Source organism: Arthrobacter sp. 9AX (assembly GCF_902506095.1).
Lineage (GTDB): Bacteria > Actinomycetota > Actinomycetes > Actinomycetales > Micrococcaceae > Arthrobacter.
In genome coordinates this window covers 4,278,027-4,334,289 of the sequence record NZ_LR733293.1, presented here as the reverse complement: position 1 = coordinate 4,334,289, position 56,263 = coordinate 4,278,027, and the positions used below count along the sequence as shown (strand labels likewise).

51 protein-coding genes (2 of these 51 only partly in view) are annotated in these 56,263 nt (G+C 66.2%); 27 read left to right on the top strand and 24 right to left on the bottom strand.

Going from position 1 to position 56,263, the window contains the following annotated elements; genetic code table 11:
* On the top strand, nucleotides 1-105 hold the 3' end of the coding sequence (locus tag BACI348_RS20110; RefSeq protein ID WP_159829520.1) for a TetR/AcrR family transcriptional regulator C-terminal domain-containing protein. Its footprint begins 606 nt before the window's first position; only the last 105 of its 711 coding nucleotides appear in the window; its start codon lies off the left edge, out of view; it ends in the stop codon at nucleotides 103-105.
* 174 nt (nucleotides 106-279) lie between these two features.
* Here the strand turns inward: BACI348_RS20110 and BACI348_RS20105 are convergent, their stop codons facing one another.
* Nucleotides 280-1,209 (bottom strand): aminodeoxychorismate lyase, encoded by a 930-nt coding sequence (locus BACI348_RS20105; RefSeq protein WP_159829518.1) that lies wholly within the window; start codon nucleotides 1,207-1,209, stop codon nucleotides 280-282.
* 131 nt (nucleotides 1,210-1,340) lie between these two features.
* Here BACI348_RS20105 and cls point away from each other — a divergent pair, with 131 nt between their 5' ends.
* Nucleotides 1,341-2,780 carry a cardiolipin synthase gene (cls, locus tag BACI348_RS20100; RefSeq protein WP_159830373.1) on the top strand — a complete coding sequence of 480 codons (1,440 nt, stop codon included), beginning with the start codon at nucleotides 1,341-1,343 and terminating at the stop codon, nucleotides 2,778-2,780.
* A 72-nt stretch (nucleotides 2,781-2,852) separates the two neighbouring features.
* Here the strand turns inward: cls and pabB are convergent, their stop codons facing one another.
* From pabB to BACI348_RS20070, 6 genes are all read right to left on the bottom strand, one after another.
* Complete coding sequence (gene pabB / locus BACI348_RS20095) at nucleotides 2,853-4,940, bottom strand: aminodeoxychorismate synthase component I (protein WP_159829517.1); 2,088 nt, start codon at nucleotides 4,938-4,940, stop codon at nucleotides 2,853-2,855.
* A 16-nt stretch (nucleotides 4,941-4,956) separates the two neighbouring features.
* Complete coding sequence (gene ykgO / locus BACI348_RS20090) at nucleotides 4,957-5,079, bottom strand: type B 50S ribosomal protein L36 (protein ID WP_050053273.1); 123 nt, start codon at nucleotides 5,077-5,079, stop codon at nucleotides 4,957-4,959.
* A 297-nt stretch (nucleotides 5,080-5,376) separates the two neighbouring features.
* Entirely contained in the window at nucleotides 5,377-5,928 is a 552-nt protein-coding gene (locus BACI348_RS20085) for a low molecular weight protein-tyrosine-phosphatase (protein ID WP_159829516.1), read from the bottom strand.
* Between the two features lie 129 nt (nucleotides 5,929-6,057).
* A complete protein-coding gene (locus tag BACI348_RS20080) occupies nucleotides 6,058-6,681 on the bottom strand; it encodes a LysE family transporter (protein WP_159829514.1) in 624 nt (207 codons plus the stop codon).
* A 229-nt stretch (nucleotides 6,682-6,910) separates the two neighbouring features.
* Nucleotides 6,911-7,729 (bottom strand): methyltransferase domain-containing protein, encoded by an 819-nt coding sequence (locus BACI348_RS20075; protein ID WP_159829512.1) that lies wholly within the window; start codon nucleotides 7,727-7,729, stop codon nucleotides 6,911-6,913.
* Nucleotides 7,730-7,800: 71 nt separating this feature from the next.
* Nucleotides 7,801-8,337, bottom strand: coding sequence for a MarR family winged helix-turn-helix transcriptional regulator (locus BACI348_RS20070; RefSeq protein ID WP_159829510.1), 537 nt, complete (start codon nucleotides 8,335-8,337; stop codon nucleotides 7,801-7,803).
* Between the two features lie 201 nt (nucleotides 8,338-8,538).
* On the opposite strand from BACI348_RS20070, the gene BACI348_RS20065 reads away from it, so the two are divergent.
* Nucleotides 8,539-10,737 carry an MMPL family transporter gene (locus BACI348_RS20065; protein ID WP_159829508.1) on the top strand — a complete coding sequence of 733 codons (2,199 nt, stop codon included), beginning with the start codon at nucleotides 8,539-8,541 and terminating at the stop codon, nucleotides 10,735-10,737.
* 3 nt (nucleotides 10,738-10,740) lie between these two features.
* On the opposite strand, the gene BACI348_RS20060 is transcribed toward BACI348_RS20065, so the two are convergent.
* Complete coding sequence (locus BACI348_RS20060; RefSeq protein ID WP_159829506.1) at nucleotides 10,741-11,670, bottom strand: NAD-dependent epimerase/dehydratase family protein; 930 nt, start codon at nucleotides 11,668-11,670, stop codon at nucleotides 10,741-10,743.
* 287 nt (nucleotides 11,671-11,957) lie between these two features.
* Here BACI348_RS20060 and BACI348_RS20055 point away from each other — a divergent pair, with 287 nt between their 5' ends.
* From BACI348_RS20055 to BACI348_RS20005, 11 genes are all read left to right on the top strand, one after another.
* Nucleotides 11,958-12,254, top strand: coding sequence for a hypothetical protein (locus BACI348_RS20055; protein ID WP_159829504.1), 297 nt, complete (start codon nucleotides 11,958-11,960; stop codon nucleotides 12,252-12,254).
* A 250-nt stretch (nucleotides 12,255-12,504) separates the two neighbouring features.
* The gene (dnaK, locus tag BACI348_RS20050) at nucleotides 12,505-14,373 is read left to right on the top strand and encodes a molecular chaperone DnaK (protein WP_159829502.1); all 1,869 of its coding nucleotides are present in this window, start codon (nucleotides 12,505-12,507) and stop codon (nucleotides 14,371-14,373) included.
* Between the two features lie 3 nt (nucleotides 14,374-14,376).
* The gene (locus BACI348_RS20045) at nucleotides 14,377-15,060 is read left to right on the top strand and encodes a nucleotide exchange factor GrpE (RefSeq protein ID WP_159829501.1); all 684 of its coding nucleotides are present in this window, start codon (nucleotides 14,377-14,379) and stop codon (nucleotides 15,058-15,060) included.
* Nucleotides 15,061-15,250: 190 nt separating this feature from the next.
* Nucleotides 15,251-16,222: a DnaJ C-terminal domain-containing protein gene (locus BACI348_RS20040; protein ID WP_201298466.1), complete on the top strand. Its 972-nt coding sequence runs from the start codon at nucleotides 15,251-15,253 to the stop codon at nucleotides 16,220-16,222.
* A 28-nt stretch (nucleotides 16,223-16,250) separates the two neighbouring features.
* Complete coding sequence (locus BACI348_RS20035; RefSeq protein WP_159830369.1) at nucleotides 16,251-16,676, top strand: heat shock protein transcriptional repressor HspR; 426 nt, start codon at nucleotides 16,251-16,253, stop codon at nucleotides 16,674-16,676.
* A gap of 315 nt (nucleotides 16,677-16,991) precedes the next feature.
* Nucleotides 16,992-18,257, top strand: coding sequence for an urea ABC transporter substrate-binding protein (urtA, locus tag BACI348_RS20030; protein ID WP_159829500.1), 1,266 nt, complete (start codon nucleotides 16,992-16,994; stop codon nucleotides 18,255-18,257).
* Between the two features lie 36 nt (nucleotides 18,258-18,293).
* Nucleotides 18,294-19,178, top strand: coding sequence for an urea ABC transporter permease subunit UrtB (urtB, locus tag BACI348_RS20025; protein WP_159829499.1), 885 nt, complete (start codon nucleotides 18,294-18,296; stop codon nucleotides 19,176-19,178).
* The gene (gene urtC, locus BACI348_RS20020) at nucleotides 19,175-20,329 is read left to right on the top strand and encodes an urea ABC transporter permease subunit UrtC (protein WP_159829498.1); all 1,155 of its coding nucleotides are present in this window, start codon (nucleotides 19,175-19,177) and stop codon (nucleotides 20,327-20,329) included. Before urtB ends, urtC begins: the two co-directional genes overlap by 4 nt.
* A complete protein-coding gene (urtD, locus tag BACI348_RS20015) occupies nucleotides 20,326-21,135 on the top strand; it encodes an urea ABC transporter ATP-binding protein UrtD (protein WP_159829497.1) in 810 nt (269 codons plus the stop codon). The genes urtC and urtD overlap by 4 nt, the downstream gene beginning before the upstream one ends.
* Nucleotides 21,125-21,820 carry an urea ABC transporter ATP-binding subunit UrtE gene (urtE, locus tag BACI348_RS20010; protein WP_236557657.1) on the top strand — a complete coding sequence of 232 codons (696 nt, stop codon included), beginning with the start codon at nucleotides 21,125-21,127 and terminating at the stop codon, nucleotides 21,818-21,820. Before urtD ends, urtE begins: the two co-directional genes overlap by 11 nt.
* A 192-nt stretch (nucleotides 21,821-22,012) precedes the next feature.
* A complete protein-coding gene (locus BACI348_RS20005) occupies nucleotides 22,013-22,399 on the top strand; it encodes a hypothetical protein (protein ID WP_159830365.1) in 387 nt (128 codons plus the stop codon).
* Between the two features lie 64 nt (nucleotides 22,400-22,463).
* On the opposite strand, the gene BACI348_RS20000 is transcribed toward BACI348_RS20005, so the two are convergent.
* The 7 genes from BACI348_RS20000 to BACI348_RS19970 all read right to left on the bottom strand — a co-directional run bounded on the left by BACI348_RS20000 (nucleotide 22,464) and on the right by BACI348_RS19970 (nucleotide 30,478).
* On the bottom strand, nucleotides 22,464-23,873 hold the full coding sequence (locus BACI348_RS20000) for an aldehyde dehydrogenase family protein (RefSeq protein WP_159829496.1): 1,410 nt from the start codon (nucleotides 23,871-23,873) through the stop codon (nucleotides 22,464-22,466).
* A gap of 152 nt (nucleotides 23,874-24,025) precedes the next feature.
* A complete protein-coding gene (locus BACI348_RS19995) occupies nucleotides 24,026-24,841 on the bottom strand; it encodes an HpcH/HpaI aldolase family protein (protein ID WP_201298465.1) in 816 nt (271 codons plus the stop codon).
* A complete protein-coding gene (gene hpaH / locus BACI348_RS19990; RefSeq protein ID WP_159829495.1) occupies nucleotides 24,826-25,611 on the bottom strand; it encodes a 2-oxo-hept-4-ene-1,7-dioate hydratase in 786 nt (261 codons plus the stop codon). The genes BACI348_RS19995 and hpaH overlap by 16 nt, the downstream gene beginning before the upstream one ends.
* A 2-nt stretch (nucleotides 25,612-25,613) precedes the next feature.
* Nucleotides 25,614-26,708, bottom strand: coding sequence for a 3,4-dihydroxyphenylacetate 2,3-dioxygenase (gene hpaD, locus BACI348_RS19985; protein ID WP_159829494.1), 1,095 nt, complete (start codon nucleotides 26,706-26,708; stop codon nucleotides 25,614-25,616).
* A 69-nt stretch (nucleotides 26,709-26,777) separates the two neighbouring features.
* On the bottom strand, nucleotides 26,778-28,292 hold the full coding sequence (hpaE, locus tag BACI348_RS19980) for a 5-carboxymethyl-2-hydroxymuconate semialdehyde dehydrogenase (protein ID WP_159829493.1): 1,515 nt from the start codon (nucleotides 28,290-28,292) through the stop codon (nucleotides 26,778-26,780).
* A gap of 43 nt (nucleotides 28,293-28,335) precedes the next feature.
* A complete protein-coding gene (locus BACI348_RS19975) occupies nucleotides 28,336-29,016 on the bottom strand; it encodes a GntR family transcriptional regulator (RefSeq protein WP_159829491.1) in 681 nt (226 codons plus the stop codon).
* Nucleotides 29,009-30,478, bottom strand: coding sequence for a fumarylacetoacetate hydrolase family protein (locus tag BACI348_RS19970; protein ID WP_159829489.1), 1,470 nt, complete (start codon nucleotides 30,476-30,478; stop codon nucleotides 29,009-29,011). The genes BACI348_RS19975 and BACI348_RS19970 overlap by 8 nt, the downstream gene beginning before the upstream one ends.
* A gap of 223 nt (nucleotides 30,479-30,701) precedes the next feature.
* On the opposite strand from BACI348_RS19970, the gene BACI348_RS19965 reads away from it, so the two are divergent.
* A complete protein-coding gene (locus BACI348_RS19965; RefSeq protein ID WP_159829487.1) occupies nucleotides 30,702-32,627 on the top strand; it encodes an FAD-binding monooxygenase in 1,926 nt (641 codons plus the stop codon).
* Here BACI348_RS19965 and BACI348_RS19960 read toward each other — a convergent pair.
* On the bottom strand, nucleotides 32,609-33,466 hold the full coding sequence (locus BACI348_RS19960; protein ID WP_159829485.1) for a prephenate dehydratase: 858 nt from the start codon (nucleotides 33,464-33,466) through the stop codon (nucleotides 32,609-32,611). The genes BACI348_RS19965 and BACI348_RS19960 overlap by 19 nt on opposite strands.
* A 100-nt stretch (nucleotides 33,467-33,566) precedes the next feature.
* Complete coding sequence (locus BACI348_RS19955) at nucleotides 33,567-35,471, bottom strand: amylosucrase (RefSeq protein ID WP_159829483.1); 1,905 nt, start codon at nucleotides 35,469-35,471, stop codon at nucleotides 33,567-33,569.
* Nucleotides 35,472-35,571: 100 nt separating this feature from the next.
* Here BACI348_RS19955 and BACI348_RS19950 point away from each other — a divergent pair, with 100 nt between their 5' ends.
* Nucleotides 35,572-35,949 (top strand): VOC family protein, encoded by a 378-nt coding sequence (locus tag BACI348_RS19950; protein WP_159829481.1) that lies wholly within the window; start codon nucleotides 35,572-35,574, stop codon nucleotides 35,947-35,949.
* 268 nt (nucleotides 35,950-36,217) lie between these two features.
* A complete protein-coding gene (locus BACI348_RS19945) occupies nucleotides 36,218-37,693 on the top strand; it encodes an APC family permease (protein WP_159829479.1) in 1,476 nt (491 codons plus the stop codon).
* On the opposite strand, the gene BACI348_RS19940 is transcribed toward BACI348_RS19945, so the two are convergent.
* Nucleotides 37,690-38,412: an AmiS/UreI family transporter gene (locus tag BACI348_RS19940; protein WP_159829477.1), complete on the bottom strand. Its 723-nt coding sequence runs from the start codon at nucleotides 38,410-38,412 to the stop codon at nucleotides 37,690-37,692. The genes BACI348_RS19945 and BACI348_RS19940 overlap by 4 nt on opposite strands.
* 201 nt (nucleotides 38,413-38,613) lie before the next feature.
* Here BACI348_RS19940 and gdhA point away from each other — a divergent pair, with 201 nt between their 5' ends.
* Nucleotides 38,614-39,951, top strand: a complete 1,338-nt coding sequence (gdhA, locus tag BACI348_RS19935) for an NADP-specific glutamate dehydrogenase (protein WP_159829475.1) — start codon at nucleotides 38,614-38,616, stop codon at nucleotides 39,949-39,951.
* 25 nt (nucleotides 39,952-39,976) lie between these two features.
* Here the strand turns inward: gdhA and BACI348_RS19930 are convergent, their stop codons facing one another.
* The 3 genes from BACI348_RS19930 to BACI348_RS19920 all read right to left on the bottom strand — a co-directional run bounded on the left by BACI348_RS19930 (nucleotide 39,977) and on the right by BACI348_RS19920 (nucleotide 42,776).
* On the bottom strand, nucleotides 39,977-40,942 hold the full coding sequence (locus BACI348_RS19930) for an AraC-like ligand-binding domain-containing protein (protein ID WP_159829473.1): 966 nt from the start codon (nucleotides 40,940-40,942) through the stop codon (nucleotides 39,977-39,979).
* A gap of 122 nt (nucleotides 40,943-41,064) precedes the next feature.
* On the bottom strand, nucleotides 41,065-42,177 hold the full coding sequence (locus BACI348_RS19925; RefSeq protein WP_159829471.1) for a D-TA family PLP-dependent enzyme: 1,113 nt from the start codon (nucleotides 42,175-42,177) through the stop codon (nucleotides 41,065-41,067).
* Entirely contained in the window at nucleotides 42,174-42,776 is a 603-nt protein-coding gene (locus BACI348_RS19920) for a TetR/AcrR family transcriptional regulator (RefSeq protein ID WP_159829469.1), read from the bottom strand. Before BACI348_RS19920 ends, BACI348_RS19925 begins: the two co-directional genes overlap by 4 nt.
* 123 nt (nucleotides 42,777-42,899) lie before the next feature.
* On the opposite strand from BACI348_RS19920, the gene BACI348_RS19915 reads away from it, so the two are divergent.
* Both BACI348_RS19915 and BACI348_RS19910 read left to right on the top strand, forming a co-directional pair.
* Nucleotides 42,900-44,861, top strand: coding sequence for a primary-amine oxidase (locus BACI348_RS19915; RefSeq protein WP_159829467.1), 1,962 nt, complete (start codon nucleotides 42,900-42,902; stop codon nucleotides 44,859-44,861).
* The gene (locus BACI348_RS19910; protein WP_236557656.1) at nucleotides 44,845-45,339 is read left to right on the top strand and encodes a hypothetical protein; all 495 of its coding nucleotides are present in this window, start codon (nucleotides 44,845-44,847) and stop codon (nucleotides 45,337-45,339) included. Before BACI348_RS19915 ends, BACI348_RS19910 begins: the two co-directional genes overlap by 17 nt.
* A 50-nt stretch (nucleotides 45,340-45,389) precedes the next feature.
* On the opposite strand, the gene BACI348_RS19905 is transcribed toward BACI348_RS19910, so the two are convergent.
* The 3 genes from BACI348_RS19905 to BACI348_RS19895 form a co-directional block, all read right to left on the bottom strand.
* On the bottom strand, nucleotides 45,390-46,139 hold the full coding sequence (locus tag BACI348_RS19905; protein WP_159829465.1) for a ThuA domain-containing protein: 750 nt from the start codon (nucleotides 46,137-46,139) through the stop codon (nucleotides 45,390-45,392).
* Nucleotides 46,139-47,275: a Gfo/Idh/MocA family protein gene (locus BACI348_RS19900; protein WP_159829463.1), complete on the bottom strand. Its 1,137-nt coding sequence runs from the start codon at nucleotides 47,273-47,275 to the stop codon at nucleotides 46,139-46,141. Before BACI348_RS19900 ends, BACI348_RS19905 begins: the two co-directional genes overlap by 1 nt.
* A gap of 146 nt (nucleotides 47,276-47,421) precedes the next feature.
* Nucleotides 47,422-48,420: a LacI family DNA-binding transcriptional regulator gene (locus tag BACI348_RS19895; protein WP_159829461.1), complete on the bottom strand. Its 999-nt coding sequence runs from the start codon at nucleotides 48,418-48,420 to the stop codon at nucleotides 47,422-47,424.
* A 190-nt stretch (nucleotides 48,421-48,610) separates the two neighbouring features.
* Between BACI348_RS19895 and BACI348_RS19890 the strand changes: the two genes are divergently transcribed.
* The 7 genes from BACI348_RS19890 to BACI348_RS19860 form a co-directional block, all read left to right on the top strand.
* Nucleotides 48,611-49,198, top strand: a complete 588-nt coding sequence (locus tag BACI348_RS19890) for a helix-turn-helix domain-containing protein (protein WP_236557655.1) — start codon at nucleotides 48,611-48,613, stop codon at nucleotides 49,196-49,198.
* A gap of 244 nt (nucleotides 49,199-49,442) precedes the next feature.
* A complete protein-coding gene (glnT, locus tag BACI348_RS19885) occupies nucleotides 49,443-50,783 on the top strand; it encodes a type III glutamate--ammonia ligase (protein WP_236557654.1) in 1,341 nt (446 codons plus the stop codon).
* Between the two features lie 29 nt (nucleotides 50,784-50,812).
* Complete coding sequence (locus BACI348_RS19880; protein ID WP_159829455.1) at nucleotides 50,813-51,721, top strand: class II glutamine amidotransferase domain-containing protein; 909 nt, start codon at nucleotides 50,813-50,815, stop codon at nucleotides 51,719-51,721.
* Nucleotides 51,709-52,431: a GltB/FmdC/FwdC-like GXGXG domain-containing protein gene (locus BACI348_RS19875; protein ID WP_159829453.1), complete on the top strand. Its 723-nt coding sequence runs from the start codon at nucleotides 51,709-51,711 to the stop codon at nucleotides 52,429-52,431. The genes BACI348_RS19880 and BACI348_RS19875 overlap by 13 nt, the downstream gene beginning before the upstream one ends.
* Before the next feature lie 8 nt (nucleotides 52,432-52,439).
* Complete coding sequence (locus BACI348_RS19870; protein WP_159829451.1) at nucleotides 52,440-53,834, top strand: FMN-binding glutamate synthase family protein; 1,395 nt, start codon at nucleotides 52,440-52,442, stop codon at nucleotides 53,832-53,834.
* Nucleotides 53,834-55,006: an FAD-dependent oxidoreductase gene (locus tag BACI348_RS19865; protein WP_159829449.1), complete on the top strand. Its 1,173-nt coding sequence runs from the start codon at nucleotides 53,834-53,836 to the stop codon at nucleotides 55,004-55,006. Before BACI348_RS19870 ends, BACI348_RS19865 begins: the two co-directional genes overlap by 1 nt.
* Before the next feature lie 10 nt (nucleotides 55,007-55,016).
* A protein-coding gene (locus BACI348_RS19860; RefSeq protein WP_159829447.1) for an allantoate amidohydrolase crosses the window boundary here: on the top strand, nucleotides 55,017-56,263 show its 5' portion. Its footprint extends 40 nt past the window's final position; the window shows 1,247 of its 1,287 coding nt (coding positions 1-1,247); its start codon is at nucleotides 55,017-55,019; its stop codon lies beyond the right edge, outside the window.

The following is a 56,263-nucleotide window of genomic DNA, read 5'->3' as shown; positions in this document are numbered from 1 at the left end:
CTTGCCGAATACGACGGCTGGGCCGAACTCGACCAGGGGTTGACCATCCTGCTCTCAGGCCTCGAGGCGCAGCTTTCCGGCCAGCAGGCCACACCGTCCGCCTAGCTCGAAGTCACGCGATTGGACAGCAGACGGCTTGCTCGAACGAGGCGCCGCCGGTCCGTGGTCCTGCTGTTCCAGCCTCACCGTGCTTCCAGCCCATGAAACGAGGCCTGCCACCCGTTTTGGGCTAGTGCCGGCTGCGGCTGTCCGGGTCTGTCCCTGCTGTTGCAAGCGCGATTACTGAATGCCCGCGAACAGCTCGTTCAGTTCCGCGGTCAGCTCCTTCTGCACAGACGGTGTGCCGATTTCCTTGCCGTCGATCCGGTTCACCGGAGCCAGCATCCGCACGCTCGAAATCAGCCAGACAGCGTCGGCGTCCAGCAGGTCCTGCGGTTCCAACGGGCCGTAGCCCAGCTCCCAGCCGGCCGCCTTGGCGGCCGCGAACAGGGCACCCTGTGAGGTGCCCGGGAGGATGCCGCTGTCCAGCTGCGGTGTGATGAGGCGCTTAACTGTAGTGCCGTCGTCGGACGTTCCCACGTGTGCCATCAGCACGGTTGAGGTGGGGCCTTCAAGGACCCGGCCGTCGGTGGACGTGAAGATGACGTCGTCGGCGCCCTGCTTGTGGGCATAGCGGAGGGCGGCCATGTTGACGGCGTAGGAGAGGGTCTTCGCGCCGAGCAGCAACCAGGGGGCGCGCTCGGCGGCGTCGCTGTCGTAGCCGCGGTCCAGGAGGATGACGTCGATGCCGGTCTCGCGCTGGCGGCGTCCGGCAGCACCGACGGGGGACACCTGGACCCAGGACGTCGGGGCGGAGGCACCCTCCGGGCCGCGGGTCACCACCAGCTTGACCACCAGTTCGTCCTCGGCAGCAGACGCGGCCGGGTGCCCGGCACGGTGTGCGGACACGGCCGTGGTGACGGCGCGCCGCCACTCCGCCTCGCTGGGGATGGCCAGGTCCAGGGCCACTGCGGACCCGGCCAGCCGGTCCAGGTGCGCCTGGATCTTCCGGACGGTTCCCCCTGCGGCGAGCATGGTCTCGAAGATCCCATCGCCCCGGGTGGCGCCCTGGTCCGTCACCAGCAGCTGGGGCCGGGACGCATCGGCAAGCCGGCCGTCGGGGAAGGCGGGATCAAGGAAGACGAGAACCACGTTGGCTGGAGAGGTCATGGGTCCAGCTTAGTGCGGCGCCCCACGGATAAGCTGGGCGGAGTGCCCTGGCCGGAATCCGTCCGCCGGGAGCCCGTCTTCGGGGGTTTATTCACGTGTTGTGGCCATTTTCGCTTGCCGGCACCGCGCCAATGTGGGTGGTGGTGCTGCTCGGCGTCGCCGACCTGGTGATCAGGGTGCTTGCCCTGGGCATCATCCCCGGCAACCGCCGCCCCACTACGGCGATGGCATGGCTGCTGGGTATTTTCTTTGTCCCGTTCGTGGGCATCGCCCTGTTCCTGCTGTTCGGCAACTTCAAGCTCTCCAGCCGGCGCCGGGAGCAGCAGCAGCTGGTCAACGAGAGGGTGCGCGCCGGGATCACCTCACTGGCCGACGTCGAAAGTGACTACCCGGGCCCCGAATGGGTGCGGTCCGCGGCGGAGCTCAACCGCCGGCTCGGGTCGCTGCCCATGGTGGACGGCAACTCCGTGGACCTCATCCCCGGGTATCCGGACTCGATCCTTGAAATGACCAAGGCCGTGCGGAACGCGAAAAAGTTCGTTAATGCCGAGTTCTACATCATGAGCACGGACCACATCACCGATGACCTGATGACCGCGCTGGAGGAAGCCGCCGAGCGGGGCGTGGAAGTGCGTGTCCTCTTCGACCACATCGGCACCCTCCGCGTGAAGGGCTACCGGAACCTGCTCAAGCGGCTGCGGGCCGGCAAGATCCAGTGGAAGCGTATGCTGCCGCTCCTGCCCATTCACGGGCAGTGGCGCCGGCCGGACCTGCGAAACCACCGCAAGATCATGGTGATCGACGGCGAAATCGCCTTCACCGGCTCGCAGAACCTGATCGAGCCTTCCTACAACAACCCCCGCCACCGCAAGGCCGGCCGCGAATGGGTGGAGCTGATGGCCTGCCTGCGCGGGCCCATCGTCACCACCCTGAACGTTGTTTTCGCCACCGACTGGCTCAGCGAAACCGACGAGTCCCTGGACCACCAACTGGTCCTGCCCTCCAATCCGCACCCCGGTAACGTCACGGCGCAGGTGGTGCCCAGCGGGCCGGGATTCATCACCGAGAACAACCTGCGGCTCTTCAACACCCTGATCTACTCGGCGCAGCACCGGATTTCCATCTGCAGCCCGTACTTCGTGCCGGATGATTCCCTCCTCTACGCCATCACCACGGCCGCGCAGCGGGGCGTGGACGTGGAACTGTTCGTCTCGGAGAAGGGCGACCAGTTCCTGGTCCATCACGCGCAAAGCTCCTACTACGAGGCGTTGCTGGAGGCCGGCGTCCGGATCTACCTCTACAAGGCCCCCTTTGTGCTGCACGCGAAGCACTTCACCATCGACGACGAAGTGGCGGTCCTGGGCTCCAGCAACATGGACATGCGCTCGTTCTCGCTCAACCTGGAGGTATCCGTGATGCTGCTGGGCGCGGACATCGTCACCAAGATGCGGGCCGTGGAGGACACCTACCGGGACATCTCGCATGAGCTCAAGCTGGCCGACTGGCTCAAGCGGCCCCTCGCCACCCGGTACGTGGACAACGTGGCGCGGCTGACGGCGACCGTCCAGTAAGGAGTTTTTGTCCACATGTGCCGACTTCGGAGGCCTCCAAGCCTGCATATCTGGACGAAAACTCTAAGGGTTTCAGGCGTCGGGGAAGTGGGCGCCCAATGTTGAGAGGACGCCGAAGGCCTTGGTGCGGATCTCTTCGTATTCCTCGTCCTGGACTGAATCGGCCGTGATCGCACCGCCGACGCCGAGGGTCAGTTCCGCTGTTCCGTCCCCGCCGGCGTTGATCACCAGGGTGCGGATGGCCACGGCGAGGTCCGTGGCGCCGTTCAGCGAGAAATAGCCGATGGCTCCGGAGTACAGCCCCCGAGCGTCGCCTTCCAGCCGGTCCAGGATGGCCATTGTGCTGATCTTTGGCGCGCCCGTCATGGAGCCGGCCGGGAAACAGGCCGCCACGGCCTCGGCCCGCGACGAGCCGCGCTGCAGTTGGGCGTCGATGGTGCTGACCATCTGGTGGACGGTGGCGTAGCTTTCGACGGCGCAGAGCCTGCTCACCGTCACGGAGCCGGGAATGGCGAAGTGGCTGAGGTCGTTCCGCAGCAGGTCCACGATCATGATGTTCTCGGCGCGGTCCTTCAGCGACGTTGCCAGGTCCTCGCGCAGTGCGGCGTCTTCTGCAGGATCGGAGGCACGGCGGCGTGTTCCCTTGATGGGCTCGGCGCGCATGCCGCCGTCGGAAGCGATCTTCAGGAAACGCTCGGGCGAGGTGCTGGCCACGGCAAGGCCGTCGAACCGGAGATAGCTGGCAAAGGGTGCCGGATTTTTGCGGCGCAGGGCAAGGTACGTCCGCCAGGGATCGAGTGCGGCTGCCGGAATCCGGGCTGAGAGTGTGGTGGTCAGGCAGACCTCGTAGGTGTTCCCCTCGGCGATTTCGTGCTGCGAGGCAGCGATTTTCTCCCGGTACGCCGCACTGGTATCGCGGCTTCGGAACGATGGGGCTTCCGGAAGTACGACGCCGTTGCTGCCGCCGGCTTGGGTTGCCTGGCCCTCTCCGGCGGCAGGTTCGAAGGCTGCTTCGACGGCGGTGCGGGCCTGGTTCAGCCAGTTCCCGGCGTCGGGGGCGTCCAGTGCCAGGAGCCACACTGTGCCTTCGGCATGGTCCAGGACCACGGCCCTGGCGGCGAAGATCAGGGCGGCATCAGGGGTGGGGGCGGATTGGTCGGTTCCGCCTGTTTCCCGCTTGAGTTCGTAGCCGAGGCATCCCAGCCAACCCAGCGCGAATTCGCCCGGATAGCCGTCCGGGGTATCCACCGCCGCGTCGCCCCAGACTGTGTCCAGCCAGCGGAAGAACGAGCCATCCACGGTGGCTGTTGCGGAGCGCGCCCGGATCCTGCTGTGGCCGGAACGGTGCGTCACGGATTGGCCCAGCAGCCCGCCGTCGTCGGCCATGATGCTGAAGCGGCTGCGTTCCGCGGCCACTGCCCCGGCCTGGTCCGCGGCGCTTTGTCCTGCGGAACCTGCGTTGGATGAGTCGAGCCAGACGGCGTTGGGTGAGGCACCGTAGAGGGATTGGAAGAGCGCAGGCGCGTCGGGGCGGAGGTCAAGGCGCTCGGTCCGGAGGCTCAGGCCGCGGCGGGCCGTGAGTTTGGGGGACAGCGTTGTTGCCAGCGCGGGAAGGTGCGGCAGGAGTTGCAGCACGTCAGCAGGGGCTGACCCGTCTGCGCGGTTGAGCACGCGCAGGTCGGCGTGCCGCGGGACGTCGTCGGCGTTCAGCCAGTCGTCTTCCTGCGCCGCCCACTGGTCCCAGTAGGGTTCGTAGGTTCCGCCGTCGCGGTCCAGCGCGCGGGTGCGGCGGATGTCATCGGGGGAGTCCGCCCAGACCACGGCACTCAGCAGGGGCCTGGCCGCGGCGGCAGCGGCCCCCACACCCTCCACGATCACAATGTCGGCGGGCAGCGTGACTCGGGAGCCGCCATCGTAATGTTTCTCCCAGTCCCAGCTGGTCCACGTGGCGGCCTCCCCACGGCTCAGGGGGTCCAGAACCGTGGCGACGTAGCGGTCGATGCCCGCCATCAGGCCGTTCCAGCCGGGATAGATGTCCTCAAGGTGGAACAGTGAAACCTTGTGATGGGCCCGCAGCCGTGCCGCCAGTTCGACCGCGAGGGTGGTCTTTCCTGCACCCGACCGCCCGTCAATGGCAATGATGACGGGGGCTGGGCTCATGGATTAGAGCGTACCGTCATCCCTGCCGGGCTTTCATCCGCGGATTCTTTTTGTTGATCACAAACGTCTTTCCGCGCCGCCGGACGATTTGCGCGCCCGGGATTTTCTTCAGTGCGCGGAGTGAGTTCCGAACCTTCATGTTGTGCTCCTTGATGGGGGTGTGGTTGGTGGATTTGTGGTCCGGCAGAGGTGGCTGCCCGGGCGGTGTCCCGGCATCCCGGGGTGGGCGGCGGAAAGGCCTTCGCACGCCCGATTGCGGCAGAGTGCGTCCAGGGAACTGACGACAATGAGGTTCATGCCGTCCAGCTTAGTTGAGAATCATTCTCAATTATAACTGGAGATTAATCTGCGGCGTTCCGGTACCGGGGTTCTCCTGCCCGGGCACTGTCTCTCCGGCCCGCCCTGCCCGGCTACTCAGCTGGGGCCCGGCCCCGGGTCAGCCGGCCCGCAGGCGGGCCGCATGCCGGAGATGCGTGTTTTTTAGGATGGCCTCTTTGAGGTAGTCCAAGAGTCCGGGCAGCGCGCCGTGGACCTGATGCCAGACGGCATCGAAGTCGGACTGCCCGCCGTACCAGGGATCCTCTATGCCCTGGTCCAGCAGATCTTTGTCCGCAAGCCGTGGATCAAAGCTGCGCAGCATGCGGATCTTGTTCCTGGATTCCTGGTCGGGCGCCCCCTGGCTCAGCCAGGCGTAGTGGTCGATGTCGAGCGCAAGGATCAGGTCGCGCTCGTGGAACCAGGCGTACTCCCACTCCCGGGCAATGTGCTTGTCCGCAGCAAGCTGCGTGGCGCCCAGCCGCCGGGCCGCCCTCGGGTCTATGGGCCGGCCCGCTTCGTAGCCCGTGGTGCCCGCCGAATCAACAGCCACCAGGCCGTCCAGCCCCTCCCGTTTCAACGCCTCGGCGAGCATCAGCTCGGCCATGGGGGACCGGCAGATGTTTCCGGTGCAGACGGCGATGACGCGGTATGGGCTCGACGCTGAGTTCATAAGGCTAAGCATGCGCGCCCATCAACGCTGTTGGCTAGGGCGCGGTTCACAAAAGTTGACTCGGCTGTAAAGAAGTTTTTAGTTTTCGTCACACTGCGTTAGTGAGTGTGAGCAAGGATGTGCCGGTACTCAGTGGAGGACAGCCAGCACGATACCCACCGCTACAAACAGCACACCGAATGCCCGGTTGAGGACCAGTTGGCCGCGGGCGTTCCGGGTGAACCGCTCAAAGGACCTGGCGGCGGCTGCGAAGAAGAACCACATCACCAGGATATCGATGGCCACGATCGTTGCGGTCAGTACTGCGTACTGGGTTAGGAGGGGTTGCCCGGGCCGGATGAACTGGGGCATGAACGCGAGGAAAAAGATAATGGCCTTCGGGTTCAGCAGGTTTACCCAGAAGCCGCGCCGGAAGATGGACCAGGCAGGCTCGTTCCGGAGGCCGGCGATTCTCTCCTGTTCAACGTCGGGCTTGGCGAGGAATTGCCTGATGCCCAGATATACGAGGTAGGCAGCGCCTGAGTAACGGATGATGTTGAAGGCGATGGGCGAACTGGCCACCAGGACCCCTACGCCAAGGGCCACGATCACTACGTGGATGACCAGTGCGGCCTGTTGGCCCAGAATTCCCCACATCGAGCGCCGGAATCCGGCGTTGAGCGAGTTGCTCATGGTGTTGATGGCACCTGCTCCGGGTGTGAAGCTGATCAGTACGCCGGCGCCCGCCAGGGCGAGCCAAAGGGAGAATTGCACCAACCAAGTTTAGTGTTGTTCCTGCCAGAGGATTGCCACCGGTCCGAGGGCTTGCGGTCCTCATCTGCCGTAACCAGCGTCAGCCCCTCAACCATGGCCTGTAAGGCCCGGCCCCGTATGCATTGTCAGCGTAGTAGCTCATGTTCCGACGGCATTCGCCGGGGGCGGGCTCGGGCAGTCCGGACTCCGCTATAGGGAGATCTGCACGTCGTTCGCCTGTGGCAGGGCGCTACGCCCGCGCGATGACCTCACCGTTGGGGATCAGGAACCAGCCGTCGTCGGTGGAACCCCAGCGGTGCCAGCCGGCGGAAATCCTGGCCAGGTCCGCGGGGTTGGCGAAGCCGTACTCCAGGGCCTGCTCGGCAAACGCTGAGTGGAGCACGCGTTCGCCCCACACCCGCGCCTGCCAGCGTCGCTGCTGACCCGTGGCGTAAAGCCAGTTGCTGCTGGTGGGCGCCACATCGGTGAAACCCGCTGACTGCGCCCAGCTCACGAGCCGCCGCCCGGCGTCGGGCTCTGCTCCGTTCCTGCGCGCAATGCGCTGGTACAGCTCCATCCACTCGTCCAGCTCCGGGATGGCGGGGTACCAGCTCATGCCGTGGAAGTCGGCGTCGCGTACAGCGACAATGCCGCCGGGCTTCGCAACCCGGCGCATCTCCCGCAGCGCCTCCACGGGGTCGGTCAGGTGCTGCAGCACCTGGTGGGCATGGACGACGTCGAACGTTTCGTCCTCGAAGTCCAGATCGTAGATGTTGCCGGCAACGAATTCGACGTTGGACACTTCCCGTTCGACGGCCAGGGCCGTGGCCTGGGCAATGATGTCGGGCGAGCGGTCCAGGCCGGTAACCTTGCCGGGGCTGACCAGCTCGGCGAAATCGCAGGTGATGCTGCCCGGGCCGCAGCCGACGTCGAGCAGTGCTGTTCCGGGCGTGAGGTGCGGCAGGACAAAGGCGGCCGAGTTCTCGGCGGTCCTGGCGGCATGGGCGCGGACCACGGACTCGTGGTGGCCGTGCGTGTAAACGTCGTCTTCGGGCTGCTGCGCACTCATAAGGAAACGCTACCCCCAACCAGGTGGCGGGAAGCGCTGTTTTGGCGGGTCAAAACGAGACTTCGCGCGACTTAGTCGGGCGGGATGGGGGACTCGGCTGCACCGGAGGATTCTTCCCGCGCCGTCACCGTGGCCTCCACCATCGCTGCCATAAACCTGGTGACCGTTTCAAGTTCCCCGGGCGAGAAGCCGGCCATCGCGCTGCCCATCCGGCGGGAGAGGGGCGCGAAGATGGCGCCGCCCTCCTCAAAGGCCTTGGGCGTCATCCGGAGGTGGACCTGCCGGCGGTCGGGGCTGTCGCGCTCCCGAACCACGTGTCCGGAGCTGTCCAGCCTGTCAATCAAGGCGGTGGTGGCGGGGGAGCTCAGGTTCAGTTCCTTCCGCAGCAGCCCGGGGGTGACCGCGACCCCGTTCGCCGTGTGGCGCATAATGACGGCCAGCGCGTTGAGGTCTGTCCGGTGCATGTCCTTGCGCCCGCCGGCCGCATCCACGTAGCGGTTGGCCTCCAGCGTGAATTCCTGCAGGAGGCGTATCAGCGCATGGGGGCCTCCGCCTTGGGGCGGGCCCTGCTGCGGCCCCGGCGCGGCGGGAGTCCTGTTGCCTGCCACGTCCACCTCCCGAATTCCTGCCCGGCCATCCACGGCCTGATACAGGGCGCTGCTGCCCCGGCCGTACTGACGGATATTACTTCAGCTGGGCGGGACCCCCGGCATCGGTCAGAAGAAAGCAACGGCCGGCCATTATTTATCTCCATGATCGAGATACTCTATTATGGAAGCAATTCTACTCCCACGGTTCCGGAAGGCATCATGAAATCCCATTCCCATGCCAAGGGGCGTGCCCCCTTTTGGCTGCGCTGGCTGGTTCCACTCCTCCTCGTGCTGACCTGGCTGGCGCTCGCAGGTGTTGGCGGCCCCACGTTCGGGCGGCTGGACGAGGTCTCATCGAATGACCAGGCATCGTTCCTGCCGGCCAGTGCCGAAGCCACGGCGGCCCAGGACTGGCAATCGAAGTTCCGGGATTCAGACGAAGTGCCCGGCGTCATCGTCCTCGAAAGCGACCAGGCCCTGAGCCGCGCGCAGCTGGGTGAAGCAGCGACCCTCCGCACGGAACTGGAGGAGCTGCAGGTGGGCAGCGCAGTGATCGGGCCCATCCCGTCCGAGGACGGCAGGGCGGTGCAGTTCATCGTCCCCATCGACTCCTCCCAGGAAGTGAAGGAAGTGGTCCAGGATCTGAGGGACACGGTTGCCGAGTCGGCCCCGGAGGGCATCAGAACCTACGTCACCGGTCCCGCCGGGTTGGCGGCCGACCTGACGGCGGCGTTCGCCGGTATCGACGGCATCCTCCTGCTGGTGGCGCTGGGGGCTGTATTTGTGATCCTGCTGGTTGTCTACCGCTCGCTCCTGCTGCCCATTGTGGTGCTGCTGACATCCGTCTTCGCTCTGTGCGCCGCCATCCTGCTGGTTTTCGGCATGGCCAAGGCTGGATGGATCCAACTCAACGGGCAGAGCCAGGGCATCCTGTCGATTCTGGTGATCGGTGCGGCAACGGACTACGCCCTGCTGTTTGTGGCGAGGTTCCGGGAGGCCCTGACTCATACCACCAACCGCACCGCCGCCGTGCTGACCGCCTGGAAGGCCTCCTTCGAGCCCATCCTGGCGTCTGGCGCCACCGTGATCATCGCGCTCCTGTGCCTGCTCTTCTCGGATCTGAATTCCAACAAGGCGCTGGGCCCCGTGGCTGCGGCTGGCATCCTCTGCGCGCTGTTCGCTGCGCTGACCCTGCTGCCGGCCCTGATGGCGCTGTTTGGCCGGGCGGCGTTTTGGCCCTTCCGGCCCAAGCTCGTCCCGGCGGACCAGCGTGAGCCGGAGCTGGTCAGTGGACTGGAGGGCCAGAAAGGCCTGTGGCGCGCCACCGGCTCCCTGGTTTCGCGGCGGCCGCGGACGGTCTGGGTGGCCTCGGTCCTGCTGCTGGTGGTCGCCGCCGGCGGCGTGCTGCAGCTGAAGGCCAACGGCGTCCCGCAGACGGACGTCATCCTCTCCGCCTCCAATGCCGTGGACGGCCAGGACGCGCTGGCGCGCCATTTCGACGCCGGCAGCGGCAGCCCCGCCGTCGTGGTTGCGGACCAGGGCAAGGCGCAGGAGGTGCTGGATGCGGTGAAGGCGTCCGACGGCGTGGGCGAGGCTTACCTGCTGGCCCAGGGGTCCGTGCCCATCACCGGGGCCCCCGGGGCTCCCAGCGCCCCCGATGTCCGTGAAGGGAAGGTGCTGATCAACGCCACCCTCAACAACGCCGCGGATTCGCTTGAGGCCGAGGAGACCGTCAAGGCCCTTCGCACGGGAGTGAGAGGTGTGGACCCGGGCGCCCTGGTGGGCGGCGTCACTGCCACGGCACTAGACACGAACACCACCGCGCAGCATGACCTGATGGTCATCATCCCCGTGGTCCTGGGTGTGATCCTCCTTATCCTGATGCTCCTGCTGCGCTCCATCGTGGCGCCGGTGCTGCTGGTCCTTTCGGTGGTGCTCTCCTACGCCGCGGCCATGGGCGTCTCCGCGTTCGTTTTCAACAACATCCTGGGCTTCCCGGGCGCTGATGCCACCGTTCCGCTGTTCGGCTTTGTGTTCCTGGTGGCGCTCGGCGTGGATTACAACATCTTCCTGATGAGCCGGGTCCGCGAGGAATCGCTGAAGCACGGCACCCGGCCCGGCATCCTGCGGGGGCTGGGCGTGACCGGCGGCGTGATCACGTCCGCCGGCGTAGTCCTGGCCGCCACGTTCGCCGCGCTGGGGGTTATTCCGATCATGTTCCTGGTGCAGCTGGCGTTCATTGTGGCCTTCGGCGTGCTGCTGGATACCGTCCTGGTGCGGTCGCTGCTGGTGCCTGCCCTGGCCTACGATATTGGGCCGCGCATCTGGTGGCCGGGCAGGCCCGGGCGGCCTGCACTGGACGCAGCCGTGCAGCGCGGTGCCGGAATGGAACCCCTCGAAGAGGTGGCCACCCGCTAGCCGTCACTCCTGCTGCCGCCACCACTCAACGGTGGCGGCCGCAGCTGCGGGCAGGGGCGTGGGGCTGATGCCAAGGGTTGCCTCCGAGAGCGCTGAGGCCATCACGAACGGCTTCTCAAACTGGTAGAGCGTCTCGGCGAGCTCGCGGGCGTCGGTGTAAAAGATTCCTGCGGCCCTGAGCACCCAACCCGGCAGGACCCGCACCTTTGGAGCCTTCCTGCCGGCGGCGGCGGCAAAGGCTGACACGAGTTCCTGCTGCGTGAGCGCAGGGCCGGTGGGGGCATGCCACACCTTGTTCCAGGCGGACGGAGTTTCCGCCGCCACAATCATGGCCGCCGCGAGGTCCGGAACGTAGGTGAAGGAGTGCGGCAGCGTGGCACTGCCCACCACGGCGAGGTTCGTGCCGGCCAGGATCGCGGGAACCATGCGTTCACCAGCATGTGCCAGCCGGACCCTGGGGCCGAAGAAATCGCCGGCCACCACGCTGACGCACGGGGTCTTGGCTGCTGCCCGCGCGCGCAGGAGTTCGGTCCGGACTCCGCGCTTGCCGCCTGTTGCTGCCCGGGGACTGCTTTCCGTCATAACGCGGTGGGGCTCGCTGTAGGAGTAGAGGCTTTCAGGAAATACGACGACGGCGCCGGCCTCCTGGGCTGCCTTCAGCACCGCCTGCTCCGCGGCAGGCAGTTCGGACTCCCACGTTGCGGCCGTGTAGGTGGAGCCGTGGATGCAGTGGAAGACCGCGCTGGCGCCCGCGAACACTGCGTGCAGCTGGGATGGATCCTTCGCGTCACCTGTAATGCGTTCCACCAGCGGCTGCGTGGGTCCGCTGCCGGAACGGGTCAGGATGCGGACCCTGTGGCCAGCGGCCGCCAGCTGCTCGGCGATGGTCCAGCCCACGGGTCCTGCTCCGGTCACCACGTACGTTGTTGACAATTTTTCCTCCGGGATTTCGCCATGTCGAGACCAGTGCTCTCGAGATCAGGATGGGGCATGTCGGCGGTGCTGGTTGGGCCGTGAGTTTCGAGGTCTTCAACCAGTATGGGCCGGATACCTTCTCCGCCCCGGCGGAGCTTTTTGACCACCACCTCCGGGTCCGGGCCGGGATGCCGGGATGGCCGCGCTGTCCGAAGAGGCCGGTGTGGGCCCTGTTGGCGGAAGTTCCCGCTGATTAGACTGCAAGTGCGCCCGGATGGACGCGGAACTCAAAGGAGAGATGCACCATGACTGAGACCCCGGAAACCCCTGGCGAGGAGGCCCGCAGGGGGAGCACTGCCCCCGGACTGGAAGGCGAGGGCGGGCAGTATGTGGACGGTGACTACGGTGATGCCGGAAGCGTGGGGGAGCCTGTTGAAAATCTCGAAGACGGCGAATATCCCGACGGGGACTATGGCGACGCCGGTACCGCCGGGACGGCGCGCGAGTCGGATGCCGTCCGCGAGCGGCTCACGGACGGGCAGGTAAACACCACAGCAGAGGAACGCGGTCCGCTGCACGGCGACACCGACACCGAGAGATAGCAGCGACAGGCACCCCTCGAAAAAGCAGCCCGACAGGCGGTTCTCCAACAGCGAAACGGAGGGCCGCCGTCGGACGTTAACCCCGGAAATGCAAGGGACTCGCCGAAGGTTCCTATTTATACCGAGGCGAAAGTTGAGCGTATCTCGCTCAACTTTCAATTGACATCGTCGGTGCCCTGAGTAAGGTTGAGTGCAGAACGCTCAATCATCAGGGCGCCAGCAAGTTTCCAAGGAAAGAAGGAAGCAACACATGTCACGTGCAGTAGGTATTGACCTCGGAACCACCAACTCCGTCGTCTCCGTTCTCGAAGGTGGCGAGCCCACCGTTATTGCCAACGCCGAGGGTGGCCGCACCACGCCGTCGGTCGTTGCATTCTCCAAGTCCGGCGAGGTCCTGGTAGGCGAGATCGCCAAGCGCCAGGCCGTCAACAACATTGACCGCACCATCGCATCCGTCAAGCGCCACATGGGCACCGACTGGAAGGTGGACATCGATGGCAAGAAGTACACCCCGCAGGAAATCTCCGCGCGTATCCTCATGAAGCTGAAGAACGACGCCGAGTCCTACCTGGGCGAAAAGGTCACCGACGCTGTGATCACCGTGCCCGCGTACTTCAACGACGCCGAGCGCCAGGCCACCAAGGAAGCCGGCGAAATCGCAGGCCTGAACGTCCTGCGCATCGTCAACGAGCCCACCGCCGCAGCACTCGCCTACGGCCTGGACAAGGGCAAGGAAGACGAACTCATCCTGGTCTTCGACCTCGGTGGCGGTACCTTCGACGTCTCCCTGCTGGAAGTCGGCAAGGACGAAGACAACTTCTCCACCATCCAGGTCCGCGCCACTGCCGGTGACAACCGCCTGGGCGGCGACGACTGGGACCAGCGCGTTGTTGACTACCTGCTGAACCAGCTCAAGGTCAAGGGCATCGACCTGTCCAAGGACAAGATCGCCCTGCAGCGCCTCCGCGAAGCAGCCGAGCAGGCCAAGAAGGAGCTCTCCTCCTCCACCAGCACCAACGTCTCCCTCCAGTACCTGTCCGTTACCCCCGACGGCCCGGTCCACCTGGATGAGCAGCTGACCCGCGCCAAGTTCCAGGACCTCACCAAGGACCTGCTGGAGCGCACCAAGAAGCCGTTCCACGATGTGATCAAGGAAGCCGGCATCAAGCTCTCCGACATCAACCACATCGTCCTCGTGGGTGGTTCCACCCGTATGCCCGCCGTCTCCGAGCTGGTCAAGGAACTGGCCGGCGGCAAGGAGCCGAACAAGGGCGTGAACCCGGATGAGGTTGTGGCCGTTGGTGCAGCCCTGCAGGCCGGTGTTCTGAAGGGTGAGCGCAAGGACGTCCTGCTGATCGACGTCACCCCGCTGTCCCTCGGCATCGAAACCAAGGGTGGCGTGATGACGCACCTGATCGAGCGCAACACCGCCATCCCCACCAAGCGGTCCGAGACCTTCACCACCGCGGACGACAACCAGCCGTCCGTGGCCATCCAGGTCTTCCAGGGCGAACGCGAGTTCACCCGTGACAACAAGCCGCTGGGCACGTTCGAGCTGACCGGCATCGCGCCTGCTCCGCGCGGCGTCCCCCAGGTTGAGGTCACCTTCGACATCGACGCCAACGGCATCGTGCACGTCTCCGCGAAGGACAAGGGCACCGGCAAGGAACAGTCCATGACCATCACCGGCGGCACCGCACTCTCCAAGGAAGACATCGACCGCATGGTCCGTGACGCCGAGGAGCACGCAGCCGAGGACAAGGCCCGCCGCGAGGCAACCGACACCCGCAACTCCGCCGAGCAGCTCGCCTACTCCGTGGACAAGCTCATCGCCGACAACGCCGACAAGCTGCCTGAAGAGGTCAAGACCGAGGTCCAGGCCGACGTCGACGACCTCAAGAAGGCCCTCGAAGGCACTGACGACGCCGCGGTGAAGGCCGCCTTCGAGAAGCTGCAGGCTGCCCAGGGCAAGCTGGGCGAGGCCATCTACGCCCAGGCCGGTTCCCCCGACGGCGCAACCGGTGCCGCAGGTGCTGAAGGTGCCCCCGCCGGTGACAAGGCTGCTGACGAGGACATCGTCGACGCCGAGATCATCGACGAAGACGAAGCGAAGAAGTAACCAATGCCGCATCACGGTAACGAGGAAGAGCACAACTCATCCGCGAACCAGGAGCAGCAGGGCGGCCACCAGGAACCGGTCATCCGGGACAACCGCAAGGTTGACCCGGTGACCGGCCAGGCCCGGCACCCCGAGGGCGACCAGTCCGTTCCGGGTGACCCCTCCCAGGATTCCGACGGCGACGCACTGGCCCAGGCTGAGGAGATCCTCAACGGCGTCGAGGTGCCGGCAGAGGAGTCCGTGGCCCAGGGGGTTCCGGCGGGCGCAGGCAGTGCTGAGGCGGCCGAGCTGAAGAACGACCTCCTCCGCCTGCAGGCCGAGTACGTCAACTACCGCAAGCGTGTTGAACGCGACCGGGCCGTGGCAGGGGAGATGGCCGTCATCGGCGTCCTGAACTCACTGCTTCCCGTCCTGGACGACGTCGACGCCGCCCGCCAGCACGGTGACCTCGCGGACGGACCCTTCGCCGCGATCGCCACCAAGCTGGAGAACGCGCTGAAGACCTACGGCCTGGTACGCATCGATGAGACCGGCGTGGAGTTCGATCCCACCATCCACGAGGCCCTTATCCAGCAGCCCGGCGAGGACATCGAGGTTGACACCGTCAGCCAGGTGCTCCGCTCCGGCTACAAATCAGGAGAACGCGTCCTCCGGGCCGCGCAAGTGATTGTGGCCGTCCCGGCGTAGTCACCGCTTAATCCGCGCCGAACGAATAAGGGGGCCCCGCCCCTACGCTGGGTGGCTAACGATCTGCGATCGTTAGCCACCCAGCTCCGGCAGGCCCGATGCCACTCCCGGGCCCCCTTATCCGTCCGTCGCTTGGCGGTAATCTCGCCTTTAACGCTTTTGTACTTTTGTACTTTGAAAGGAAACGCCATTGGCTAGCCAGGATTGGGTGGACAAGGACTTTTACAAGATCCTTGGTGTTGCCAAGGACGCTTCCGACGCCGATATCAAGAAGGCCTACCGGAAGCTTGCACGGCAGCACCACCCTGACACCAACTCGGGGGACACTGCTTCCGAAAAGAAGTTCAAGGACATCTCCGAGGCTTATTCAGTACTTTCCGATCCCGAAGAGCGCCAGCAGTACGACGCCATCCGGGCGATGGGCGGCGGTGCCCGGTTCGCCCCCGGTGGTGCCGGCGGCGGCAACGGCGGTTTCGAGGACCTGTTCGGTGGGCTCTTCACGGGCAACACCGGCAGGCACGCCGGCGGCTTCAACCCGTCCTCCGGCGGCATCCCGCCGGAGTTCGCCGACCTCTTTGGCGGCGGCTTCGGGCAGACCGGGTTCCAGCGGGCGCCCGCAAAGGGTGCAGACCGCACCGCGTCCACGAGCATTTCGTTTGCCGGGTCCATCCGCGGCACGACCATCGGCCTGCGCGAGCCCAGCGGCGAGGTCATCGACGTCCGCGTCCCCGCCGGTATCAAGGATGGCCAAAAAGTCCGCGTCCGCGGGAAGGGCCAGCCCGGCGCAGCCGGCAACGGCGACCTTGTGGTGAGCGTCGCGGTGCAGCCGCACGCCTTCTACACGCGCGACGGCGACAACTTGCGGATCCACGTTCCGGTCACTTTCCCGGAAGCTGCTTTGGGCGCCGACATCGAAGTGCCCACTATCGAGGGCGAAAAGGTGCGGGTGCGCGTTCCGGCCGGGACGCCGTCGGGCCGTACCCTGCGCGTGAAAGGCAAAGGCGTGAAGACGTCCAAGGGGACCGGCGACCTGCTGGTGACCATCGACGTCGCCGTTCCCAAGAACCTGAACAAGGAAGCCGAAGCTGCGGTCAAGGCGTTTGCCGAGGCCACGGCCGACGCCGATGTCCGTGAGGGCCTGGCTGCCAAGGCCCGGCTGTAGCAGCGGGGTGGCCGTGGACATCAACGCCATGAACATCAATTCGGACCAGCCGATCTTCGTGATTTCGGTGGCGGCTGAACTGGCGGACATGCACCCCCAGACGCTCCGGCAGTACGACCGGCTGGGCATCGTCTCACCCAGCCGGGCGCCGGGCAAGTCCCGCCGCTACTCACAGCGCGACGTCAACATGCTCCGGGAAGTGCAGCGGCTGTCCCAGGAAGGCGTCTCACTTGAAGGCATCAAACGGATCCTGGAGCTGGAGAACCAGGTGGCTGCGCTGCAGCGCCGGGTTTCCGAGCTGACCGAAGAGCTGGGCCGGCGGCCGCAGCCGCTTGATTCCCGCATCTTCGCCGCGGGTGCTGCGGGCGATGTGGTGAGCCTGGCGCGCGGCCAGCGTCCCCGGCCGAGGTCGCAGGCTGTGGTGCTGTGGCGGCCGCGGGCGATTGGCCAATAGGTAGCGTGTAGCCGCAGGCCAGCCCCTGGTTCCGGCAGGCCGCCCGCTATATGTCCGCGCAGCCGGCCCACGTTACGCAGCTCCACGTTTCCCCCAGGTTAACTTTCACGCGTTGTTTTCCCGCGGTTCCTTGCCTCTAAGAGGCGAACGCTTTGTCTGCCGGGCCCGAAAAGCTGCTCTGCGAAACGGTCCTGAAACCAACCGCGGCAGCCATCGAAACAATCCGCTCCTACATTCATCCCAAGGGGTCACTTCCCGTGACCCCGGAGGCGAGCTTCTGCCCCCGGGCATTGGCTGAGTGAGAAACAGGTGCACATGAGGGTTTCGGTTGATAAACGCGCTTTCCTTCCCCTGGCCGCGGCGGCCATGGCCGCAGTCCTGACAGGCTGCGGCAGCCAGATCACGGATCCAGCGTCCGCAGGGTCCACGGGCAGCACCCGCACTTCCTGTGTGGACACGTCGGGCAGCAACATCAAAGTCGGGTTCATCAACTCCTTGTCCGGAACGATGGCCATCAGCGAGAGCACTGTCTTCGACTCCCTGACCCTCGCGGCAGAGGAGATCAATGCTTCCGGCGGTGTCCTTGGCAAGCAGCTCCAGGTAGTCAGCGAGGACGGCGCCAGCGAACCAACTAAATTTGCCGAGCGCGCCGGGAAGCTGATCCAGCAGGATTGCACCGCAGCGGTGTTCGGTGGCTGGACCTCCTCGAGCCGCAAGGCAATGCTCCCCGTGTTCGAGGCCAATGATGCGCTGCTGTTCTATCCGGTGCAGTATGAGGGCCTGGAGTCGTCGAAGAACATCTTCTACACCGGCGCCACCACCAACCAGCAGATCATTCCAGCCCTGGATTACCTGGCCGAGCAGGGAACCAAGTCCCTTTTCCTGGTGGGCAGCGATTACGTTTTCCCGCGGACGGCCAACAAGATCATCCAGGCCTACGCCGCCGCCAAGGGCATCAAAATCCTGGGGGAAGAGTACACGCCGCTTGGCTCCACGGAATTCTCCACCATCGTCAATAAAGTGCGCGACTCCAAAGCCGATGCTGTGTTCAACACCCTCAACGGCGACAGCAACGTGGCCTTCTTCCGCCAGTACAAGAGCGTGGGCCTGACAGCGGACACCATGCCCGTTGTTTCGGTTTCCATCGCCGAGGAGGAAGTTCCCGGCGTCGGCCTGGACAACGTGGAGGGCCAACTTACCGCCTGGGACTACTACCAGACCCTGGATACCCCGGCCAACAAGAAATTTGTTGCAGCCTTCAAGGCGAAATTCGGTGCCGAGCGGGTAACCAGCGATCCCATGGAAGCCGCCTACACCTCGCTGTACCTGTGGAAGGCCATGGTGGAGAAGGCCGGCGCATTTGACGTCGACAAAGTGCAGGCCGCGGCGGACGGGGTGACCTTCGAAGCCCCCGAAGGCCTGGTGACGGTGGACGGGAAGAACAACCACATCACCAAGACCCCGCGCATCGGGAAGATCAACTCCCAGGGCCTCATCGACACCGTTTGGTCCTCGCCCGCGGCAGTTCAACCGGATCCGTTCCTGGCCACGTACGACTGGGCCAAGGACCTGGCCAAATAGCGGCTGCGGACACATCGAAGAAAGGCGCCTGTTGAGATGGAACTCCTGATAGGGCAGATGTTCGCCGGGCTGAGCCTCGGGTCCGTCCTGCTCCTCGCGGCACTGGGGCTGTCGCTGACTTTCGGCCAGATGGGCGTCATCAACATGGCCCACGGCGAGTTCATGATGGCCGGAGCGTATACGGCCTTCGTGGTTCAGCAGGCCATCTCCGATGCCGGCGTTTCCCTGCTGGTTTCCATACCCCTGGGTTTCCTGGTGGGTGGTGTCCTGGGGCTGGTGCTTGAGGTGCTGCTGTTGCGGCGCATGTACCACCGGCCCCTGGACACGCTGCTGGTCACCTTCGGTGTGGCCCTCATCCTGCAGCAGGCCGCGCGGGACATCTTCGGCGCACCCAGTGTGGACGTCCGCGCGCCCGCCTGGCTGCAGGGGAACATCGAGATGCTGGGTGCACCGATCCCGCTGACCCGGCTCTTTATCCTCGCACTCTCGCTGGTGTGCCTGGCAGGCCTGGTCCTGCTCCTCAAGGCCACGCCATTGGGCCGCCGTATCCGGGCTGTGGTGCTGAACAGGGACCTCGCGGAAACCAGCGGCGTCTCAACCCGGCGAAGCGACCAACTGACGTTCTTCATTGGCTCTGGCCTGGCTGGCGTTGCGGGAGTCGCCGTCACCCTTATCGGGTCCACCAGCCCCTACCTCGGCACGAACTACATCGTGGATGCCTTCCTGGTGGTGGTGGCTGGCGGCATCGGCCAGATCAAGGGGGCTGTCATCGCGGCGTTCGCCTTGGGGGTGCTGCAGTCCGCGTTCGAGTACTCGACGACGGCAAGCATCGGCAAGGTCCTCATCCTGATAGTGATCGTGGTGTTCCTCCAGCTTCGGCCGCAGGGCATCTTCAGCCTCAAAACAAGGAGCCTGGCATGAAGGGCCTGTTGCAAGGAAGGCTGGGTACAGCGGCCGGATTCGCCGCTGCGGCGGTCCTGCTCCTGGTGGTCGCGCCGGCCGTGCTCTCCGCCTTCAACCTGGGATTGCTCGGAAAGTTCCTCTGCTTCGCCATCGTGGCAGTCGGCATCGGCCTCGCGTGGGGGCGCGGCGGCATGCTGACCCTCGGCCAAGGGGTGTTCTTCGGGCTTGGCGCCTACATCATGGCCATGCACATGAAACTTGCTGACGCGTCACTCTTCGGCGGCTCCGGCGTGCCGGACTTCATGTCCCTGTACGGCAGCGGCCAGGTGCCCGGCTGGTGGGAGCCTTTCCGAAGCCCTGCCGTGACACTGCTCGCCGTGGTACTGGTTCCCGGGCTGGTGGCCCTGATCCTGGGCCTGGCGGTCTTCAAACGGCGGGTCAAGGGTGCCTATTTCGCAATCCTTAGCCAGGCGCTGGCGGCTGCTTTCGCGGTGTTCCTCATCGGCCAGCAGGCAACCACCGGCGGTTCAAACGGGCTCAGCGGGTTCCGGTCGTTCTTCGGCTTCGACCTGCAGGACCCGGACAACAAGGTGATGTTGTACATGATCGCGGCGGCAGTGCTCCTGCTGTCGGTCGCCCTGGCGCGGCAGCTGATGCACAGCCGGCTCGGAGAGCTGCTGGTTGCGGTCCGGGACCAGGAGGAGCGTGTGCGCTTCCTGGGCTATGACCCGGCGTCCATCAAAACCGCTATCTACGTGGTGGCCGCCGTCCTGGCAGGCATTGCCGGCGCACTGTTCGTCCCGCTCGTCGGAATTATTTCGCCGGCGGACGTCGGCGTGATCCCTTCCATCGCCTTCATCATCGGCGTGGCAATCGGCGGCCGTGCCACCCTTCTGGGCCCGGTTCTGGGCGCAGTCGGCGCCGCGGCCGCTCAATCCGCACTGTCCTCGACGTTTCCCTCCTTCTGGGTGTATTTCCAGGGACTGCTGTTCGTCCTGGTCATCGGATTCATGCCGGGAGGCCTGGCGTCCCTGGCATCCATGGTGGGCAAGCGCCGCCGGAACCGTACTGCCCGGCCGCTGCCTTCAGTGCCAACCCCTGCAGCGGCCTCGGCATCAGCCCCGCTGACTGAAGGGGAAGCCAGCATGCCCGAGGAGGCCCGCAGATGAGCACACCCACCCTGCTTCCGGACGGTGAACCGCGCGCCGGAGGGCTGCGCCATGGCCGGCCGAAGTACCTTGAAATCCGCGACCTCTCAGTTTCCTTTGACGGGTTCCTCGCAGTAGACAAAGTCAATCTCGATGTTGTCCAGGGCGACCTGCGGTTCCTGATCGGGCCCAACGGCGCCGGCAAGACCACCGTGATTGATGCGATCACGGGCCTGGTGCCGGCCACGGGATCGGTGAACCACACCGGCACGGAGATCCTCGGACGGAAAGTACATAGGATCGCCCGGCTGGGGGTGGGGCGCACGTTCCAAACCGCCAGCGTGTTCGAGAATCTTTCCGTACTCCAGAACCTGGACATCGCTGCAGGTTCCGGCCGCGGGCCGCTTCAGATGCTCCGCCGCCGCAAAACCGTGGACCCGGCGGTGGAAGAGGCCCTGGAGATCATCGGAATGGAAGGCGTGGCCGGGAAGAAGGCAGGAATCCTTGCGCACGGCCAGAAGCAATGGCTGGAAATCGGCATGCTCCTGGTACAGAATTCCGATGTCCTCCTCCTGGATGAGCCCATCGCGGGAATGAGCCAGGACGAGCGGGCGGAAACCGGTGAGCTGCTGCGCAGGATCGCTGCCAGCCGCATCACCCTGGTGATCGAACACGACATGGACTTTGTGCGGGAGTTCGCAACGTCGGTCACTGTCCTGGCAGCCGGCAAGGTCCTCAGTGAAGGAAGCGTGGCGCAGGTTCAGGCAGACAAAAAGGTACAGGACGTCTACCTGGGGTCCTCAGGAGCGGAGGCCGATGATGCTTGAAATCGAAGAACTGCACACAGGTTACGGCCGGACCCAGGTGGTCTCCGGTGTCAGCCTGACCGTCCCTGATGGAGCCGTTGTCTCAGTCCTGGGGCACAACGGTGCCGGCAAAACCACGTTGCTGCGCGCCGTCGTCGGACTTCTCAAACCCTCTGCGGGGCGCATCAGGCTGGACGGGGAGGACATCTCAGCCCTCCGTCCGCACCGGCGGGTGGACCGCGGAATGGCATATGTCCCGCAAGGACAGCAGTCATTCGGACAACTGTCCGTCCTGGAAAACCTGCAACTGGTGGCGGACGGGCGCAGGGACGGCAGCGGGCGTGTGGCCGAAGCCCTGGACATGTTTCCGGCGCTGCGGCCATTGTTGGCCCGTCGGGCCGGGCTGCTCTCCGGCGGCCAGCGGCAGCAGCTGGCCATCGCGCGGGCACTCATTACGGATCCGCGCCTGCTGATCCTGGACGAACCCACTGAAGGCATCCAGCCGAACGTTGTTGCTGAGATAGAGGCAACCATCATTGCGTTGTCCAAGCGCAGCGGCATGAGCATCCTCCTGGTGGAACAGCACATCGGCTTCGCCCTCCAGGCTGCGGACAACTATTACGTCCTTGCGGCAGGCAGGGTTTCCTCCGCGGGGGCAGGCGGTGCCGCATCTGCGGGCGATGTCAGGAAGGCAATGCTGATCTGAGCCCGGAAAACCTCCGTCACCCGAAAAACGAGTACTCACTACTCGTGACCCGACCGGCCCCGGAAACTTTGAATGGAACCACTGCCGCTGGACCCGCGGCGGTGGTTCCAAGTTTCTGGGGGTTTTTATGTTTGGTAGCCATGGGCAGGTCGCCTGCCGTGAAGGCTCCGGGGTTTCCCCATGAGCCCGGGGATGGAAGCGGTGGCCGCGTTCAGCGGCTCCATCCCGGGCCAGATCCTGCTGGCCATCGGCCAGACAGTGGTGGTGGTGTGCGTGTGCTTCGACATGGTGCGTGCCCTGTCCGTTCCGCGGTCGCACCGGCGTTACGTGGCCAGCACCGTTTTCCGGACCCTGGCTGTGCCGTCCATTATCGCCAACGGCCTGACGGTCCTGATTGCCCTGGTGCTGGCGTCCTGGATTGATGTGGTGATGGGCACGTTTGTGCTGATGGCCATCATTTTCCGCCTGCACCACGACAAGGACGAGGACAACTGGTGGAAGGGCAAGGGCAAGAAGCTCGCCCGCTGGGCCCGCCGCCAGCTGTCCGGCCGGACGGCCGCCGCCCCGGCGATGGGGTAACGGCACACAAACCCGGGAACCCCGTACACCTGCAGGCATGCGGGGCTCCCGGTTCCAATGGTTCCTAGCCGTTGATGACCTGCGGAACGCTGAGGGATTTGAGGCCTTCAACGCCGAATTCGAGGCCGTAGCCGGACTGCTTGGCTCCGCCGAAGGGGACGCGGGGGTCCACTGCGCCGTGCTTGTTGATCCAGACGGTGCCGGCTTCAATGCGTGCTGCGACCTCCCGGGCGGCTTCACGGTTGGCGGACCAGACGGAGGCTCCCAGTCCGACGTCGAGCGCGTTGGCTTTCTCGATGGCTTCGTCCACGGTGGCGCAGCGGATGATCGGCAGGGCCGGACCGAACTGTTCCTCTGCAACGAGCGGGTTGTTGTTGTCGATGTCGGCCACGAGGGTGGTGGGGTAGAAGTAGCCGGGCTGGTTCGGGTCCGGGTTCCCGCCGAGGAGGATCTGGGCGCCGGACTCACGCGCGGCCTCCACAAGGTGCGCAACGACATCGTACTGGGCCTTGTTCTGCAGCGGGCCCAGGACGTTGTTCTCGTCCAGGCCGTTGCCCATGGGCATCGCGGCGGCCACCTTGGTGAGCTCCTCGCAGACGGCGTCGTAGATGTCGGTGTGGACGTAAAGGCGTTTGAGCGCCGCGCAGGTTTGGCCGGTGTTGATGAAGGCGCCCCAGAAGAGCCCTTCGGCGATGGCCTGGGGGTCGGCGTCAGGAAGGACGATGCCGGCGTCGTTCCCGCCCAGTTCCAGGGTGAGGCGCTTGACCGTGTCCGCAGAGGATTTGATGATGGCCTTGCCCGTGGCGGTGGAGCCGGTAAACATGACTTTGCCGACCGCGGGGTGCCCGGCGAGGCGGGCTCCCAGCTCACGTCCTCCACTGACGGCGGTGAGCAGTCCCTCGGGCAGTTCTTCGTTGAGGACCTTGACAAGGGCCAGGACGCTCAGCGGGGTGTATTCGGAGGGCTTGACCACCACGGCGTTGCCCATGCGCAGTGCCGGGGCGATCTGCCAGGTGGTGATCATCATGGGCCAGTTCCACGGGCCGATGGCGCCGACGACGCCGACGGGCTTGTAGTGCAGTTCGGCGTACGTTTCGCCGTCGTCCACGAGCGTTTCCGGTTCCAGCGGTGTAGTGGCTGCGGCCCGCAGCCAGGCGGCGCAGGCGCCCACTTCGAAGCGGGCGTTGGGGCCGTTGAGGGGTTTGCCCTGCTCGCGGGAGAGCAGGCGGGCGAGCTCTTCAGCGGAGCGTTCGACGGCGTCGGCCGCTTTCAGGAGCGCAGCGGACCTGGCGGCGTGGCCCAGGGCAGCCCACGCCGGCTGCGTGGCCTGCGCGTCGGAAATGGCCTGCTCAAGGTCTACGAGGGTGTGGATGGGTGCCTCGCCCACGGTTTCGCCGGTGGCCGGGTCCTGGATGGTTTTTGTGGGGCCGGACGTGGGCGTGATGGACGCCAGCAGGGCATCGTAAGTTTCCATGGGTTACTCCACTTCGAGTAGTCAGGCGCTTGCCGGATGTCCGGCGGGTTGCTCCCAGTCTGGTTCAGCAGGCTGGGCTCCGGCTTGTCTTTTCGCGCAGGACAGTTGGCGTGGAGGGAACGGACTGCGCCGTAGGCTGAACCAGCCGCCGGTCAGTAGCTGGTTCTGGTCTCGACAGGCTCAACCACTGAATCCTGCGGGATGTACTTCGCGGCGAGTGCCTCGGAACCGCGGGCCAGGAGGGCGACGTCGGCGCCCACCAGAATGAAGCCGGCACCGTTGTCCAGGTAGTGGCGGGCGGTGTCCGGGTTGAAGGCGTTGACGCCTGCGGGTTTCCCGGCCGCTTTGGCGGCTGTGAGGCAGTGTTCGACGGCGGCGCGCACCTCGGGGTGTTCCTGCTGTCCCAGCACGCCCATGGAGGCGGCGAGGTCGGAGGGGCCGATGAAGATGGCGTCCACGCCGTCCACGTTCAGGATGTCCTCGACGGACTCCACGGCCGCCGTCGACTCGATCTGGACGGTGACGCTGATGGTCTCATTCGCCCGGTCCAGGTAGTCCGGGACGCGGTTCCAGCGGGCCGCACGTGCCAAAGCCGACCCCACGCCCCGAACACCTTGGGGCGGGTAGCGGGTGGCGGCCACCGCGGCTTCGGCCTGGGCGACGGAGTTCACCATGGGGATGAGCAGGTTCTGCACGCCCAGGTCCAGGTACTGCTTGATCAGCACCGTGTCGTTCACCGGCGGCCGGACCAGGGTGTGGACGGGGTAGCCGTGGACGGCTTGTAGCTGGGCGAGGATGGATTCGAGCCCGTTGGGGCTGTGCTCGGCATCGACGAGGAGCCAGTCGAGGCCGGACCCGGCGCAGAGTTCGGCGACGAGAGGGCTGCCGCAGCACACCCACATCCCTGCCAGCGGGCGCTTGGCTGCAGCCAAAGCGTCCCGGAACGTGTTTCCTAGTGGAAGCGGCATGTGACACTCCCGAGGGGTCCGTAGTCGGCGTGGACGGTGTCGCCCTTGTAGACCCAGAGGGGGCGGGTGAAGGAGCCGGCGAGGATGATGTCCCCGGCCTTCAGCGAATCCCCGTGAGCGGCGATCTTGTTGGCCAGCCAGTGGACCCCGTTGGCCGGGTGGTCCAGGACGCCGGCGGCCACCCCGGTCTCCTCCACGGTCTGGTTCTTGTAGAGGATGGCTGAGACCCACCGGAGGTCCACGGCGTCCGGCTTGACCGGCCGGCCGCCGGTCACCATGGCGCCCATCGCGGCGTTGTCCGAGATGGTGTCCACGATGGTCCGGCCCTCCATCTCTATCCTGGAGTCCAGGATCTCCAAGGCCGGAACCACGTAGTCGGTGGCCCTCAGGACATCGAAGATAGTGACGCCCGGTCCCTTCAGCCCGTCCTTGAGCACGAACGCGAGCTCCACTTCCACCCGGGGGTGGGTGTACTGGTCCCACTCCACGGAGCAGCCGGTCTCCAGGACCATGTCATCGAAGATCGCGCCGTAGTCCGGTTCGGTGATGCCGGTGGCGTCCTGCATTGCCTTGGACGTGAGGCCGATCTTTCGGCCCACCAGGGTCCGGCCGGCTTCCTCGTTGCGGCGCCGCCACAACTGCTGCACCGCGTAGGAATCCTCCACGGTCATGTGCGGGTAACGCGCAGTCAGGCGCGGCACCGGAGTCCGGGTGCGCCCGGCCTCGAGCAGTTCGTCGGCGATGGCCTCAATCGTCTTGGCATCCAGCATGGCTACAGCTGCGCCCCCAGCTTGAAACCGGCCCGGTCCCCGGCGTCCGGACCATCGCCGTCGGCCTTGCGGGTGTAGGAGAAGCCGTCGGCACCCACGGTGACCGCCATTTCGGACTTCTCTTCGCGGACAATCACCGGCTGCGGGGTGCCGTCGAGGTCCAGGACAAGTGAGGCTTCGGTGTACCAGGACGGGACCACGGGGTTGCCCCACCAGTCGCGGCGCTGGTTGTCGTGGACGTCCCAGGTGATGGTGGGGTTGTCCGGATCACCGGTGTAGTAGTCCTGGGTGTAGATCTCGATGCGGTGCCCGTCCGGGTCCAGGATGTAGAGGTAGAACGCGTTGGACACGCCATGCCGGCCGGGCCCGCGTTCGATCCGGTCGCTGATCCTGAGGGCGCCCATCTTGTCGCAGATCTGGATGATGTTGTGCTTCTCGTGCGTGGCGAACGCGACGTGGTGCATGCGGGGTCCGTTGCCGCCGGTCAGCGCGGTGTCGTGGACGGTCTGCTTGCGGTGCATCCACGCGGCGTACGTGACGCCGTCGGCATCCTTGATGTCTTCGGAGACGCGGAAGCCCAGGTCCTCCAGGTACTTGCGGCCCTTGGGGACGTCCGGGGTGACCTGGTTGAAGTGGTCCAGGCGGACCAGTTCGCCGGCTGAGTAGAGGTCGTAGCGCTGGGTGAGGCGTTCCACGTGCTGAACGTCGTAGAAGAATTCGTAGGGGAAGCCGAGCGGGTCCTCGACGCGGACGGAATCACCCACGCCCTTGGTGAAGCCTTCTTTGCGGCGCTCCACCCGGCAGCCGAGTTCCTTGTAGTAGGCCTCGGCGGCGTCCACCTCGGCGGGGGACTTCACCCGGTACGCGAACGCGGCGACGGCGGCAACGGGTCCTTTGCGGAGCACCAGGTTGTGGTGGATGAACTCCTCGAGGGAGCGCAGGTAGATCACGTTCTCGTCTTCCTCGGTGACGTGCAGGCCCAGGACGTCCACATAGAACTCGCGGGATTTGGCGAGGTCGGTGACCACGATCTCCATGTAGGCGCAGCGGACGATGTCCGGTGCCGCAACTGTGGGGGTGGGAACAAAGTTGGTCATGGTGCTCTCTCTTCTTTGAAAGGTTTGGGAAAGTACGACGGCGGCCGGCCGGCTCGGGTGCCGGGGTTGCTATGCGCCGAACTTGGGGGTGTGCACACTGCCGAGCGTAATGTGCACGGCCTGCTGGTCGGTGTAGAAGTCGATGGAGCGGTAGCCGCCTTCGTGGCCCAGGCCGGAGGCTTTGACACCGCCGAACGGCGTGCGGAGGTCGCGGACGTTGTGGCTGTTCAGCCACACCATCCCGGCTTCGACGTTCTGCGAGAAGTTGTGCGCCCGGGTCAGGTTCTGGGTCCAGATGTAGGCGGCGAGGCCGTATTTGGTGTTGTTCGCGAGGGCGAGGGCTTCGTCGTCGTTCTCGAACGGGGTGATGGCCACGACGGGACCGAAGATCTCCTCCTGGAAGATCCGGGCGTCAGGCGCGACGTCAGCGAACACGGTGGGGGCGATGTAGTTGCCCTCGGGCAGGTGCTCGGGTCGTCCCCCGCCGGCCAGCAGCCGGCCTTCGGACTTGCCGATTTCCACGTAGGAGGCCACCTTTTCGTAGTGTTCGGGGTGGACGAGGGCGCCCACCTGGGTCTTGGGGTCGTGGGGGTCGCCCACCACGATGTTCTTGGCGCGGGCGGCATACTTTTCGCAGAATTCGTCGTAGATGGCGCGCTCCACCAGGATGCGGGAGCCGGCGGTGCAGCGTTCGCCGTTGAGGGAGAAGACGCCGAACAGGGCGGAGTCGATTGCGGCGTCGAGGTCTGCGTCGGCGAACACGACGCACGGGGACTTGCCGCCGAGCTCCATGGACAGGCCCTTGAGGTTGGTTGCGGCGTTGCGGAAGATGGTCTGGCCGGTGGTGGTCTCGCCGGTGAAGGAGATCAGCGGGACGTCCGGGTGCTTGACCAGGGCGTCGCCGGCTTCCTCGCCCAGGCCGTTGACCAGGTTGAACACGCCGTCGGGCAGGCCAGCGTCCTTGAAGATGGTGGCCCACAGGGAGGCGGACAGCGGCGTAAACTCGGCGGGTTTGAGGACCACGGTGTTGCCGGTGGCCAGTGCCGGGGCGAGCTTCCAGGACTCCAGCATGAACGGCGTGTTCCACGGGGTGATGAGGCCTGCGACGCCGATGGGCTTGCGGTTCACGTAGTTGATCTGCGAGCCCGGGACCTTCATGGCGTCATCAAACTGGGCCACGATCAGGTCCGCGAAGAAGCGGAAGTTCTCCGCAGCCCGGAGCGCCTGGCCCTTGGCCTGGGTGATGGGCAGGCCGGTATCGAAGGTTTCGAGTTCGGCCAGCCGGGCTTCCTGGGCTTCGACGGCGTCCGCGATGTTGTTCAGCACCCGGGCACGCTCACGCGGCTTCATCCTCGGCCACGGACCGTTCACGAACGCCTCGCGGGCAGCCGCGACGGCGAGGTCGATGTCCTCCTGCTGGCCGGCCGCGGCGGTGGCGTAGTTCTGGTTGGACACCGGGTCCAGCACGTCGAACGTCTTGCCGCCTACCGAGTCAACGAACTGGCCGTTGATGTAGTGCTGGATGTGGGCGGGCAGGTCCTGCGGCACGTAATGCGTGGCGGTCTGTTCTGCAGTGAACGTCATTGTTGTTTCCTTACTGCTCTGGTGGGTCTTTGCTTCAGGCGTTTCAGATGTTCCTGGCCTGGGCGAGGTAGGCGTCAAGGGTGGCGGAGCGGTGGAGGCGGGCTGCTTTTTCAATGGAGTCGGGGCCTGCTTCGGATTCGATGAGCTTCAGCAGGTTTTCGTGTTCGTCCACCGATTCGTGGGCGCGGCCGGGGACAAAGCGGAAGGTGGAGGACCGGAGGGATGCAAGCCGGTTCCAGCCGCGGTGGACGAGGTCCAGGATGTGCGGGTTGGGGCAGTGCTCGAACAGGACGCTGTGGAAGTCCTGGTTGAGCTGCGTGAACCGGACGGGATCGAAGTGGTCCAGGCACTCGCGCATCTCCTGGTTCACGGCGCGGGCCCGGGCGATCGCCACGGCATCGATCAGCGGTGCGGACAAGGCCGTAGCGGCACCCTCCACGATGCTGAGGGTCTGCATGGTGTAGAGGTATTCGGTGGGATCGATGCCGGCCACGGTGGCGCCGACGTTGCGTTCGAACGTCACCAGGCCTTCGGCCTCGAGCCGGCGGATGGCTTCCCGCACCGGGACTACGCTGAATCCGAGGTCCTTGGCGATGCTGCCCAGCACCAGGCGATACCCGGGTGTGTAGTTGCCTTCCACGATCCGTGCCTTGACGGACTGGTACGCCTGTTCGGACTTGCTGCCGGCAGGCGCGGCGGAAGGCCCGGCCACAGTCTCAGTCATTGGTGTGCTTCCATTCCCCGTACCGTGCCTGCCATTCGGCGTTCATCGGGTACAGGCCGTCCACGCTGTTGCCCTGCTTCACCATTTCGAAGATGAAGGTCTCTTCCTGCTCCTGCTGGATGCAGTCCTCCACCAGTTCCTCAGCCATGGCCGGCGGGATCACCAGGATGCCGTCGGCGTCGGCCACGATGATGTCGCCGGGCTGGACGGTGGCACCGCCGCAGGCGATGGTGGTGTCGGTGTCCCACGGAATGTGGCGCCGGCCCAGCACCGCGGGGTGCGGGTTGGCGAAGTAGGTGGGCATGTCCAGGTCCGCAACGGCCGTGAAGTCGCGGACGCCGCCGTCGGTGATGATGGCTGCAGCTCCGCGGACCTGGGCGCGCAGGGCCAGGATGTCGCCCACGGTGCCGGTGCCCTTTTCGCCGCGGGCCTCCATGACCAGGATTTCACCCTCGTTCACGGAATCGATGGCGCGCTTTTGTGCGTTGTAGCCGCCGCCGTGGGTCTTGAAGAGGTCCTCGCGGTTGGGCACGTAGCGCAGGGTCCGCGCCAGCCCCACCACGCGGCGGTCCGGGCGGGTGGACTGCAGTCCGTCGATGCTGACGTTGTTAAGGCCGCGCTTGCGCAACTGCGATGACAGTGTAGCCGTGGCGACGGACTCGAGCCTGGCCTTCAGTTCAGGAGACAGGGAGGATGCAACGGCGGCCGCAGCCTCAACAGGAAGCCCGGCGGCCTCGCGTGAACCCCACGCCTCCTCACGCTGCACGTCATCAACCTTTGGGCCGGCACCAAAGTCAGCGAACGGCGTCGTGCCTTCCTCCACGATGGTGACCAGGCGGCCCGTGGTGAGGTCACCGGCGCACACTTCCACCTCAAGGACATCGCCGGGCTTGGCCACCGAGGCACCGGCGGGGGTGCCGGTGAGGATGATGTCCCCCTCCTCGAGGGTGAGCAGCTGGGACAGGTCCGCCACCAGCCGGGCGAACGGGAAGAGCAGGTCCTCCGTGGTGTCGTCCTGGACGAGCTGGCCGTTGTGCCAGGTGCGGATCCGGAGCCTGGCTGCGTCGACGGCGTCTGCCGGGATCAGTGCCGGGCCCACGGGGGTGAAGCCGTCGCCGCCCTTGGACCGGAGGTTGGAGCCCTTGTCTGCCCAGCGCAGGTCGTAGACGCCGAGGTCATTGCTGGCGGTCACGGCGGCAACATGGCTCCACGCGTCTTCGATGCCTACCCGGCGGGCGGCCTTGCCGATGATGAGCGCGATCTCGCCCTCGTAACCGAGCAGTTCGCAGCCCGCGGGACGTTCCACAGTGCTGCCGCTGAGGGAGAGCGACGACGTCGGCTTGAGGAAGTAGGACGGCTGGGCCGGTGTCCGGCCCCGCTGTGCAGCCCGGCTGGGGTAGTTAATGTGCACCGCGATGACCTTCCGTGCCGCTGCGAGGGTGTCCCCGTTGACCTGCTCCAAAGCGCCTCCTCGTGAAGTACGAAATCGTATACGATCACTCTGGCGCTGGGGCGGCTCGCTTGTCAACCCCTGCCGCGCCGCCATTCCCGGCGCCCTTGTCGTCCGCATCACACGTGGCGTACAGTGTTGCTCCAACAGAAGTTTTCTCATATGGAAACCTAAATTCTATTATCGAACACGATCCTTCTGGCCGCCAGGGCCGCACAACGAAGTGAGGAATCCCGTGCAGTTTCACCACCACGGTTATGTATCCGGAGACCCGCGGGTCAAGCCCGCAGCCGGCGTCGGCCTAAACCGCCCCGATGAGCTCCCGGACGAGGTTGACGTGCTGATTGTCGGCACCGGACCGGCGGGAATGCTGGCCGCTGCCCAGCTTTCGATGTTCCCGGGCGTCACAACGCGGATCATCGAGCGCCGCCCGGGACGGCTCGCCATCGGCCAGGCCGACGGGATCCAGGCGCGCAGCGTGGAGACTTTCCAGGCCTTCGGATTCGCCGAGCGGATCATCGCAGAGGCCTACCGGATCACCGAGATGGCGTTCTGGAAGCCGGACGCGGCCAACCGCGCGAACATCATCCGGACTGCCAGGGCCGTGGATGATGAAATGGGTATCAGCGAATTTCCGCACCTGATCGTCAACCAGGCCCGCGTACTGGACTACTTCGCCGAATTCGCAGCCAACTCGCCGTCCCGCCTGAAGCCGGACTACGGCTACGGGTTCCAGTCCCTGACCGTCGCGGATGACGGCGAATACCCGGTTACCGTCAGGCTGCTCCACACCGCCGGTCCCCGGGAAGGCCAGGAACGGGTGGTCCGGGCCAAGTACGTGGTGGGGGCGGACGGCGCGCGCAGCAAGGTTCGCGAAGCGATCGGCTGCCGGCTCGCCGGCGACCAGGCCAACCATGCCTGGGGCGTGATGGACACCCTCGCCGTCACCGACTTTCCCGACATCCGCACCAAGTGCGCCATCCAGGGCGAAAAGGGCAGCATCCTGCTGATTCCGCGCGAAGGCGGACACCTCTTCCGGATGTACGTGGACCTCGGCGAAGTGGATCCGGCCACCCACCATGCCGTGCGGAACACCAGCATCGAGCAGATCATCCAGAAGGCCAACGAGATCCTCCATCCCTACACCCTGGACGTTCGCAACGTTGCCTGGCACAGCGTCTATGAGGTGGGCCACCGGCTGACGGACAGGTTCGACGACGTCCTGCCGGAGGACCGCGGTACCCGCAATCCGCGGGTCTTTATCACCGGCGATGCCTGCCACACGCACAGTGCCAAGGCCGGCCAGGGCATGAACGTCTCCATGCAGGACGGCTTCAACATCGCCTGGAAGCTCGGTCACGTCCTGGAGGGCCGCAGCCCCGAGAGCCTGCTGGCCACCTACTCCGCGGAGCGGCAGGTGGTGGCGAAAAACCTGATTGATTTCGACAAGGAATGGTCCACCATGATGGCCAAGAAGCCGGAGGAGTTCGAGCACCCCTCGGACCTCGAGGATTTCTACGTGCGTACCGCGGAGTTCCCTGCCGGGTTCATGACCGAGTACGCGCCGTCCATGCTCGTTGCCCCCGCCAAGCACCAGGCGCTGGCCACCGGTTTCCCGGTGGGCAAGCGCTTCAAGTCGGCGCCCGTGGTGCGCGTGGGCGACACCAACCCGATGCACCTTGGCCACCACGCCACGGCGGACGGCCGGTGGCGCATCTACGTTTTCGCCGACGCGGCACCCGCCGGCCCGCACTCAGCCGTGGCGGACTTGGCGGCGTGGATCGCGGACTCGCCGGAATCGCCGCTGGCCGCGACGCCGCCAGACGCCGATCCTGACGCCTGGTTCGACGTGAAGGTGATCTACCAGCAGCCGCACACCGCGGTGGACATCGGAAAGGTGCCCGCCGTCTTCAAGCCGCAGGTGGGCCCGTTCAAGCTCACGGACTACGAGAAGGTGTACGCCACCGAGCCTGCCGCGGACATTTTTGAGCTGCGGGGCCTGGACCGCGGCGGCGTGGTGGTGGTGGTGCGGCCGGACCAGTACGTGGCGAACGTCCTGCCGCTCACCGCGACGGCCGAGCTGGGGGAGTTCTTCGCCGGTCTCCTGACGCGGAACCAGCTCAAGCCGCGCCGTGCTGCGGGTCAGCCGCTGACGGTCTGAGCCGCCCTGTATTCCGCGGCCGCGTAGACGCCGAGGATGCGCACCTCGGTGGTGAAGAAGTCCAGTTCCTCGAGGGCCAGCTTCAGCGGCAGGTCCTCGGGGTGGCCTTCGACGTCGGCCATAAACATGGTGGCCGCGAATTCGTTGCCCACCATGTAGCTTTCCAGGCGGGTCATGTTCACGCCGTTCGTTGCGAAGCCGCCCAGTGCCTTGAAAAGGGCGGACGGGACGTTACGGACGCGGAACACAAAGCTGGTGACCGCCGGTCCGGGCAGTTCGTCCCGGCCCGGCAATGCCGTTTCCCGGGCCAGGACCACGAAGCGGGTGGTGTTGGAGGGGTCGTCCTCAACCCGGGAGGCCAGCACTTCCAGGCCGTAGATCTGCGCGGCCAGCGGGGGAGCGAGGGAGAGCTTGCGGGGATCGTTCCACTCGGCCACTTCGCGGGCGGACCCTGCGGTGTCGCCGGCGATGATGGGTTTAAGGCCGTGCTCGCGGATCAGCTTCCGGCACTGGCCCAGGGCATGGATATGGCTGTGGACCTCGGTGGCACCGTCGATGGTGCTGCCCGGGATGCCCAGCAGGTCGAAGTGGATGGGCAGGAAGAACTCACCCACGATCTGCAGGTTGGACTGCGGCAGCAGGATGTGGATGTCCGCCACCCGGCCGGCGATCGAGTTCTCGATGGGGATCATGCCCAGGTCCGCCTGCCCGCTGGACACGAGTTCAAACGCGTCCTCAAAGCTGGCGCAGGGCACGCTTTCCATGTCCGGGAACATCTGCTTGCACGCGATATTGGAGTTGGCGCCGGGCTCACCCTGGTACGCAATCTTGGAGGCCATGATCCGTATGGTTTCACGCCCCGCCCCCGCCCGCCCAACCGGGTCGCGCTAAGTGTCGGTTTGGAGCTCCAAAACGACACTTAGCGCTGGTTGGTTGGGGCTAAACGGGGGTGACGCGCAACCAGAGGTACTGGCGGGGGAGGAGCGTGAGGCCCTCGGCCAGCTGCAGGCCGGCTTCGGAGAGAAGGTCCACGGCGGCACTTGAGTATCCCGAGAAGGTTTCGGCGGGCAGGGTCTGGGCCTGGTCGCTGAAGTTGGCCAGTGCCAGCACCCAGGTTTGCCAGCCGGGGCGCTGGTAGGCAAGGACGCTTTGGTTGTTTGTGGCGAAGTCGACCAGCCGGGTGCCGGCCAGTTCGGCTGTGCGTGCGCGGACCTCGGTCATCCGCTTGAGGCCGTTGAACACAGCGCCTTCAGGGGTGGAAGGGTCTTTGCGGCGGTCATACTGTTCCGCGGGGTAGTGCGGCCGGTGGACCCAGCGGCTGTCCGCTCCGTGCCCGGGCTCCGACGCGTACGCGTAATCGTTGACCTGGCCAACCTCGTCGCCCAGGTACAACAGCGGGATTCCCCCGGTGCTGAAGGCAACCGAGTGGGCCAGGAGGATCCGCTCCACTGCCTCAGCCGGGTCCACTTCCATGCCGCACAGGGACGCCGTCGTGCCTGAAATCCTGCAGTCACCTGTCTTGGGGTTGTCCTGGAAGGGGACGCCGCGGGCGAAGCTGCCGGGGAAGCGGTTGACGTAGAAGGAGTTCAGGAACCGGCGGTGGTCGAATCCGTTGATGCCCAGCTCGGCCGCGTCCTCGTCCGCGAAAGTCCAGCCGATGTCGTCGTGGCTGCGGACGTAGTTCACCCAGGAGGTGCCCTCCGGGATGTTGTGCCGGCGCTCCAGCGCCTGGGCCAGGAGGGAAACGTCGCGGGTGGCCAGGGATTCCCAGATCAGGGCCATCTGCAGCGGGTTGTAGGAGAGCTGGCACTCGGCCGGATCGATGTAGAGGGCTACCTCGTCCGGGTGCACGATGGCCTCGGACTTGAACAGCAGCGACGGCGCCGCCAGCCGGCACACCGCGTTGAAGGCCTGGAGCAGGGTGTGCGCTTCCGGCAGGTTTTCGCAGGGGGTGCCCAGCTGTTTCCAGATGAAGGCGACCGCGTCCATGCGCAGGATGTCTACGCCCTGGTTCGCGAGGAACAGCATTTCCCCGGCCATGGCGCGGAAGACGTCCGGGTTGGAGTAGTTCAGGTCCCATTGGTAGGTGTGGAAGGTGGCCCAGACCCAGCGGCCGTCCTCCATCCGGATGAAGGACCCCGGGTGGTTCTCGGGGAAAATCTCACGCACGTTCTGCTCGAACGCGTCCGGCATGGTGCGGTCCGGGAAGATCCAGTAGTAGTCGCTGAACTCCGGATCTCCCGCAGCTGCCTTCCGGGCCCACTCGTGCTCATCCGAGGTGTGGTTGAAGATGAAGTCCACCACCAGGCTGATGCCGTTGGCCTTCAGCTCTGCGGCCAAAGACCGCAGCTGTTCCATGGTGCCCAGCTTCGGGTTGACCTTACGGTAGCTGGACACCGCGTAGCCGCCGTCCGAATGGGGCTCCGGCGCGAGGAACAGCGGCATGAGGTGCAGGTAGGTAAGGCCGAGCTCCTTGAAGTACGGGATGCGGGCGCGGACTCCCTCGAGGCTTTCCGCGTACCGGTCCACGTAGCAGACGCCGCCGAGCATGGTGTTGTCCAGGAACCAGCCGGAGTCCGCCTCGTGCTTGGCGTCCAGCGTTTTTAGTTCCGGGGACCGTTCCTGCCAGGACCGGGCGCTCTGGACCACCAGCGCCGCCAGTTGATCCTGCCAGTCGGGGCGGCAGTCATAGAGGGAGCCGAAGAGCTCCGTCAGGAGCGGGAGGTATTGATCCAGCCGGCGGTCGAAGTCCGGATCGGGGTTGAGGCCGGCAGTCCGTTCACGGGACAGCGCGGCCAGCACCTTCTGCCGCGTTGTTTCGTCCACCCTGACGGATTCCTGCATGCCCACGGCCCCTTCCGATATCCGCCGGCGTATCCGGCGGCGCCTGTAGGGAAGTATTCCACGTCACACCCAGCGGGGCGCTCCCGTTACACTGGCCTTCATGTCATGCCGCATCAGCGAACTGGTCCTCAACTGCGCCGATCCCGAACTGCTGGCGAAGTTCTGGGGTGACGTCCTTGGCTACGTCGAGCTCGGCCGGGAGGACGGCTCTATCGAGATCGGCCCGCCGGGCGCCGGGTTTGGCGGCCTGCAGCCCACTATTATCCTGAGCCCCAGCAGCAACCCGCGGACCGGGCGCCTTCCGCTGCACATCGACGTCAACCTCGTGGACCGGGACCAGGACGCCGAGCTGGAACGGCTGCTCGCCCTCGGCGCCCGGACGGCCGACGTGGGGCAGACCGGGAACGAGCAATGGCACGTGCTGGAAGACCCGGAGGGAAATGAGTTCTGCCTCCTGCGCAGGCGGCTCGAGGCCTGACCTCCCGAGGCGGGCAGGGCGCTCTTCTGCCGGTTGGGATCACGGCTCCCCGAAAGTTGGACCAGCATTCGGTTCCGGCATGGCGGGGAGCTTTTTGCGTTTAAGGGCTTTATGCAGACCCGGCGGTGCCCGCACTGCGCTCAGCAACAACAACTGATCGCTGCGCGACAAACCCCTGAAGCAAGTCCGCTGCCATGCTGAATTCAATGGTGCAGGACCGACAAACGCACCCTTCCCCCTAACGCTCATGACCGTCAAGAAGGATCCAATGAGTATTTCGAATTCCGAGTCCCGGACCGCCGACGCACGTCCCGCCAAGGAGCACTCCACCGCCCTCCGCGCCGGCAGCATCGGCGTGATGGGAATCCTGTTCTTTGTCCTGTCGGCCCAGGCGCCCCTGACGGGAATCGCCGGTGCTTCCCCGCTGGCTGCCGCGCTCGGCAACGGTGCAGGCGCGCCTGGCGCTTACCTGATTGTGGGCGTCGTGATTGTCATTTTCGCCGTGGGTTTTGTGGCCATGAGCCGCCGGATCCAGGCCAACGGTGCCTTCTACGCCTATGTAACGGCGGCGTTCGGCAGGACGGCCGGTGCCGGCGCGGCCTGGCTGGCGCTGCTGGCGTACAGCACCGTGCAGGCGGCAATGTACGGGCTCTACGGGGCGGCGTTTTCCGGACTCCTTGCCTCCGCCGGCGTCAGCATTCCCTGGTGGTTGCTTGCTCTGGGCACGATGGCGGGTGTCCAGGTGCTGGGCTCACTCAATATCGAACTCGGGGCCAGGGTCCTGGCCCTGCTGGTGGGCTTCGAAGTGGCCATCCTGCTCATGTTTGGCTTCACGGTGCTGTTCAGCGGCGGCGGCCCGGAAGGCATCAGTCTTGCGGCGTCCTTCTCGCCCGATGCCATCGCCGCCGGCGCCCCGGGCGTGGCCATCATGTTTGCCGTGGCCTCCATGTTCGGCTTCGAATCCACCGCCATCTACTCAGCCGAAGCCAAGGACGCCCACCGCACGGTAGCCCGGGCCACCTACCTGTCAGTGGCCGTGATCGCCGCCTTCTTCTCCTTCATTTCGTGGATGCTGGTGAGCTACTACGGCCCCTCGCGGGTCATGGAGGCCGCCGGGGCTGCCCTTGAATCAGGCGATTCCACCAGCTTTGTAGTGAATCCCATGGTGGAACTCTTCGGGCCGTGGGCGGGCATCACCACCGGCATCCTGCTGGTGACGTCGCTGCTGGCGGGCATCATCGCCTTCCACAACGGCATCAACCGCTACCTGCACTCCCTGGCACTCCAAGGCTCCATGCCCGCGGCCCTCGCCCGGACCAACCGTCACCGGGCACCCGCTGTTGCGGCCCGGATCCAGACCGCCACCGCCGTCGTGCTGGTAGTCCCGTTCGCGCTGCTCGCGCTGGATCCGGTCCTCACCCTGTTCTCCTGGTTCAGCGGACTCGCGGTGGCCGCGCTGCTGGTGCTGTACATCCTGTGCTCGGTGGCCGTGGTGGGGTTCTTCCGGCGCGAACGGGTGCAGGGGCAGTTCTGGCAGACGCTGCTGGCACCCGGCCTCGCCAGCCTGCTGCTGGCGTGGGTGCTGTTCCTGGTGGTCAGCAACTTCACGGCGCTGATCGGCGGAAGCGCGGAAACGGCCGCTGTCCTGCTCGCTGCCGTTCCGGTCATGTTCGCCGCCGGTGTCCTGGTGGAGTCGCGGATCGAACGCAGGCTGAAGGCAGGCGGCCCGCGGCCCACGGGCTAACGGGCAGCTTTTTCGCCTGACGCTTCGAGTGGTAAGTCTGGCTGGGCGGTCCGGACCGGTGCAAGGGCACCGGGCCGGGCCGTTCCGTGCGCGGCCAGGGTCTTTCGTGCCAGGGTCTTTCGTGCCAAGGTCTTTCGTGCGAGGGTCCGGCGCGCCAGGATCCCGGCCGCCGTGAACAGCGCCCCCAGCAGGACGGCGGCAGTGGCCGCGACCTGGGGGCTGCGCGGCCACAGTCCGGCCAATCCGAGGAACGCAGGAATGGTGGCCGTGACCTGGCTGGTGAGCACCAGCGCCCAGCCGGTGAAGGTGTCCACCCGGGCCACGGCCAGGGCCATCGATACAAAAAACAGTGCCCACAGCGCTGACCAGCACAGCCACAGGACGGCCAGCAGCGGATCGTCGCGCAGCCATGCCGCCGCGAGGAGCGGCCCCACCACGGCCACCATGCCGCAGAACCAGCCCAGTCCCTTCGAGCCAAGTTTCAACAGGGAGTCCAGGCCCACATAGACATACGTCAGGCCGAACAGGAACATTCCCGCGGCCTCCAGCGCTCCGCCGGCAGGGGTGCCCGGGGACAGGACGACGACGCCGAGCAACACCTGGACGATTCCCACTGCCAGACTCAGCACGGCTGCGTCGCGGCGGGGCACGTGGCCCAGCGTTGCCAGGCCGTTGACCAGGAGGGCGGCGCCGGAAAGGAGAAGGCAGACATACGGCATCAGGAGGCTCCGCCGTCGGACGAACAAATTGCAAAATTTTTCGTGTAGTGGAATTTTTCTGTCACAATACGGAGATTAGCCTAGGCCAGGCCGCCCACCTAACGATGCGCAGTCGTAATGGGATAGGTTGACACGTAAACCTTTGGGACGATGCCGCCTTCGTGTGGACCGTCCACTGCACGGCCACGTAAGGGAGACTTCATGGACGCACGGCTGGAGGCCATCAGGGATACAGTCCTGGCCCGGAACCCCGGCGAGGCGGAATTCCACCAAGCCATCACGGAGGTCTTCGAAAGCCTCGGCCCGGTCCATGACCGGCACCCGGAGCTCCTCGAGGCAGCCATCCTGGAGCGGCTGTGCGAGCCCGAGCGGCAGATCATCTTCCGCGTCCCGTGGACGGACGACCATGGCCGGGTGCAGATCAACCGCGGTTTCCGGGTGGAATTCAACTCGGCACTGGGTCCCTACAAGGGCGGGCTGAGATTCCACCCCTCGGTGAACCTGGGCATCGTCAAATTCCTTGGCTTTGAACAGATCTTCAAGAACGCGCTGACCGGCATGCCCATCGGCGGCGGCAAGGGTGGCTCCGACTTCGACCCCCGCGGCCGCAGCGACGCCGAGGTGATGCGGTTCTGCCAGTCCTTTATGACCGAGCTCTACCGCCACATCGGCGAATACACCGACGTCCCGGCCGGCGACATCGGCGTGGGCGGGCGCGAAATCGGCTACCTTTTCGGCCAGTACAAGCGCATCACCAACCGCTACGAATCCGGTGTCCTCACCGGCAAGGGCATCTCCTGGGGCGGCTCCCTGGTCCGGCCGGAAGCAACCGGCTTCGGCACCGTCATCTTCGCCAACGAGATGCTCAAGACCCGCGGGCTCTCCTTCGACGGGCAGCGCGTGGTGGTTTCCGGTTCCGGAAACGTGGCCATCAACGCCATCGCGAAGGCGCAGGCGCTGGGCGCCACCGTGGTGGCCTGCTCGGACTCCAGCGGCTACATCATCGACGAAGCGGGAATCGACGTTCCGCTGCTGCGCCGGATCAAGGAAGTGGAGCGGGCCCGGCTCAAGGAATACGCGGTCCGCAAGCCGGCAGCCACCTATGTGGACGGTGGTTCCGTCTGGGATGCCGGCGCCACGGTGGCGCTGCCGTGCGCCACGCAGAACGAGCTCGACGGCGGTGCTGCCGCGGCCCTGGTGCGCGGCGGCCTGCTGGCCGTGGGTGAGGGCGCCAACATGCCGAGCACCCCCGACGCCGTCTCAATTTTCCAGCAGGCCGGTGTCCTTTTTGCGCCGGGCAAGGCAGCCAATGCCGGCGGAGTGGCAACCTCCGCCCTGGAGATGCAGCAGAACGCCAGCCGCGATTCCTGGTCCTTCGAGCACACCGAGCAGCGGCTCACGGACATCATGGTGGGAATCCACGACCTGTGCGCCGCCACCGCCGACGAATACGGAGCGCCCGGGGACTACGTCCTTGGCGCGAACATCGGCGGGTTTGTGAAGGTGGCCGACGCCATGCTCGCGCAGGGGCTCATCTAAGCCGCGCCAGCGCCGCGTTGCTGTGTCAGGAGCGGCGCCAGTCGGTGGGGGACATGCCGAACGCGTCGCGGAAGGTGCGGCTGAAGTGGGCCGCGTCGAGGAAGCCCCAGCGGGCAGCCACCGTGCTGACCGATTTCCCGGCGTGCAGCGGGTCGCGCAGGTCGCGGCGCGCGCCGTCCAGGCGCTGGCTCCGGATCCAGCTGGCCACCGTGATGCCCGATTCGTGGAAGACGTTGTGCAGGTGACGGGTGGAGATGAAGTGCGCGGCCGCGATGCTTGCCGGGGACAGCAGGGGATCGGCCAGGTTGGCATCGATGTATTCGCGGATGGACGCGGCCAGCAGTGCCTGCGGCTTCATCCGGTCCGGTGCGATGTCCATTTCCGCGTGCAGCATGGTGGACACCAGGTCCAGGGCGTTGGTGGCCAGCCGTGAACCGCTGGGACCGCCCAGGACGTCAAGGTTTTCGGAGAGCTGGCGGATGAACTGGCCAACGATTCCGCTGAGGCCCGTGGTGCCGGCCATCCTGACGGCAGCGAGCTGGCCTACGTAGTCCGTGGGCAGGGTCAGGGCGTCGCACGGAAACATCACCACCATCATTCGTGCCTGCTCCTCGAATGCCAGGGTGTAGGGGCGGTTGGTGTCGTAGATGGCGAGGTCTCCGGGCTGGAGGAGCGCCTCCCGGTTGTCCTGGATCAGGAGGCCCGTGCCTTCGAGCTGGAGGTTGAGCTTGAAATACCGCTCGCCGGTCCGGGCAATGAGCGCGGGCGTGCGGTGGACCTCATGGGATGTGGCGGTGACCTCGATGATGGACATCCGGTCCAGTACCCGCGAACGCAAGATGCCCTTGAAGCCGTCCGCGTCAGCCGTGTGCGCGCTGAGCGGAACAAAGGACTCGGCCACGAGGTGCTTCCAGTCATCGAAGGTCCGGGCAATACTCGTGGTGACGTCCTGGTTGGCTGGTGGGGCGGGGCGTACGGTTGTTGCTGGCATGGATGTTCCTGTCGACGGACGGCCATCTGACGTTCCCCAAAGACTGTGTTCTGGAACACAGTCCTACGAGAGTAGCGCCGGCCGGCATCTTTTTTCAACACCCGTCGAAAAACCCGAACGTATTACTTGTTCCTGCCACGGGCGGCGACCACCCAGCGGTCCATCAGGTTGCCCCGGCTGACCACCGCCACGTCATCCACCAGGTTCATGGCAAGGCAGACGTGGTTGGGGATGACCCGCAGCCGTGTGCCGACCGGCGGCAATACACCGTCGTCGTGCCATTCCACCGTGGCGTGGTGCTCCGACAGGGCGGTAATCCTCGCGCCGGGGTGGTCCATCAGCCGGCCGAAGCCGGTAGCCCACGCCGGCCGGTCGCTGCCCAGGATCTTGCTGCCGGCGTCGAGGATAAGGCGCGGCGGAGTGCCCGGGGCCGGCGGATGGTGGCTGACCACGGTGGCCGCCACCGTCAGTGCGATGTCCTCGAGCGCGCAACGGCCCAGCTCCAGCTGCTGGGCATCACCAAGCACGTACACGCCCGGACGCACCTCGGTGGCTCCCGAAGCCTTGGTGAGGAGTGCCGTGGGGGTGGATCCGCCGCTCATCACGCGCGCCTCGAAGCCCGCCGCGCTCAGCGCTTCCGCCGCCTGGTGCAGGGCCTCCTGCTCCTGCGCGGCGGCTTCGAGCGGCTTCCCCGGCGCATAGCTGTGGCCGGGAAACGTGAAGACGCCTGCCACCTTGAGGCCGGCATCGGACGCCGCCCGGGCCACCGTTGCAGCGGCTTCCGGCTGGACGCCGCTGCGGTGGTGGCCGCTGTCGATCTCCACCAGCACGCTGACCTCCGCCGCAGCAGCACCCAGGCCTGCTCCCAGTGCGGCGGCGCCGGCTTCGGAGTCCACACCCACCGAGATTTCCGCGGCCGCGGCAAGGTGCCGGAGCCGCTCCGCCTTCTGCGGCGACAACCAAAGCGGATAAGCAATAAACAGATCCATCACGCCCGCCGCGGCGAATACTTCCGCTTCGCCAATGGTGGCTACGGTCAGCCCCACGGCTCCAGCGGCCAGCTGGCGGTGCGCAATTTCCGGGATCTTGTGGGTCTTGGCATGCGGGCGCAGCGCGAGCCCCTTCGCCTGCACCGCCTGGGACATCCGCGCGATGTTCCGGTCCAGGATGTCCATGTCCACGAGGATTTCGGGGGTGTCGATACCGGCGGGAATGGCCGCGTTTCCGGCGTTCATGGGCGGGCCTGTCCGCCCAGCATTGCCAGGTAACCCTGAAGCTGCCGGTCATGCCCGAAGTCCGTGCGGCCTGCCGGAGCCAGTGCCGCCTCGATCTGTGCCCCGAGCAGCATGTTCAGGAGCTGGCCGGCCAGGACGTCGTCGCCGACGGCGGTACTCACGTCGCCAGCGTCCCTCGCCTCCCCGAGGTAACGCCGGATGGCAGCAAGCCATTCGTCCATGGACTGCTGGTGGATTAGCGCTTTTTGCGGGTCGTTGACGGCCCGCTGCCAGAAGGGGATCACGATCCGCGCCTCGTTGATGCGCTCCTCGTCGAGCGGCAGCACCTCGAGGGAAAACGCGCGCAGGGCGGCGAGGCCGGACAGGCCGTGCGTGACCTTGGCGATCCGCTGGTTGGTCCGGTTGAACACGTGGCTGAACGCGAATTCGAGCAGGGTGTCCTTGGTGGGGAAGTAGGGCTTCAGGGCGCCATTGGCGAAGCCCGCTTCGAGCGCAATCTCACGCATCGTGGCACCTTCAAGGCCGTTCCGCGCGATGATCCGCCAGGTGGCATCCACCAGTTCCAGGCGCCGCTCATCATGGTCAACAATCTTTGGCACCGCTGCTGCTCCCCGAAAATATTTCGCCCAAACCCTTGTGAGCCATCTTACGTAAAGCTTATTCTCTACAACTATAGAAAATAAACCGGTTGACCCGCAGCGGTCCGATCAAAGGTTCCATCCATGACGCTTGCAGCAGTTGAAACAACCTCGGCATTCCGCCTGGCCACCGCCGCCGAGATCCTTCAGGTCCGGTCCATCCTGCAGCAGGAGGGGCTCCTCGGCCCGCAGCACCGCATCGCCTACCTGGGCCTCCTGGATCCGGTCGGAACCGGCAGGCGGGCGGCCGGAACCGGCGCAGAGCCCGGGGGCCGCCGCTTCCGGGCCTTTATCCACGACGTCTCCGGGGCAGCGCCAAGCGACGTCGTCGTCTCCCTCACGCGCCAATTGGTGGAATCCGCCGTCGTGCTCGATACCGCGGTGACCGGCGAACTGCCCGTCCTGGAGGAGGAGTTCGAGGTGGTGGAAGCGCTGCTGGCCACCGACGAACGGTGGCTCAAGGCCCTGCAGGACAGGGACCTCGACGTGGCAAAGGTCCGGGTGGCCCCGCTGTCCGCCGGGGTGTTCGAGTACACCGAGGAGCAAGGCCGCCGCATCCTCCGCGGCCTGGCTTTTGTGCAGGACTTCCCCGAGGACAGTGCCTGGGCTCACCCCGTGGATGGGCTCGTGGCTTACGTGGACGTGGTGAACAAGGAAGTCACGCAGGTCATCGACCTCGGTGTCATGCCGATTCCGGCCGAACACGGCAACTACACCGACCCGGAGCTGGCCGGGCCGCCCCGCACCAGCCAGAAGCCCATCAGCATCACCCAGCCCCAGGGCCCCAGCTTCACGGTCACCGGCGGGAATCACGTGGAGTGGGAAAAGTGGAGCGTGGACGTGGGATTCGATGTCCGCGAAGGAGTGGTCCTGCACAACCTCGCCTTCGAGGACGGCGGCCGGGTGCGGCCCATCATCAACCGCGCCTCGATCGCGGAGATGGTGGTTCCCTACGGCGACCCGTCGCCCATCCGGTCCTGGCAGAACTACTTCGACACCGGAGAATACCTGGTGGGCCAGTACGCCAACTCCCTGGAACTGGGCTGCGACTGCCTCGGCGAGATCACCTATTTCAGCCCGGTCATCAGCGACGCTTTTGGCAACCCGCGGGAGATCCGCAACGGCATCTGCATGCACGAGGAGGACTGGAGCATCCTGTCCAAGCACTCGGACCTGTGGACGGGGATCAACTACACCCGCCGGAACCGCCGACTGGTGATCTCCTTCTTCACCACCATCGGCAACTACGACTACGGCTTCTACTGGTACCTCTACCTGGACGGCACCATCGAGTTTGAGGCCAAGGCCACCGGAATCGTCTTCACCTCCGCTTTCCCCGAGGGCGGTTCAGATAACATCTCCCAACTCGCCCCCGGCCTCGGCGCACCTTTCCACCAGCACCTCTTCAGCGCGCGGCTGGACATGGCCATCGACGGGTTCACCAACCGGGTGGAGGAGGAGGACGTGGTCCGGCAGGCCATGGGCCCGGGCAACGAGCGCGGCAACGCCTTCTCCCGCAAGCGCACAGTGCTGACCCGCGAATCGGAAGCGGTCCGTGGAGCTGACGCGAGGGCCGGCCGGACCTGGATCATCTCCAACCCCGAGTCGCGCAACCGGCTGGGCGAGCCGGTGGGCTACAAACTCCATTCCCACAACCAGCCCACCTTGCTGGCGGATCCCGAATCCTCGATCGCCAGGCGCGCGGCCTTTGCCACCAAGGATCTTTGGGTCACCCGCTACGCCGAGGAGGAGCGCTACCCCACCGGCGACTTCGTCAACCAGCACATCGGCGGCGCCGGCCTGCCAGCCTACGTGGCACAGGACCGGGACATTGACGGTGAGGACATCGTGGTGTGGCATACCTTCGGGCTCACGCACTTCCCGCGGGTGGAGGACTGGCCCATCATGCCGGTGGATACCGTGGGCTTCAAGCTCCGGCCCGAGGGCTTCTTCGACCGCAGCCCGGTCCTGGACGTCCCCGCCAACCCCAACAAGCAGGCCGCGGCCTGCCACGGTGAGGGCGGCAGCGGTGGCTCCTGCCACTAGCCCCACCCCGGGGGTTGCCGGCATTGGAGAACATACGACGACGGCGGGCCGGGCCCGTGCCGGCGGTCCCGTCCTGCACTCGCGGGCCTGCGCCGTGGTCACCGCTGTGTCCTGCGTTGCGCACCTGTGGTGGGCGGCCGCCGGCCACCACGGTGTTTGGCTGGGCATTGTGATGGTGGCGCTGGCGGCCGTTTGTGTACCCTGCACCGTCCATATCTGGCGGCACAGCAGGGTGCGTGCCTTGCACCAGGTGACGCTCTCGGCGCTGCTAACGGTCGTGCTGCATGCGGCTCTGCTGCTCGGCGCGGGAGGTGCCGGGCACGCCCACGGCGGCAGGCCGGCGTCGTACTTCGCCCAAACGTCCGGAAGCGCCCAGCTGTTGCTGATCATCGGACTGGAACTGGTAACCGCCCTGCTCGCCGCCTCGCTCGTGGCGCGGCTCCGGAAGCGGAGTTTTTGTCCACGTATGCCGGGATAAAGTCCCCTAAAGCCTGCATATCCGGACAAAAACTCCGCCGGCGGGAGGGGTCAGCCCTGGTCGAACCAGTTCCGCGACGGGTTGGTGACCTCCGGGGCAGCGCGGTGCAGGTCCGGCTGGGCCGCCCACTTCACGCCGTTGGCCAGGACGCGCTGGATCTGGGGATGGTGGTACACCGGGTACTCCTGGTCGCCCGGGCTGAAGTAGAAGATCCGCCCCTTGCCCCGGGTGAACGTGACGCCGGAGCGGAACACCTCGCCGCCCGCGAAGGAGCTGATGAAGATGAGGTCGTCCGGGTCCGGAATGTCGAACAGCTCGCCGTACATCTCCTGCTCGGGGATAACGATGGGGCTGTCCACACCTTCGGCGATGGGGTGTGAGGGCTTCACGGTCCATACGAGCTCGCGCTCGCCGTCGTTCCGCCACGCCAGCGAGCAGCTGGTGCCCAGCAGCTTGGTGAACACCTTGGCAAAATGCCCCGAGTGGAGCACGATCAGTCCCATACCGCCCAGCACGTGCCGGTGGACGCGTTCGACGACGGCGTCGCTCACCTCGTGGTGGGCCATGTGTCCCCACCAGAGCAGGACGTCCGTCTCGGCGAGCACCTCCTCATCCAGGCCGTGCTCATCATCGGTGGCGAGCACCGCCGTCGTAACTTCCGCCTCGGGGTAGTAGGAACGAAGGCCCGCGGCGATGGCGCCGTGGATGCCGTCGGGGTAGATCTCACCAATGTGGGATGGCTCGTTGATGGCCTCGTGGACGCCTTCGTTCCAGACCCGGATCCTCAGTTCGTGGTTCATTAGAGACGAACCTCCCTCTGCTCCAGTGCGGACTGGTAGCACGCGTCGATGATCTGCGCCCGGTAGAGCGCCAGGGAGCCGTCATGCTCTCCCCAGACTGCCTCTCCGCCGCGCACTGCCGTGATGAAGTCTTCCACTACTGCGTCATGGGCGCGGCCCGGCAGTACCGGTGGCACGTAGTCCGCGGATTCGCCTTCCTTGTCCGTGAACACGCGGAGCTGGCCGACGGCCGGGAAGGGTGCGCCCTGCACCTTGAGCTCGGCGCCGCCGTCGGTGCCGTAGATCGTGAAGTCCAGGAGGTCGTCCATTTCGCGGTACGTGGCCCAGCTGGCCTCGATCAGCAGGGTTCCGCCGCCCTCAAGCCTCAGGAACGCGGAAGCGAAGTCCTCCACCTCGAACGCGTGCGCTGAGGCGAGGGCCGAGTACTCTTTTCCGCCGCCGCGCCCCTGCGGGCCCAGCTCGGAATGCGTGGCAGCAGAAACGGCCACCACCTTGGGTTCCCCGAGCAGGTGCAGCGCGTAGTCCAGGGCGTGGACGCCGATGTCCGCCAGGGGTCCGCCGCCGGCGAGCTCCGGATTGGTGAACCAGCTGCCGAGGGTGGGGATGCCCGAACGGCGCAGCCAGGATGCCTTGGCGTAGTACGGCCGGCCCAGCCCGCCGTCGTCGATGACATCCTTGAGTGCCTGGATGTCGCCGCGGCGGCGGTGGTTAAAGGCGACGTCCAGGACGCGCCCGGCCTTGCGGGCCGCGTCCACCATGGCCTGGCCTTCGACGGCGTTGCGCGCGATGGGCTTCTCGCTCAGTACGTGGATCCCGCGTGCAAGGGCGGCGACGGCGATGGGCGCGTGCAGGAACGTAGGCACGGCCACGCTGATCGCGTCCAGGCCGCCGTGCTCCAGCATTTCTTCCCAGTCCGCGAAGGCGTTGGGAATGGAGTATTCGGCCTGCAGGGAGTCGCGGAGTTCCTGCTCCATCCCGGCCAGCGAAACGATCCTGACGCCGTCAAGCGCGTCATAGGCCTTCAGGTGCTGCTGGCCGGCCCAGCCGATGCCGACGACGCCCACCCGCAGTTCTGCTGCCGGTGTTCCTTCCGGGAAAGCGGCGGGCTGCGCGGACGACTGCTGCTCGTGGTTCAAGGGATGCTTCCTTAGGGGCTGGGTGGGACGTGTTCAGTGCGGTCTTGGAATCGATTCCAAGTATCAGGGACGGATGGCGCTGAAGACTGATTGGAATCGATTCCAAAAAGTCTGTCAGCCGCTTCCGGGGCTGTCAACCCCCTGGGTCAGTCCTTTGTGGAGCCGCGGACCACGAGTTCGTGTGAAAGGAAGATCCGTCCGCGCCGGTGTCCACCCGGCCCGGTCATGCGCGCAAACAGTGCTTCGAAAGCCACCTGTCCCATTTCATAGGCAGGCTGCCTGATGGTGGTCAGTTCCGGCACGCACATTTCCGCCTGGACGGAGTCGTCAAAACCCGCCACGGCGATGTCTCCCGGGACCCGGAGGCCGGCATCGGTGATTTCGCGTACGCATCCTGCGGCCACCGTATCGCTGCCGCAGAACACGGCATCCGGCAGCGGGTCCAGGTGCAGAAGTTCCTTGGCGAGGCGGCGCCCGGCGTGGAAGTCGAACTCGCCGTCGGCCAGGAGCAGATGCTCCGGCGCCAAACCGGCTTCGGCGGCCGCCGCCCGGAAGCCTTCCTCGCGCAGCCTGCCGGAGCGGGCCAGTCGGTTGCCTATCATGGCCAGGCGGCGGCTCCCCGTTTCGATCAGGTGCCGGGTGATGTCGAAGGCGGCCTGCCGGTCGTCGATGGAAACACCAAACGCCGCCTCGGAGTCGACGATTTCGCAGACCTGGACCACGCTCAACTGCTCCGCCAGCGCTTCAACATCCGCATCCGGCATGGTGGGCGAAAACAGGATCAGGCCATCCACTGAGCCGTTGCGCAGCATGTCCACCAGCTGCTGTTCACGTTCAAGGTCCCCGGACGTCGGCGCAATCAGGCTGACATAGCCGGATAACGCCGCCGCGTCCCCGAACCCCCGGAAAGCCTCGCTGATCACGGGGGAGTTGAGGTTCTTCGCGAGGGCCAGGATGCGCATGGTCCGGTCGCGGCGCAGGTCGCGGGCAGAAGCGAGCGGCCGGTAGTTGAGCTTCCGGATGGCGCCGGTGACTTTTTCCTTGCTTGCTGCGCTGACGGCCGGGCTGCCGTTGAGGACACGGGAAACGGTGCCCACGGAGACGCCTGCCGTCTTGGCGACGTCCTGGACTGTCGCTCGCGCCATGTGTCGTTTCCTTCCGCGACCAGTGACCGAGGTCCTCGCTGCCGTGCCCGTGCCGTGCCGTGCTGCGGCGGGTTTCCCCAGCATAGCTGTGCGGCCGGGTGGAGCGTCGCACGGTCGCCGCAGGCGGCTGCAGGGAGGGCAGCGGTACGGGCAGCCCGGCCCCAGCGGCGTCCCACCTATGATGGCTGATATGACAGAACATGCCCGGGAAGAGGTTGCCGGCAAACTCGAGCAGGTGATCGCAACCCAGCTGCGGCATTACCGCACCTCCCAGGGCCTGTCCTCTGCCGAGCTCGCAGCCCGCACCGGGCTCTCCAAGGCGATGATCTCCAAGATTGAAACGGCCAGCACGTCCTGTTCGCTGACCACCTTGCAGCGCCTGGCGGACGGGCTCAGGATCCCCGTCACGGCTCTGTTCCGCGGTGCGGATACCGACCGCGATGCCACCTTCACTAAGAACGGCCAAGGCAGCCTTACCGTCCGCAGCGGTACCCGGCACGGGCACGAATACCGTGTGCTGGGCACCTTGAAGGGCCGCACCGATGCGTTGGAGCCCACTCTGGTGACGCTGACCGACGCCTCGGATGTTTTCCCGCTGTTCCAGCACCCCGGCACAGAATTCATCTACATGCTCGCGGGCCGGATGGTGTACGGCCACGGCCAGTACGAATACACCATGGAGCCGGGCGACTCGCTCCTGCTCGATGGTGAAGGCCCGCACGGCCCGCTCGAGTTGCAGGAGCTTCCCATCAAGTTCCTGGCCGTCGCCGCCAAGTAGGCCCAGGGCCGTCATGCCCTTACTCGGATAGGCACCTTTCAGCCGGTGTCGTGTTTCCCGCACGTTAAGCACCCGTTGTACCCGGCCGCGCCCTGCGACGTCCAGATTTAACATTTCCTGCGCTCAGCTGAAACACCTTTTTGACTACTGTGGTTCAACAAGGTTTCATATCAAGTAACAGCAAGCGAACAGGACAGTTCCGATGACTAGTCTCGCGACACCTGAAGTACCAACGGATTCGCCCTTGCACGAAAACACCGGCGGCATCTCCCTTGCGGACATCGCCAGGGCCCACAATGTCCGGTTCCTCCTGGCTACCTTTGTGGACATGACGGGGAAGCCATGCGCCAAGCTGGTCCCGGTGGAGGCCGCCAATGAGCTCGAAAACGGGGCCATGGGCTTCGCCGGCTACGCCGCGGGCCTCATGGGCCAGAAGCCGCAGGACCCGGACCTGATCGCCATTCCCGATCCCGCGTCCTTCACCCCGGTCCCCTTCATCAAGGAGGGGCTGGCCATCGTGCACTGCGATCCGCACGTAGACGGCAAACCCTGGCCCTACGCCCCGCGCGTGGTCCTGAAGAACACGCTCGCCCGGCTGGCGGGCCAGGGCATGCAGGCCAAGGTGGGCGCCGAGGTGGAGTACTTCCTGGTGAAAAAGAATGACGACGGGACGCTGAGCACCGCCGATGAAAAGGACGACTCACCCCGCCCGTGCTACGACGCCCGCGGCGTGACCCGCATGTACGACCACCTCACCTCCATCTCTGATGCGATGAACAGCCTGGGCTGGGGCAATTACGCCAACGACCATGAGGACGCCGCCGGCCAGTTCGAGCAGAACTTCAACTACGCCGACGCCCTCACCACCGCGGACAGGGTGGTGTCCCTCCGCTACATCCTGAACATCCTGGCGGAGCAGCGCGGCATGACCGCCACGTTTATGCCCAAGCCGTTCACCGACCGCACTGGCACCGGCCTGCACTTCCACCTTTCCCTGTGGGCAGGTTCCGAGGCGCTGTTCCCCGCTGCGGGAACGGACGACGGCGGCCGGGGCCTTGGGCTGTCCGGGCTCGCCTACTCATTTATCGCCGGGATCCTGGACCACGCCCCCGCGCTGCAGGCCTTCCTCGCCCCCACGGTGAACTCGTACAAGCGGACCGGAGCCACCACCAGCTCCTCCGGCGCCACCTGGTCGCCGCGGAAGGCATCCTTCGGCGGGAACGACCGCACCCACATGATCCGGGTGCCGGACAACAAGCGGATGGAACTGCGCTCCGGGGACGGCTCCGCCAACCCGTACCTCGCCATCGCCACCGCCATCGCGGCCGGGCTGGACGGCGTGGAGAAGTCCCTGGATCCGGGCCGCCCGTCCGGTCCGGGGGAGTCCAGGCCAGATGCACATTTCCTTCCGGCCACCTTGCTCCACGCCGTGGAAGCGCTGCGGAAAGACCCCGTCATCCTGGCCAGCCTCAGCGGCGACCCGGCCATCGGCAGCTACTACGCCGACGCCAAGGAAGAGGAATTCCTCACCTGGCACAACCAGGTCAGCGACTGGGAAATCCGAACCTATCTCACCTCGATTTAGCAAACCCCACTCAGTAAAGGAATCCCACCATGTGCGGAATCGCCGCGTTGCAGCTGCGCAACCCCTCGCTGCATCCCCGGATGGGCAGCCTGCTGTCCTCGATGCTGTGCCAGATCGTGGACCGCGGACCGGACTCGGCCGGCCTCGCCGTCTACAACACCCCCGGCCTGGTCAGTGCGGGAACATCCACCCTCAGCCTCCTGGGCAAGGACCAGGGAATGACGACGGCGGCCATCACCGCAGGCGTCGCGGCTCTCCTCCCGTCCGATGCAGCAGCAGCCGCCAAAGTAGTGGGTGACACCACCCTGGTGAGTGCCGCCGTCGGGACTGACCTGCTGGTGAAGGCCGTTAGCGAAATTCTCCCGGGTTCCACCATCATCGGCCGTGGCGGGCACGTCGCGGTGATGAAGAGCGTGGGCCACCCGATGGAGATCGCCGCCGAGCACGGCCTTGAAGCGATGGCCGGAAGCCAGGGCCTGTCCCACACCCGCATGGCCACTGAATCGGCAGTGACGGCCGGCGGCTCGCACCCCTTCTCCGTGGCGGACGACCTCTGCCTGGTCCACAACGGCTCCTTCTCCAACCACGCCACGGTCCGCCGCGGCCTTAAGCGTGAAGGCGTGGTGTTCGACTCCGAAAACGACACGGAGGTGGGCGCCCGGTACGTGGCCTCACGCCTGAAGCAGGGCGACACGCTCGAGGAAGCCCTCGTGAACCTGGGCAGGGTCCTGGACGGTTTCTACACCCTGGTGGTGACCACCGCGGACAGCATGGCCGTGGTCCGCGACCCCATCGCCTGCAAACCCGCCATCATCGCCGAAACGGACGACTACGTCGCCATGGCCTCCGAGTACCGCGCCCTGGCCGGCCTGCCCGGCATCAACAACGCCCGCATCTTTGAACCGGAACCCGGAAAGGTCTACACATGGTCACTCTGACAGCTCCCGAAGCCCCTGCCGTTGACGTGCTGAAGGAAACCACCGTTGACCTGGCCGCCAGCACGGTCCGGGAACTCAACCAGGCCATCCACAATGCCGAAGACGGGCAGGCCTGGACTGTGACCAACCCCGGCGGCAAGCACAGCCTGGCCGTCGGCATCAACGCCGGCATCGCGGTGACCATCGACGGCCACGCCGGCTACTACGCAGCCGGGATGCACCAAAAAGGCGACGTGACCATCAACGGCAATGCCGGCGTCGGCCTCGCGGAAAACATCATGTCCGGGACTGTCCACGTCAGAGGTGACGCGTCCCAGTCGGCAGCGGCCACGGGGCACGGCGGCCTGGTGGTCATCGACGGCAACGCCGGTGCGCGCTGCGGGATTTCCATGAAGGGCGTGGACATTGTGGTAGGCGGCAACATCGGCCACATGTCCGCGTTTATGGCCCAGGCCGGCCGGCTGGTGGTGTGCGGCGACGCGGGGGACGCGCTGGGCGACTCCATCTACGAAGCGCGGATCTACGTCAAGGGCACGGTGGCCTCCCTTGGAGCCGACTGCATCGAAAAGCCCTTGCGCGAAGAACACCTCACCGAACTCGCGGAACTGCTCGCCGCCGCCGGCCGCACCGACAACCCGGCCCACTTCAAGCGCTACGGCTCAGCCCGGAACCTCTACCACTTCAGCGTCCACAACTCGACGTCGTACTAGGAGCCCCCATGACCATCACCTCAGTACCGCTCCCCGCTGAAGCGCCGCAAGCAGCGCCCGCGCAGAACCTGGCAGCCCCCGATATCGCTGCGCTCGGCCTGCGGGAGTCCGCCACCTTCGACCGCGCCACCATTGCCGACATCCAGCGCGCTGCCGCCACCGGCGTCTATGACATCCGGGGCTGGGGCGCCAAGCGCAAGGTCCCGCATTTTGATGACCTGCTCTTCCTCGGAGCCTCCATGTCCCGCTACCCGCTGGAGGGCTACCGCGAAAAGTGCGATACCGACGTCGTCCTCGGCGACCGGCACGCCACCCGCCCGCTGCACCTGCAGACCCCCGTGACCATCGCCGGCATGAGCTTCGGCGCACTGTCCGCCAATGCCAAGGAGGCACTGGGCCGCGGCGCGTCCGAAGTGGGCACCTCTACCACCACCGGCGACGGCGGCATGACGCCCGAGGAGCGCGGCCAGTCCAAGCACCTGGTGTACCAATACCTGCCGTCCCGCTACGGCATGAACCCGGACGACCTCCGCAAGGCCGACGCCATCGAGATCGTGCTCGGCCAGGGCGCCAAACCCGGCGGCGGCGGGATGCTCCTGGGCCAGAAAATTACCGAACGCGTGGCGGGAATGCGCACCCTGCCCGTCGGCATCGACCAGCGCTCCGCCAGCCGGCACCCCGACTGGACTGGCCCGGACGACCTGGAAATCAAGATCGGGGAACTCCGCGAAATCACCGACTGGAAGACACCCATCTACGTCAAGATCGGCGCCTCCCGCCCGTACTACGACACCGCGCTCGCCGTGAAGTCCGGCGCCGACGTGGTGGTGTTGGACGGCATGCAGGGCGGAACGGCCGCCACGCAGCAGGTGTTCATCGAAAACGTGGGCATCCCCACGCTCGCCGCCATCCCGCAGGCCGTCCAGGCGCTGCAGGAACTCGGCGTGCACCGCACGGTCCAGCTCATCGTTTCCGGCGGCATCCGCACCGGGGCAGACGTTGCCAAGGCCATGGCCCTGGGAGCGGACGCAGTGGCTATTGGCACCGCGGCCCTCATTGCCCTGGGTGACAACGACCCCCGCTACGCCGCGGAGTACTCCGCGCTGGGGTCAGCCGCGGGGTTCTATGACGACTTCCAGGACGGCCGCGACCCCGCCGGCATCACCACCCAGGACCCCGAACTGTCCGGCCGCCTGGACCCGGTCGCGGCAGGCCACCGCCTGGCCAACTACCTCCGCGTCCTCACCATGGAAGCCCAGACCATTGCCCGGGCCTGCGGAAAGTCCCACCTGCGCAACCTGGAACCCGAGGACCTGGTGGCGCTGACTATCGAGACGTCCGCCATGGCCCGCGTGCCGCTGGCAGGCACTTCCTGGATCCCCGGAGTGCAGGGAAGCTTCTGATGCCTCGCTCGATTTCCGACTCGGCGGAGTATGTGGTGGTGGGCGCCGGCCTGGCCGGCGCCGCCACCGCCTGGCAGCTCGCATCCCGCGGCCACCAGGTCACCCTGCTGGAGCGCAGTACACCGGCCGCACATGACGGCAGCTCCCACGGCTCCGCCCGGATCTTCCGCTACGCCTACCCGGACCCCTTCTATACCCGGGCCGTCCTGGAGTCGAAGCGTCTCTGGGATGGGCTCGCTGCGGCGTCGGGAACTTCCCTGATCACTCCGTTCGGCGCCGTGGATTACGGCCCCGAGCGCAACCCCCGGCTGCTGGCCTCGGTGCTGGCAGGCGAAGGGATTGAGCACGAACTCCTGTCCGCCGCCGAAGCGCGGGACCGGTGGCCGCAGATCGCCTTCGATACGGAGGTCCTTTGGCACCCCGGTGCCGGGGTGATCGACGCCGAAACCTCCGTCAACGCCATGGTGGCCCTCGCCGTCGGGCACGGCGCCCGGCTGGTGACCGGCTGGGAGCTGCACAGCGTGGAGCGGACCGGCACAGGTTACCGGCTTCGCTCCGCAGCCGGGGACACCATGGTAGCCGGCAACGTGGTGATCAGCGCCGGCGGCTGGCTGCCCGGGCTGCTGGGACAACTGGCGCTTCCCGCGGGTTTCCTGGCCGGGCTTCCGGAGATCACCGTCCGGCAGGAGCAGGCGTTCCACTTCAAGTACCGGGAATCCGACGGCGGTGCTGCTTCGGGTGCCGGCGGCTGGCCCACGTTCATCCACAAGGCCGCCAACATCCAGGCCTACGGCCTTCCCGGTGGACGGGACGCGGGCTTGGCCGGGCAGAAAGTGGCCGAATACAACGGCGGGAAACTGATCCCGTCCGCCTGCGAACAGACCGGCGAAGTGGATCCCGCCAACCGCCGCCGCGTGGTGGACTACGTCGGCCGCTACCTGCCCGGCCTGGACCTTGAACCGTACGCCGAAACCACCTGCCTGTTCACCAACACCCCCAACGAGGACTTCCTCATCGACCGTGTGGAGAACCTCACCGTCCTGTCGCCCTGTTCCGGGCACGGCGCCAAGTTCGCGCCGCTGATCGGTCAGTGGGCAGCGGACCTGGCCACCGGCGCCGGGACTGTTCCCGGCCGGTTCCGCAGCGTGACCTCATCAGCACTGACTACCTAGGACGGGTACCTTGAGCGTTCCACCAACGGCAGCCACCCTGGCTGCCCCTCCCGCCGCGGCCACCAGCGCCGCCACGGTAACCGGCCTGCTGCGGGACATCGCCACCGTCGGCCGGGATACGTCACGGGGCGGCTACTCGCGGCCGGTCTTCTCCACCGCGGAAACAGACCTTCGCACCTGGTTTATCGAGCAAGCGGAACGGCGCGGCCTCGACGTCCACACCGACCACAACGGCATCATCTGGGCCTGGTGGGACACCTCCGCCGGAACGCGGCGCGACGCCGTGGTCACAGGCAGCCACCTCGATTCGGTCCCCGGCGGAGGTGCGTACGACGGCCCGCTGGGTGTCGCCTCGGCGCTGGTCGCCGTCGATATCCTGAAAGCCCGCGGGCTGCGGCCCCGCCGGCCGCTGGCCATCGCGGTGTTCCCCGAGGAGGAGGGCTCACGCTTCGGCGTGGCCTGCCTGGGCTCCCGGCTCCTGACCGGCGCGCTGGACCCGGACAAGGCGCGCCGGCTCACGGACCCGCACGGCAACACCTATGCCGACGTCGCGGCCGCGAACGGGCAGGACCCCCGGCTCATCGGCGCCGACTACAAAACACTCCAGCAGCTGGGCCTGTTCGTGGAGCTGCATGTGGAGCAGGGCCGGGGGCTGATCGACCTGGACCAGCCGGTGGCCATCGGCTCGTCCATCCTGGGCCACGGCCGCTGGAAGCTCAGCATCTCCGGGCAGGGCAACCACGCGGGAACCACCCTGATGGCCGGCCGCAAGGACCCTATGATCGCCGCCGCCAAGATTATGGTCAGCATCCGCGATACGGCCCGGAAGTACCGGGACGCCCGGGCCACCGTGGGCAGGGTCCAGCCCGTCCCGGGCGGCACCAACGTAATCGCCTCCCGCGTGGACCTGTGGATCGACGTCCGCCACCCGGACGACTCCGTCACGGCAGCCCTGGTGGAAGCCATCCGGTTGAACGCCGAGGTCTTCGCTGCGGAGGAAGGCTGCACCGCCGGCCTGACTGCCGAATCACTCAGTCCCACAGTGCATTTCGACGACGGCCTGCGGGACCGGCTGCAGGGGTTGCTTCCCGCCGCTCCGGTCCTGGACACCGGAGCGGGGCACGACGCCGGGGTGCTGAGCGCCCACATCCCCACCGCCATGCTGTTCGTCCGGAACCCCACCGGCATCTCGCACTCGCCGGACGAGCTCGTGGAGGACCGGGACGCGGAGGAAGGCGCCGCGGCGCTCGCGGACTC

Excerpts from the sequence above, each read along its gene's own strand:
- BACI348_RS19960 (WP_159829485.1), bottom strand. The coding sequence starts at position 33,466 with ATGGCCTCCAAGATTGCGTACCAGGGTGAGCCCGGCGCCAACTCCAAT.
- hpaH (WP_159829495.1), bottom strand. The coding sequence starts at position 25,611 with ATGCTGGATGCCAAGACGATTGAGGCCATCGCCGACGAACTGCTCGAG.
- BACI348_RS19925 (WP_159829471.1), bottom strand. The coding sequence starts at position 42,177 with ATGAACGCCGGAAACGCGGCCATTCCCGCCGGTATCGACACCCCCGAA.
- urtA (WP_159829500.1), top strand. The coding sequence starts at position 16,992 with ATGAGGGTTTCGGTTGATAAACGCGCTTTCCTTCCCCTGGCCGCGGCG.
- BACI348_RS19950 (WP_159829481.1), top strand. The coding sequence starts at position 35,572 with ATGTCATGCCGCATCAGCGAACTGGTCCTCAACTGCGCCGATCCCGAA.
- ykgO (WP_050053273.1), bottom strand. The coding sequence starts at position 5,079 with ATGAAGGTTCGGAACTCACTCCGCGCACTGAAGAAAATCCCGGGCGCG.
- BACI348_RS19915 (WP_159829467.1), top strand. The coding sequence starts at position 42,900 with ATGACGCTTGCAGCAGTTGAAACAACCTCGGCATTCCGCCTGGCCACC.
- BACI348_RS19895 (WP_159829461.1), bottom strand. The coding sequence starts at position 48,420 with ATGGCGCGAGCGACAGTCCAGGACGTCGCCAAGACGGCAGGCGTCTCC.
- gdhA (WP_159829475.1), top strand. The coding sequence starts at position 38,614 with ATGGACGCACGGCTGGAGGCCATCAGGGATACAGTCCTGGCCCGGAAC.
- BACI348_RS19930 (WP_159829473.1), bottom strand. The coding sequence starts at position 40,942 with ATGCCAGCAACAACCGTACGCCCCGCCCCACCAGCCAACCAGGACGTC.
- BACI348_RS20055 (WP_159829504.1), top strand. The coding sequence starts at position 11,958 with ATGACTGAGACCCCGGAAACCCCTGGCGAGGAGGCCCGCAGGGGGAGC.
- urtE (WP_236557657.1), top strand. The coding sequence starts at position 21,125 with ATGATGCTTGAAATCGAAGAACTGCACACAGGTTACGGCCGGACCCAG.
- BACI348_RS20105 (WP_159829518.1), bottom strand. The coding sequence starts at position 1,209 with ATGACCTCTCCAGCCAACGTGGTTCTCGTCTTCCTTGATCCCGCCTTC.
- BACI348_RS20085 (WP_159829516.1), bottom strand. The coding sequence starts at position 5,928 with ATGAACTCAGCGTCGAGCCCATACCGCGTCATCGCCGTCTGCACCGGA.
- BACI348_RS19955 (WP_159829483.1), bottom strand. The coding sequence starts at position 35,471 with ATGCAGGAATCCGTCAGGGTGGACGAAACAACGCGGCAGAAGGTGCTG.
- BACI348_RS20075 (WP_159829512.1), bottom strand. The coding sequence starts at position 7,729 with ATGAGTGCGCAGCAGCCCGAAGACGACGTTTACACGCACGGCCACCAC.
- cls (WP_159830373.1), top strand. The coding sequence starts at position 1,341 with ATGTGGGTGGTGGTGCTGCTCGGCGTCGCCGACCTGGTGATCAGGGTG.
- BACI348_RS19940 (WP_159829477.1), bottom strand. The coding sequence starts at position 38,412 with ATGCCGTATGTCTGCCTTCTCCTTTCCGGCGCCGCCCTCCTGGTCAAC.
- BACI348_RS19945 (WP_159829479.1), top strand. The coding sequence starts at position 36,218 with ATGAGTATTTCGAATTCCGAGTCCCGGACCGCCGACGCACGTCCCGCC.
- BACI348_RS20065 (WP_159829508.1), top strand. The coding sequence starts at position 8,539 with ATGAAATCCCATTCCCATGCCAAGGGGCGTGCCCCCTTTTGGCTGCGC.
- BACI348_RS20035 (WP_159830369.1), top strand. The coding sequence starts at position 16,251 with ATGAACATCAATTCGGACCAGCCGATCTTCGTGATTTCGGTGGCGGCT.
- BACI348_RS19890 (WP_236557655.1), top strand. The coding sequence starts at position 48,611 with ATGACAGAACATGCCCGGGAAGAGGTTGCCGGCAAACTCGAGCAGGTG.
- hpaD (WP_159829494.1), bottom strand. The coding sequence starts at position 26,708 with ATGACCAACTTTGTTCCCACCCCCACAGTTGCGGCACCGGACATCGTC.
- BACI348_RS19880 (WP_159829455.1), top strand. The coding sequence starts at position 50,813 with ATGTGCGGAATCGCCGCGTTGCAGCTGCGCAACCCCTCGCTGCATCCC.
- pabB (WP_159829517.1), bottom strand. The coding sequence starts at position 4,940 with ATGAGCCCAGCCCCCGTCATCATTGCCATTGACGGGCGGTCGGGTGCA.
- BACI348_RS20000 (WP_159829496.1), bottom strand. The coding sequence starts at position 23,873 with ATGGAAACTTACGATGCCCTGCTGGCGTCCATCACGCCCACGTCCGGC.
- hpaE (WP_159829493.1), bottom strand. The coding sequence starts at position 28,292 with ATGACGTTCACTGCAGAACAGACCGCCACGCATTACGTGCCGCAGGAC.
- BACI348_RS20045 (WP_159829501.1), top strand. The coding sequence starts at position 14,377 with ATGCCGCATCACGGTAACGAGGAAGAGCACAACTCATCCGCGAACCAG.
- BACI348_RS20005 (WP_159830365.1), top strand. The coding sequence starts at position 22,013 with ATGGAAGCGGTGGCCGCGTTCAGCGGCTCCATCCCGGGCCAGATCCTG.
- urtC (WP_159829498.1), top strand. The coding sequence starts at position 19,175 with ATGAAGGGCCTGTTGCAAGGAAGGCTGGGTACAGCGGCCGGATTCGCC.
- BACI348_RS19995 (WP_201298465.1), bottom strand. The coding sequence starts at position 24,841 with ATGCCGCTTCCACTAGGAAACACGTTCCGGGACGCTTTGGCTGCAGCC.
- urtB (WP_159829499.1), top strand. The coding sequence starts at position 18,294 with ATGGAACTCCTGATAGGGCAGATGTTCGCCGGGCTGAGCCTCGGGTCC.
- dnaK (WP_159829502.1), top strand. The coding sequence starts at position 12,505 with ATGTCACGTGCAGTAGGTATTGACCTCGGAACCACCAACTCCGTCGTC.
- BACI348_RS19865 (WP_159829449.1), top strand. The coding sequence starts at position 53,834 with ATGCCTCGCTCGATTTCCGACTCGGCGGAGTATGTGGTGGTGGGCGCC.
- BACI348_RS19870 (WP_159829451.1), top strand. The coding sequence starts at position 52,440 with ATGACCATCACCTCAGTACCGCTCCCCGCTGAAGCGCCGCAAGCAGCG.
- BACI348_RS19905 (WP_159829465.1), bottom strand. The coding sequence starts at position 46,139 with ATGAACCACGAACTGAGGATCCGGGTCTGGAACGAAGGCGTCCACGAG.
- BACI348_RS19875 (WP_159829453.1), top strand. The coding sequence starts at position 51,709 with ATGGTCACTCTGACAGCTCCCGAAGCCCCTGCCGTTGACGTGCTGAAG.
- urtD (WP_159829497.1), top strand. The coding sequence starts at position 20,326 with ATGAGCACACCCACCCTGCTTCCGGACGGTGAACCGCGCGCCGGAGGG.
- BACI348_RS19975 (WP_159829491.1), bottom strand. The coding sequence starts at position 29,016 with ATGACTGAGACTGTGGCCGGGCCTTCCGCCGCGCCTGCCGGCAGCAAG.